Source organism: Vulcaniibacterium tengchongense, from assembly GCF_003814555.1.
GTDB lineage: Bacteria > Pseudomonadota > Gammaproteobacteria > Xanthomonadales > Xanthomonadaceae > Vulcaniibacterium > Vulcaniibacterium tengchongense.
Genome location: NZ_RKQN01000006.1, coordinates 57,672 through 103,270 on the forward strand (window position 1 = coordinate 57,672; position 45,599 = coordinate 103,270).

The window sequence follows — 45,599 nt, forward strand, 5'->3', positions numbered from 1 at the left end:
CGACCGCGTCACCGCGTGGCGGGGAACGGGAAACGAGCCGTCTGGTCCCCCGTTCCTCCTCACTCCTCCCGGGCCTTCACCGGCCGCAGCGGATGCGCCTCGGTATTGAACGTCACCGCCTCGAAGTCGAGCGCCTGCTCCGGCGCGAACAGCAGGTAGTAGTACTTGAAGGTCTCGGCGAACAGGAAGCTCTCCATCGAGTCGTCCTTGGCCTTGGTCCGCACGTCCTTCAGCGCGGCGTAGCCGGCCTCGGTGCGGCAGTGGCGGACGAAGTCCTCGAAGAATTCGCGGCCCATCGCGCGGTACTTCGGGTCGCCGGTCAGCCGGTGCAGGTAGTAGGCCGATTCGACGATTTCCGGGCGCAGCGCGTAGCCCGGCGACGCCACCTGCATCTTCGCGTAGTCCAGCGATTCCGGCTCGATGCCGTGCAGGCGCCACATCTTCAGGCCGGACTCCTGCAGCCGCCTGGCGCGGTCGAGGTCGCCGCCCAGGGCCAGCAGCGCCGGCATGAACGCGTCGAGCGCGCCGTAGCGCGTGGCGGTGCGCCGGCCGGTGCCCATGTCGGCGTGGCCGTACCACAGCTCGCCGCCGCGGACCTCGTCGGCCAGGTAGCGGTTGACCGCGGCGATGTCCTGCTCCCACATCGCCTTGCACTCGGCGTCGCCGAACAGGCGCCAGCACTTGTATAGGTACTCGTAGTACGAATCGACGCCGCCGCCGATGTGCGCCTTGCGGTCGGTCCACTGCCCGGTCTCGACGTCGATCCACGAGCCGACCAGGCCGGTGCCCGGGTCGCGGCGCTTGTGGGTTTCCACCAGCGCGCGCTTGGCCTTGTCGTAGTAGACCTGCTTGCCGGTCAGCCTGCCGAGCAGGCCGAACTCCAGCAGCAGCGTGCCGGTCTCGGCGGGGTTGCTGAGCTTGCCGCGCACCTGCCCGGTGCGCAGGTTGACGTGGGTGTACGGCAGCCCGGTGGGCGAATCGAACACCGGCAGCAGGCGCGCGCCGAGCTCGTCGGCCAGCTCGAGCAGGCGCGCGTCGCCGGTCATCTGGTAGCCCGACAGCAGGCCGCCGAGCACGCGGATCGTCACCTCGAAGTTCTGCACGTACATGTCGTGGTCGAACGACAGCGTCGTCGCGATCAGCTCGCGCGCCTCATCCGCCTCCTGCTTCAGGCCGAGCAGGATCAGCGTGTCCAGCGCGTCCACCGGCGTCATCAGCAGCGAGTGCGCGTACCAGTCGTGCGGCCGCTTGCTCAGCGGCTTGAGCGCGTCGTGGCCCCAGGCATGGGCCTTGTAGCCCCGCCAGGCGTGCCGGGTCTCCTCGCGGACGCGCGCGGCCAGGCGCGCGGCCTCGGCCTCGTCGACGGGCGGCGCCGGCGTCGCCGCGGCGGCCGGAGCCGAAGCCGGATCGGTCGCGGCGCGGTCGGTGGCGCAGCCGGCGGCGAGCGCGATGGCGGTCAGGCAGGCAAGGGTTCGCAGCTTCATCGGGTCACCTCGGTACGGACGCCACGGCGTCGCCGCGGCGATGGGAGCGGAACGGTCAGGGGACGGCGCCGCGCAGCCAGCGCAGCCGAAGCGCGGCGCGCAGGCGCTCGAGATCGGCGTCGGCGCGCACGCGCAGCTCGACGGTCTCGCCCGGCAGCAGGGTCAACGCATTGTCCGCGGGCCGCGCCTCGACGCCGTCGAAGTCGATCCACAGCGCGCGCGCCAGGCGCTGCGCGCGCAGGCTCAGCACGAACGCGTCGCCGTCGCGGCGCCACAGCGCGCGGATGCCGGGGTCGCGCGGCAACGCCAGGGCCTTGGCCGGGCCGAAGTACACCACCCGGCGCGATACCGGCGCGCCGCCGACCCGCAGTTCGAACACCGCCGCGGTGCGCGCCGGGTCGGCGCCGCGCAGCAGCTCGGCGTCGCGCCATTCGCCCACGGGCGTCGCCGACAGCGGCGCCAGCGTCAGCGCACCGCGCCCGGCGTGGTGCTCGCGGCCCTCGAAGTCGAGCACGCGCAGCGTCCATTCCGCCCGGACCGGCTCGGCGCGATCGGACACCAGCGTCAGCGCGGTGCGGCCGTCCTTGCGCAGCGCCGCCGCCGCGAGCGGGGCGAAGAAGCGGCGGGCGTGGAAGTGCAACGCCTTCCAGCGGCCGTACCAGTCGATGCTCGACCACGAGGCGCCGGGCCAGACGTCGTTGAGCTGCCAGTACAGCGAGCCCATCGTGCGCGGGCGGCTGGCGCGGTGGTGCAGCGCCGCCAGTTCGACGCCCTCGGCCTGCATCACCTGGCTCAGATAGACGAAGTCGGCGAAGTCCGCCGGCTCGCCGTAGCCGGCGCGGATGTAGTGCAGCAGGCGCTCGTTGCCGGCGCCGGCCATGAACTTCTGGTGCGCACGCGTGACCGGCGCGTCGATGCCCTGCTCCGCGCGCGGGATCGCCGCATCGAGGGTCGCCCGCACCGGCCAGGCCTGCAGGCCGAACTCGGACATGAAGCGCGGGGTCTCGTCGAGATAGGCTTCCACCGGCTTGGAGCCGGCCCACACCTCCCAGTAGTGCTTGTCGCCCCTGTCCGAGTCGTTGGCCTTCCCGTCGAGATCGTTGCTCGGCGAGCTGGACCAGTACGGCACGTCGCCGGCCTCGCGCGCGACCACGTCGCGCAGATCGCGGCCGAACAGCTGCACGTAGCCGTCCCACACCGTCCGCGCGAACGCGGGATCGGCCTCGGCCAGCCGGTGGCGGTGGCCCCAGTCCTTCCAGGCGGTCTCTTCCTCGTTGTTGCCGCACCACAGCACGATGCTGGGATGCCGGCGCAGGCGCCGCACCTGGTCGCGCGCCTCGGCCACGGCGTTGGCGCGGAACGCCGGGTCGAAGCCGGGCTGCATGCCGCCGCCGTACATGAAGTCCTGCCAGACCATCAGGCCGAGCTCGTCGGCGACGTCGAAGAACGCATCGCGCTCGTAGTAGCCGCCGCCCCAGTTGCGGAGCATGTTCATGTTCGCCGCGCGCGCGTCCTCCAGGGCGCGGCGCAGGGTCGCGTCGCTCACCCGCGCCGGGAACATGTCGAAGGGAATGACGTTGGCGCCCTTGGCGAACACTTCGATGCCGTTGATCGCGAACGCGAAGCCCTGCCCGCGGCGGTCGAGCGGCCGGCGCAGTTCGACCCGGCGCAGGCCGGTGCGCTGGCGCGCCTGCGCGTGCGCGCCGCCCGCGCCGTCGAGGCGCGCGCGGAAGGTGTACAGCGCCTGCTCGCCGTAGCCGGCCGGGTACCAGCGCCGCGGCCGCTCGATGCGCACCGGCAGCGTCAGCGTCTGCAGGCCGGGGTGCAGGCTCACCGTTTCGCGCAGCGGGCGCGCGCGGCGGCCGGCGGGATCCATCCAGTCGATCGCCAGCGTGGCGCGGCCGGCGGCGTCGGCCTCCACCTCGACCTCGGCGGCGAGCTCGGCGACGTCGGCCTCGATGCGGCGCTGGCGCACGTGGAAATCGGCGATGCGCAGCCCGTCCCAGCTTTCCAGCCGCACCGCGCGCCAGACCCCGGCGGTGACGTAGCGCGGCCCCCAGTCCCAGCCGTAGTGGTAGCCCGGCTTGCGGACGAAGTTGGCGGTCATCGCGTCCTTCGGCTCGTCGCCGTAGGGCGAGGGATAGTTGCCGGCGATCCTGTGCGGCATCGCCTGCACGCGCGGCAGCATCCGCCGGATCGGCGAATGGAACACGATGCGCAGTTCGTTGCCGTGCGCGCGCAGCTTGCCGGCGACCGGCACCCGCCAGGTGCGGAACGCGTTGTCGGCGGCGAGCACCCGTTCGCCGTTGAGCCAGACGTCGGCGAAAGTATCCAGGCCCTCGAACACCAGGTCGGCGTGGCGCCGGTGCAGGGCGGCGGCGTCGAGGTCGAAGCGGGTGCGGTACTCCCACTGCGCCAGGCCGATCCACTGCAGCTGCGCTTCCGGCGCGCCGACGTAGGGGTCCGGAATCAGCCCGTGCGCGAGCAGGTCGATATGGACGTGGCCGGGCACGGTCGCGGCCCGCCACTGCGTGGCGGCCGCATGCGCGGCGGCCTGCGGGTCCCCGGGGGCGAGGCGGAAGCTCCAGCCCGCGTGCAGCTCGCGCACCTGCGGCCCGGCGGCCCGCAGCGGCGCGGACAGCAGCGCCGCCGCGGCCAGCGCCAGCATCGCCACCCACCGCCACCGCCCCCCCGCCGCGCGGGCCACGCTCAGCCTCCGCGCACGACGTTGAGCACCTCGTGGCAGGCGCCCATGGTGTGGTAGTCGGTCTTGCCGGCCGGGCTCTTCTCGTCGCCGTACTTGCGGTTGTCGGCATCGAGGATGCGGAACCAGGCGCCGTAGCGATGGTCGACCAGGTGCTCCCAGGAATAGGCCCACAGCCGGTCGTACCAGTCCCAGTACTTCGCCTCGCCGGTGCGCGCGGCCAGCAGCGCGGCGGCGGCCAGCGATTCGGCCTGGACCCAGAAGTACTTGTCGTCGTCGCAGACGTAGGCCGCGCCCTCGACCCGCGCCTCGCCCTCGCCGGCATGGCGCAGGCCTTCGAACGCGAAGCCGTAGTACATGCCGCCGCGGCGCTCGTCCCAGGCATGCGCCAGCGCGGTGTCGAACAGCTGGCGCGCGGTCGGCACCAGCCAGTCGGCGTCGGAGTGGCGGTCGAGGATCAGCAGCAGCTTGGCCCACTCAGTCTGGTGGCCGGGCTGGAAGCCCCACGGGCGGAACAGGTGCTTGGGATCGTCGAGGTGGTAGGTCCAGTCGACGTTCCAGTCGGCGTCGTAGTGCTCCCATACCAAGCCGCCGGCCTGCGCGGCCTGGCGCCGGGTCATGCGGTCGGCCAGGGTCAGCGCGCGCTCGAGGTAGCGGCGCTCGCCGCTGGCCTCGAACGCCGCCAGCATCGCCTCGCACATGTGCATGTTGGCGTTCTGGCCGCGGTAGCCGCTGAAGCTCCACTGCGCGTCGGCCTCGTCGCGGTACAGGCCGTGCTGCGGCTCCCAGTAGCGCTGCTCCAGCAGCTGCCAGGTCTCGTCCATCCACGCCCGCGCTTCCTCGATCCCGGCCTTGAGCGCGGTCGAGTACGCCAGCAACGCGAAGGCGACGCCGTAGCAGTGGTAGGTCTCGTCCTCGACCCGGCCGTCGCGCAGGGTCCAGGCGTAGCCGCCGGTGGCCGGGTTGCGGTGCCGCTCGCGCAGGTAGCGCAGGCCGTGCCGGGCCGCGTCCAGGTACTCGCCGCGCAGCGCCGCGTCCTCGCCGAACTCGCGCGCCGCCATCGCGTAGTTGAAGACGAAGCGCGCGCTGCTGACCAGGTGCCGGTGCGCGCGGTCGTAGACGGTGCCGTCGTCCTTGAAGTAGTGGAAGAAGCCGCCGGCCGGATCGATGCAGCGCGGATGGTAGAACGCCATCGTGCGGGCGATGTGCGCGCGCAGGAAGTCGGCGGAACGGAAGTCGGGGCGGGTTTCAGGCGGCATCTTCGTACTGGTCCTTGAGCAGTTGCTGCACCTCGGCGCGCGTCGGCATCGCGGCGAAGGCGCCATGGCGGGTCACCGCGAGCGCGCCGACCGCGGCGGCGAAGCGCAGCGCGTCTTCGAGTCCGGCCCGGTCGTCCAGGAAGGCCGGCAGCCGCGCCGCATCGACGCCGAGCTCGGCCAGGCGGAACAGCAGCCCGCCGACGAAGGCGTCGCCCGCGGCGGTGGTGTCGACCGCCTTGACCCGGAAGCTGCGCAGCTCGCCTTCGGCGTCGCGGGTGTACCAGCGGATCGGCGCCCCGCCGTCGGTGACCAGCAGCCAGCGCGCGGCGCCGGCGAACACGTGCGCGCGCACCGCGCGCTCGCCGGCCTCGCCGCCGCCGAACGGCTCGGCGAGGTACTCCAGCTCGTTGCGCGCCAGCTTCACCACGTCGGCGCCGTGCAGCGCCTGCCACAGGCGCGGGCGCGGCTGCGCGTCCGCCGGCCACAGCATCGGCCGCAGGTTGAGGTCGAGGCTGACCAGCGCGCCGGCCGCGCGCGCCAGGCGCATGCCGTGCAGGGTGGCCTCGGCGATCTCCGCCTCGGTCAGGCTGTTGGAGCAGACGTGGAACGCGCCGGCCCCGGCGAAGCAGCCCGGGTCGTAGTGCTCGGCGCGGAACAGCAGGTCCGCGGCCGGCGGGCGGTAGAAGCTGAAGCTGCGCTCGCCGTCGCCGTCGAGGGCGACGAACGCCAGCGCGGTCTTGGCCGCCCCGGTGCGCGCGACGTAGTCGGTGGCCACGCCGTGGGCGTGCAGGCTGTCGAGCAGGAAGTCGCCGAACATGTCGCGGCCGAGCATGCCGACGAACTGGGCCGGCGCGCCCAGCCGCGCCGCCGCGACCGCGACGTTGGCCGGCGCGCCGCCGGCGTACTGCAGGAACGCGCGCGGCGCCCCGGGCGACGCGGCGGGTTGGGCGAGGAAGTCGATCAGGGCCTCGCCGAAGCAGACGATGGTGCGCATGGATCAGCCCCGCTCCCCGCCGGAACCGGCCGGCGGCCGCCGCAACCGCGAGCCGCGCAATCCGTACCAGACGATGTAGGCGTAGCAGAGCGCGGAGACGAAGAAGGCGTACTGCAGCGCCCGGGTCTCGTCGCCGAGCGCAACCTGGAAGAGATCGACGCAGGCGCCCTGCAGCGGCGGGATCACCGCGCCGCCGACGATCGCCATCACCAGCAGGCTGGAGGCCTTCTCGGTCATCGGCCCGAGCCGCTCGATCGCCAGGGTGAAGATGGTCGGGAACATGATCGAGTTGAACAGGCCGACCAGCACCACCGACCACAGCGCCACGCCGCCGGCGCTGGACATCGTGGTCAGCAGCAGGGCGATGTTGATCGCCGCGTACAGCGGCAGCAGCCGCCGCGGGTTGGCGCTCATCAGCAGCGCCGCGCCGACGAAGCGGCCGAGCATCGCCAGGCCGTGGTAGTACGACAGGTACAGCGAGGCGTCGGCCTCGGGCATCGCGCCGATCTCCGGCCGCGACACGTACTTGACCATGAAGTGGGCGACGGTGACCTCGACCCCGACGTAGAAGAAGACCGCCAGCACGCCCCAGCGCAGGTGCGGGTGGCGCAGCACCTCGAGGAAGCCGTGCTTGCGCGTGCCGGACTGCTCGGTCGCTTCGGTCAGCGCCGGCAGGCGGAAGAAGTACACCGCCAGCGCCAGCGCGATCAGCGCCGCGGCCACGCCGAGGTACAGCGGCTGCACGGTCTGCACGCGTTGCGCGGCCGGCAGCGCGGCCAGCTGCTCGGCGCTGAGCATCGTGGCGCTGAAGATCAGCAGGCCGGCGACGTACGGGCCGATGGTGTGGCCGAGCGAGTTCACCGCCTGGGCGAAGTTGAGCCGGCTGGCGGCGCGCTCCGGCGCGCCGAGCAGGCTCACGTACGGGTTGGCCGACACCTGCAGCAGCACGACGCCGGTGGCGAGGATGAACAGCGCCGGCAGGAACAGGTCGAACGAGGCGGCCTGCACCGCCGGCAGCACCAGCAGCGCGCCGGCGCCGGCGATCAGCAGGCCGATCACGATGCCGAGCTTGTAGCCGACCCGCGCGACCACGCGCCCGGCGGGAACCGCCATCACGAAGTAGGCGCCGAAGAACGCCGAATCCAGCAGCATCGAACGCGCGTGGGTGAGCTGGAACACCGACTGCAGGTGCGGGATCAGCACCCCGTTGAGCTCGGTGATGAAGCCCCACATGAAGAAGATCGCGGTCATCGCGATCAGGGCCGCGCGGTGGCGGGCGTCGCGCGCGGCGGGTGCCGGCGCGGTACGGACGTGCGTGCTCATGATCGGAACGGCTCGGAAGGGGCGCCGTGCGGACGACGCGGGAAGGAAGCTACATGGCGGCGGCCCCGCTGCTGCCGCGCACCACCAACGTCACCGGCGCGATCACCCGCCGCGGCGCCGCGCCGGGGTCTCGCACGCGTTGCAGCAGCAGCTCGGCGGCCAGGCGGCCGCAGGCGCGCGGCTGCGCCGCCAGCGTGGTCAACGGCGGCGTCGACAGCGCCGCCTCGGCGATGTCGTCGAATCCGGTCAGGGCGAAGTCCGCCCCCGGGCGCACGCCGCGCGCGGACAGGCCCAGCATCAGGCCGAGCGCGACGTTGTCGTTGTAGCAGACCGCCGCGGTGGCCTCCGGCGCGCACGCGAACAGCTCGCCGGTCTGGCGCGCGGCCTCGAAGCGCGTCGGCGCGCATTCCACCAGCCACGCGGCGTCCGGCTCGATCCCGGCCGCGCGCATCGCCGCCACGTAGCCCTGCCGGCGCTGCCGGCACGAGCTGGAATCGGCGTGCCCGCCGTAGAACGCGATCCGCCGGTGCCCGAGCGACAGCAGGTGCTCGGTGGCCAGGCGCGCGCCGCGTTCGTTGTCCAGCGCGAGGAAATCCCAGTCCACGTCCGGCAGCGCGCGGTTGAACACCAGCGCCGGCGTGTGCGCGCCGAGCAGGCGCTGCAGCGCCGCGCCGTCGCTGTGCTCGGCCGGCGAGAGGATGATGCCGGCCGGCCCGTGCTCCACCAGCGAGCCGAGCACGGCCAGCTGCCGCTGCGGCGATTCGCCGGTGCTGCCCAGCAGGGTGACGTAGCCCTCCTCGCCCAGCGCCTCGTCCACCCCGGCGGCGAACTCGGCGAAGAACGGATTGGACAGGTCGTTGATCAGCAGCGCCACCGAGGACGAGGTCTGCCGGCGCAGGTTCGCCGCGGCGCGGTTGTAGACGTAGCGCTGCTTCTTCAGCTCCGCCTCGACCCGCGCGCGGGTGTCGGCATGCACCAGCGGGCTGCCGCGCAGCACCAGCGACACCGTCGCGCGCGAGACGCCGCAGGCGCGGGCGATGTCGGTGACCGTGACCTGCTTGCGGCGCGACCGGGCGCTCCCGGTCTGACTGGTCGTCATGGACGTCCCCGGCTCCGTGGATCTGTCGATGCGGGCGATTATTCACCAATCGAAACGATCCAAGTTTGCCGCCGCGGCCGGCAAGGCCGGCGCCGGCGGCGCACGGCCGGCGCCGGCGTCGGGCACGCTGCGGCCGGCCTTGCGGACGCCGCCGTGCCCCAGGCGGAAGGCTGCGCGCCGAGCTCGAAGCGCAGCGTGCCGCCCTCGCGCACCTGCGCCCAGTCGAGCCAGACGCGCTCGACCGCGGCGTCGCCGAAGCGCACGCGCTGCGGGTACTGCAACGCGCGGCCGTCGGCGCCGGGCGCCTCGATGCGCAGGGTCTTGCCGCCGCCGAGGTCGAGCTCGACCTTCTCGAAGCGCGGCGCGTGCAGCACCAGCTCGCCGCTGCCGGGCATCAGCGGGTACAGGCCGATCGCGCTGAACAGGTACCAGGCCGACATGGTGCCGAGGTCGTCGTTGCCGGTGACGCCGTTGGGCGCGTTGGTGAACAGCGTCTGCGCCGCGCGCAGCACCGCCGAGGTCTTCCACGGCTGGCCCAGCAGCGTGTACAGCCAGGGCGCGTGCAGGTCGGGCTCGTTGTTCGGGTTGTAGCGGTACTGGTTGTAGTAGCTGTACGGGCCGACCACCCATTGCTTGCGCGCGGCGTGCGCCGGGTCGGCGAGCAGCGCGTCGAACGCGAAGAACGCGTCCAGCCGCTTCAGCGCCGCCGCCTCGCCGCCCATCGCCGCGGCCAGGCCCGGCACGTCCTGCTGCACCAGCCACTGGTACTGCCAGGCGGTGCCTTCGTGGAAGCCGTGGTGCGAGCGCGGGTCGTAGCGGCCGTGGGGACCGGTGTACCAGCTGCCGTCGTCCAGCCGCGGGCGCGGGAAGCCGACGAAGCCGAGTTCGGCGTCCTTCGCCTTCGCGTCCCAGACCTGGCGCCAGTTGCCGCCGCGCGCGCGCAGCGCCCGGGCGTCGGCGTCTTCGCCCAGCGCCTGCGCGAACGTCGCCAGCGCGCAGTCGGCCAGTGCGTACTCCAGCGTGGCCGAACCGCCATGGTGCGGGTCGACGTCCATGCTCTTGACCGGGAACGCGCGGTCGTACTGGACGAAGCCGCGCTGCAGATAGCTCGGATTGCCGGCGCGGCCGCTGCTGCGCGAGAGGAACGGCGGCACGCCGAACGCGTTTTCGCGCAGCGCGGCCCAGGCCTCGCGCTCGCGCCCCTGCAATGCGCCGAACTTCCACAGGTCGACCAGGAACGGCGTGGCCGGGTCGCCGGTCATCACGTTGGTCTCGAAGTTGGCGTAGCCCCAGCGCGGCAGCCAGCCGCCCTGCTCGCGGATCTTCAGCACCGAGCGGGCGATGTCGCGCGCGCGCTCGGGGCGCAGCATCGCCAGCAGCTGGTTCTGCGAGCGATACGTGTCCCACAGCGAGAAGAACTCGTAGTAGGTCCAGCCCTCGGCCTGGTGGATGCGGTTGTCGTAGCCGCGGTAGCGGCCATCGGCGTCGCTGCCGGTCAGCGGCTGCAGCAGCGCGTGGTAGAGCGCGGTGTAGAACACCGCGCGGTCGTCGGCGCTGCCGCCGGCGACGCGCACCGTCTGCAGCTCCTTGCGCCAGGCCGCCTGCGCCTGGCGGCGCATCTCGTCGAAGCCGAGCGGCCGGTCGCCGCGCAGGCCCTCGGCACGCAGGTTGACCCACGCGCCTTCCTGGTCGACGTGCGAAATCGCGGTCACCGCGGTGACCGCGCGGTTCCGCTCCAGGTCGAAGCTGAACCATGCGCCGGCGGGGCGGCCGTCGCCCTGCATCGCGTTGCGGCCGCCGGGATGGCCGCCCTCCTCGTCCCAGGTGCCGTGCGCCTGGAACGGCCGGTCGAAGCGCAGCACGAACCAGGTGGTGTAGTTCCGCCCGCCGCAGAAGCTGTGGGTGGTGATGCGGCCCTCGACGGTGCGGTCGTCGACGATGCGCAGCGCGCTGCCGACCACGCCGTGGCGGTTGTTGGCCTGGCCGGTGTTGACCAGCACGTGGCCGACGTCGGCGCCGGCGGCGAAGGTGTAGCGCTCGGCGGCGGCGCGGGTCAGCGCGGTGGCTTCCGCGTCGATGCCGCCGTAGTTGGTCAGCCGCACCCTGTAGTAGCCGGCTTCGCCGATCTCGCCGTCGTGGGTGTAGGCGGCCGCGTACTTGCGCTGGTCGAAGCTGCCGGCCTGGGCGGTGTCGAAGTCGCCGCCCGGGCCGATGGTGCCGGTCACCGGCAGCACCGACAGCTGCCCGCCCTGCTCCCAGCAGCCGGCGCCCGACAGGAAGGAATGGCCGAAGCCGCGGATCTTCGGGTCGTCGTAGCGCCAACCCGACCAGTGCTCGCCGATCGGCGAGACCTGGATCAGCCCGAACGGCGCCGACGCGCCGGGGAAGGTATTGCCGTCGTCCTGGGTGCCGATGAAGGTGTTCACCGCGCGCACCGGGTCCGGCCCGGCCGGCGCGGCCGCCTGCGCCGAAAGCGCCAGGCCGAGCGTCAGCGCCCAGGCGGCGCCGAGGCGGCGCAGGCGTCGGGCATGGCGGGCGACGGGAAGCGGTTCGCGGATCACGGCAGCACCTCGTTGTCGGCGGACGCGCGGCTCATTCGACCACCACCTCGTCCAGGAAGAAGAACGCCTCGCTGCCGGCGCCCGGATGGCCGGGCGGCAGCGGGCCGTAACGGTCGATCTCGATGCGCAGCCAGCGCGCCTGCACCGGCGTGGCGGGCGCGTAGCGCAGGACCCGCACTTCGCGGCGCGCGTCGTCCGGGTCCTGCGCCGGCGTCGCCGAATACAGCCGGCGCCAGTCGCGCCCGTCGAGGGAGACGTAGTAGCGCACCGCCTTCGGCAACAGGATCCACGAGCCGCTCTGGCGCAGGAACCGCGTCGATATCGCCTGCACCGGGATGGGCCGCTGCAGGTCCAGGGTCAGTTGCACGTCCTCGCCCTGCCAGCCGGCCCACAGGCCGTCGGCATGGTTGTCGCCGCCGAACAGCCCGTCGCTGAGCATGCCCTCGCCGCCCTGGCGGTACTGGCGGTGCGGCGGCGCCGACCAGCGCAGCGGCTTGCCCAGCGCCGCGTGCGCGGACAGCACGTAGCGCTGCGAGGCGTGATAGGCGCGGCCGTCGCGGAACGGCGCCACCCGGACCGCGCCCGGCGCGCGCAGCAGCAGGCCGTCGACGAACCAGGGCGAGTCCGCGTCGGGCTCGCCGCCGTCGAGGCGGTAGTGCAAGCGCAGGTCGTCGAAGCCGCGCTCGGCCTGCAGCCGCCAGCCGCCGTCCTCGCGGGCGATGCGGTAGCGCACCAGCGCGCGCGATTCCGGCCCGTAGGCGACGTTCCACGCGCGCAGGCGCGGGTAGTGCGCGCGCACGCGCCCGACGAAGCCGTCGTAGTCCGGCGCCACCGGGGCGCTCCAGGCCAGCTCGGCGAACGCGAGCAGGCGCGGGTACAGCATCGGCTCGAGATTGCGCTCGGTGACGTGCTCGGTCCACAGCGGCGCCTCGGCGCCGAGCACCTGCGCCGCATGCGCGGCGTACGCCGGCGGCACGACCGGGGTGCGGTAGAGCGTCTCCAGCGTGAGCCGATCCGGCGGCGCATCGAGGTAGAACGGCCCGGCGTTGACGATGCGGTGCCCGGCCTCGAGCGCGCGCAGGCCCTGCGCCTCGCCGCGCCACACCTCGACCACCGCCGCGGGGTCGGCGCCGCCTTCGAGGATCTCGTCCCAGCCCATCAGGGTCTTGCCCTTGCCGGCGAGGTACTGCTGCACCCGGCGCACGAACCAGCCCTGCAGCGCGTGGCCGTCGGCCAGGCCGAGCTCGCGCATGCGCTGCCGCGTCGGCGCGTGTTCGAGCCAGCGGCCGGCCGGCGCCTCGTCGCCGCCGATGTGCAGGTACGGCGCCGGGAACAGCCCGGCGACTTCGTCGAGCACGTCGGCGACGAAGCCGAACACCCGCTCCTCGCCGACGCACATCACGTCCTTGAACACGCCCCAGCTGTTGGGCACCGTCTCCGGCGCGCGGCCGCAGGCCAGCTCCGGATAGGCCACCAGCGCCGCGGACGCGTGCCCCGGCATCTCGATCTCCGGGATCACCGCGACGTTGCGCCGGCGCGCGTACTCGACGACCTCGCGGACCTGCGCCTGGGTGTAGTAGCCGCCGTGGCGCGAGCCGTCCGGCTCGGTGCGCCAGGCGCCGACCTCGGTCAGGCGCGGGTATTTGCGGATCTCGATCCGCCAGCCCTGGTCGTCGGTCAGGTGCCAGCGGAAGGCGTTGATCTTGTAGTACGACAGCAGGTCGATCTGCCGCTTGATCGACTCTACCGGCACGAAGTGGCGGGCGACGTCGAGCATGTGCCCGCGGTAGGCCAGGCGCGGCGCGTCGTCGATGCGCACCGCCGGCACCTCGAGCCGGCCGCGGCCGGCGGGCAGCCACTGGCGCAGCGTCTGCACCGCCCAGAACAGGCCGCGCGGGTCGGCCGCGCGCAGCTCGATCGTGCGCGGCGACACCTCCAGGCGATAGGCCTCCCCGCCGGCGATCGCCGGGTCCAGGCGCAGTTCGATCGTCCTGCCGTGCGCGCCGGGCCGCCCGCGCAGCCCGATGCCGTGGTCGCGCGCGATCGCCTCGCGCAGGAATTCGCCGGCCTCGGCCACCCGCGACCCGGCCGCCGCGACCAGCGCGACCTCGCCGTCGAGCAGGAACGCGCCCGGCATCGGTTCCACCTGCCGCGGCTGCGGGATCAGCGCCGCCGCGTGCGCGGGCGCGGCGGCCCACGCCAGCACGGCGGTCAGCAGGAGAGCGAGACGATGGCGCAAGGGCGTACCGGTCCGTGGGAAGGCCCGCCGCGCACGCGGCGGGAAGGTATGGGAAAAAACGAGCCCGGCCGCAACCGGGCTCCAGCCCGTGGAGGGGGAAATCAGAAGTCGAACACGTACTCCATGGCCCACTCGCGGCCGATCGGGTTGAACAGGCGGCTGTTGTAGAACTCGTAGTCGAGCTTGTACGGGTCCTTGTGGTTCCAGCCGGTGCTGTTGAACGCGTTGTTGACGTAGAAGTTGATCCGGGCGTTCTCGGTCAGGCGGTAGCCGACGTTGAAGTTCCAGACGATCGCCGGGCCGATGCGGCCGAAGTAGCGCCCGGTGCTCTGGCCGGCGTTCGGGTTGCCGCTGTCGGCCGGCACCGAGCAGTTGCCGTCGAGGCTGTCGCTGGGCACGTAGCCGTCCGGGAACGGGCGGCAGCCGCCGGGGTTGTCGAGGCGGTCGGCGCCCCAGTGGTAGCGCACGCCCGGCACCGCGCCGATGCGATCGGCGTACACGGTCCAGTTCCACTTCTCGCCCTGCCAGCTGACGCTGCCGCGCACCTTGCTGCGGATCTCGCGGTCGCGGCGCTCCGGGTTCGGGTCGGTCGCGTACAGCTGTTCCTTGAACGAGCGCAGGTTGGTGTAGTTCAGCCCGAACACGAAGTTGCCCCAGCGCGCGGTGTCGAGCCGGTAGCGCAGCGAGGCGTCGATGCCGGCGACGTGCTTCTGCGCGATGTTGATCGGGCCGGTCTCCACCGCGACGATCCGGCCTTGCGCGTCGCGGGCGACGCGGCTCTCGATCGTCGCGCAGTACTCGGCGCCGCCGGGGTTCGACCAGGCCACCGCCGGGTCGATGGTGAGCCCGGTGCGGCAGCCCGCCTCGTCGCGCAGGATGGTCTCCAGCGGCAGGTCGCGGATCTCGTCGTCCAGGTCGATCGACCAGTAGTCGGCGGTCAGCGACAGGTTGTCCATCACGTCCCAGACGAAGCCGACCGTCCACGACTCGCCCAGCTCGGACTGCAGGTCCGGGGTGCCGCGGCGGTTGACGTCGAACGGATAGAACACCTCGGTGTTGTCGGCGACGCAGTTGTTGTTCAGGTAGGCGCCGCTGTCGATGCAGCGGAACGGGTCGAGCACGCGCTGCTCGGCGCTGCTGGGCGCGGCGAGCAGGTAGTGCATGTCCGGCGCGTGGAAGCTGGTGGCGTAGGTGCCGCGCAGCAGCAGGTTGCGCGTCGGCCGCCACTCCAGGCCGGCGTTCCAGGTGGTCTCGCTCTGCGAGCCGATCGCCAGCCGGTTCTCGTCGTCGAAGGCCTCGTAGTCGCCGTAGCGGTCGCGGCGGGCCGCGGCCGTCAGGGTGACCGACTGCAGCAGCGGCACCTTGAACTCGACGCCGGCGGAATAGCGGGTGCGCTCGCCGCCGCCGCGGTCGATGTTCTGCACGTAGTAGTCGAGGTTGCCGCGCGGGTCGGGGTTGAGCTCGTAGCCCTGCTTGGCGGCCTCGAGGATCGCGGCGAAGCCGATCGGCCCGGCCCAGCCCTCGAACAGGTCGCCGCTCACCGAGAACGCGGCCTGGTTGACCCAGGACGCCGCTTCGTTGATCGAGTGCATGCCGCCGAGCTGGCGGTACTGCTCCGGCGTGACCGGGTTCCACCAGCGCTCCTGGTTCAGCGCGTAGATCGGCTGGCCGCTGGCGGCGTCGACGCCGAGCTGCGGACCGAGGAAGTAGTCGCGCGCCATGTCCCAGTCGACCACCGCGATGCGCTCGTGCACGGTGTAGCGCGAGCGGCCGATGGAGGCGTCCCAGTTGAAGCGGCCGTCGGCGAAGGTGCCGCCGAGGCCGGCGCTCAGGTCCCAGGACTGCTCCTTGTTGCGGTTGTACAGCTTGTCCTGGCCGCCCACCTCGAAGCCGGTGAACTGGCGCACCGCGAGCAGGTTGGCGCGGCCGACCTGCGGGTCGAAGAACGCGCCGTCGCCTCCGACCAGCTCGTCGGTGGAGACGTACGGGGTCGAGGTGCTCCAGTCGGCCTTGGCGTCGTGCAGGGCGAGGTTGACCCAGGCGCGGGTGCCGTTCTCGAAATCCCAGGTGCCGTGCAGGTAGCCGGACCAGCTCTCGCTGCCGCTGGCCAGCAGCCAGTTGGCGTAGTCGGCGCTCATGCCGCACAGCTGGCCGGTGTTGCGGATCGTGTCGGTGTCGTAGTTGTAGGTCAGGCGGTCGGCGCGGTAGTACTCGCCGCGGAACCGTTCGCACGCGCCGGCGGGCGGCGCCAGGCGCTCGCCGGTGCCCAGGTCGATCAGCGACAGGCCGTTGGTCGGGCGGAAGCCGACCTTGCGCTGCTCCGGGTTCCACGAGCTGTACGGCGCGTCGTCGGCGTCGTCCATCTCCGGGCGGTCGCGGCCGAACAGCGGGTCGCGCTTGGTCCACTGCAGCGCGTAGGTGAGGCTCCACCGGTCGCCGGTCTTGCCGCCGGCCCAGGACAGGTCCCAGGTGTCGCGGCCGCCTTCGGTCGAGGTGCCGCCGCGCACGCGCACCTGGTCGCCGTCGTAGTTCTGCTTGAGGATCACGTTGATCACGCCGGCGATCGCGTCCGAACCGTAGATCGCCGAGGCGCCGCCGGTCAGCACTTCGATGCGCTCGACCGCGGCCGCCGGGATGTTGGCGTAGTTGGCGAAGTTGCTCTGCCCGCCGTACGGCAGCGGGTAGTCGGCGACGCGGCGGCCGTTGACCAGCAGCAGGCTGCGGTTCGGGCCCATGTTGCGCAGGTTGAGCGGGCTGGCGTTGGGCGTGTGCGAGCCCCACGACACATCGGCCTCGACCGTGCCGATGGCCTCGGTCAGCGTGCTCAGGGCGTCGTGGACGGTGACGAAGCCTTCGGCCTTGATCTGTTCGGCGGTGAGGATCTGCACCGGCGCCGGGCCCTCGATCTCGGTGCGGCGGATGCGCGAACCGGTGACGGTCACCGTGTCGACCTGGGTGACCGGGTCGTCGTTCGCCGGGCCGGCGGAGGTGTCCTGGGCCTGGGCCAGCGGCGCGAGCAGCGCCAGGGCAAGCGCGCTGGCCAGCGCATTGCGGTGCAGCGTGGAATGAGTCATCGGAGTGATCTCGTTATGTGGTCGACGGGACACGCGTACGGCGATCCAGCGTTTTTGTCACGATCTAAAAACCAGTCCCTCAAAGAGCCGCCCGCGGCGGGCGGCTCCTCCCCTCCAACTGGATCGATCTAAATCAAAACATGCCCCGAGGCGCTTGGCATTCTGCGCCGCAACAAGAAGTTCACGAAGTTCCGCTGGCGGGCGTTCCGCCGCCTCCGTCCTGCGCCAGTGCGGCCCGCAACGCCGCGACCCGCTCGCGTTCGGTCTGCATCCGCTCCGGGGCCAGGCCCGGCAGTGCCACCCGGTGGCGCATCGGCGACGGGCGCAGCGCGCGCGCCGAGGCGTGGAACTCGTGCGCGCCGCTGCGCCGGCGCAGTTCGGCGGCGTTGCCGGCGTCGATGCCGGCGCCGGCCATGATCCGGATCCGCCCGGCGGCCTGGCGCACCAGCGCGGCGATCGTCTCCGCGCCGTCGGGCGCCGTCGCCCGCCCGCCCGAGGTCAGCACCCGCTCGCAGCCGAGCGCGATCGCCGCTTCCAACGCCCGTGCCGGGTCGCGCGCCGCGTCCAGCGCGCGGTGGAAGGTGACGCCGAGCGGGCCGGCGGCCGCGACCAGTTCGCGGCAGGTCGGCAGGTCGACCTCGCCGTCGGCGTCCAGCGCGCCGATCACCACGCCGTCGCATCCCAGGCGCACGCAGGCTTCCACGTCGCGCAGCATCGCCTCGCGCTCGAACCCGTCGTAGAGGAAGTCGCCGCCGCGCGGGCGGATCAGCACGTACAGCGGAATGCGCAGGCGCTCGCGCGCCACCGCGATGGTGCCGCAGGACGGCGTGCAGCCGCCCTCGCCGAGGTTCTCGCACAGCTCGACCCGGTCGGCGCCGCCGTCCTGCGCGGCCAGCGCCGAGGCCAGCGAGCCGGCGGCGATCTCCAGCAGCGGCGGCGCGCTCACACCTGTTCCGTCGCGTAGACCGACGCCGCCTCGCGCAGGGCGTCGTGCGGCCCCGGTCCCGCGTCGCGCACCGCGTAGACGAAGCCCTTGTGCAGCGCGTACGCGCCGACCTCGCCGCGCTTGTTCAACGCCAGGAAGCAGACCTGCAGGCGCTTGCTCGCCTCCGGGCGCTTGCGCACCACGCGCTCGATCGCCTCGCGGCAGGCGTCCATCGGCGAGCGGCCCTGGCGCATCAGTTCCACCACCAGGAAGCTGGCGGCGTTGCGGATCATCTCCTCGCCCACGCCGGACGCGGTGGCCGCGCCGACCTCGTCGTCGACGTACAGGCCGGCGCCGACGATCGGGCTGTCGCCGACGCGGCCGTGCAGCTTCCACGCCATGCCGCTGGTGGTGCAGGCGCCGGCGAGCCGGCCCTGCGCGTCGAGCGCGAGGATGCCGAGGGTGTCGTGGTTGCTCTGGTCGCCCGGACGCTGCCTGCGCTCGGCGTTGATCTGCGGCGCGTACTCGGCGGTCTTGCGCCACTCGCGCCAGGCGCGGCGCGCCTGTTCGGTCAGCAGCGGCGTCCTCGGGAAGCCTTGCGCCACGGCGAAGCGCTGCGCGCCCTCGCCCACCAGCATCACGTGCGGGGTCTTCTCCATCACCGCGCGCGCCACCGACACCGGGTGCGCGATGTCCTGCAGGAACGCGACCGCGCCGCAGCGGCCGTCGCCGGCCATGATGCTGGCGTCGAGGGTCAGCACGCCGTCGCGATCGGGGTTGCCGCAGCGGCCGACCGTGGGGTTGCACAGCTCGCCCTCGGCCCAGCGCGCGCCGGCCTCGACCGCATCGAGGGCGTTGCCGCCGGCGCCGAGCACCTGCCACGCCGCGGCGTTGGCGCCGACGCCGAAATCCCAGGTCGAGACCACGCGCGCCCCGGCCGGCGCGGGCGCCGCGCCCGCAGCGGCGGCGCGCGCGCCCGGCAGCGCGAGCGCGCCCGCGGCCCAGAGCGAGGTCTTCAGGAATCGGCGACGGTCGGACATGGTCGGGGCGTGGCGCGGGAGGAAGCCGCGATTCTACGGGCAGGCCGCGCGCGAGCCGGTTCGGCGGCCTCCTGCCGGCGCACGCGCTGGCCGGGCCGGCGTCGTTACCGGCATTCCTCGCCGATGGCGGGCCGGCGCACCTCAGCGCTCGCCGTAATGCTCGAAATACCAGGCCGCGGCGCCGACCAGGCCGAGCTGGCCGTGTTCGGCCAGCCACACCGGCACCCGCGCCAGCACTTCGCTCAGCACGCCCTTGTTGCGGAAGCGCGCGGCGAAGTCGCTCTCGAGCAGGAACGGCTTGATCTGCGCCGGGATGCCGCCGGCCAGGTACACCGCGTCGGCGCCGAAGGCGAGCGCCAGGTCGCCGGCGAGGCTGCCGAGCAACGCGCAGAACAGCTGCAGCGCTTCGAGCGCCTGGGCGTCGCTGCGCGCCAGCGCGGCCGCCGCGATCGCTTCCGGCGTGTCCAGCCGCGGCGCCACGCCGTCGAGCGCGCACAGCGCGCGATAGGCGTTGCGCAGGCCGGGGCCGGACAGCACCCGTTCGTTGTCCACGTGCGGCCATTGCCGCAGCAGCTGCCCGACCAGGGCCAGCTCGCGCCCGGTGCCGGCGGCGAGCGCGGCATGGCCGGCCTCGCTGGCGAGCACCCGCGGCGGGGCGCCGGGCAGACGCAGCGAGGCGCCGAAGCCGGTACCGGGCCCGAGCACCAGCACCGGGCCCTCGGCCGAGCGCGCCGGGCCGCAGACGCGGGTGATCGCGCCGGGGTCGAGGTAGGGCATCGCGCAGGCCACCGCCTCGAAATCGTTGAGCAGCCCCAGGTGGCGGACGCCGGCCTCGCGCCGGGTGCGTTCCAGCGACACCGGCCAGGGCAGGTTGCTGTTGACCAGCACGTCGCCGTCCAGCCGCCCGGCGATCGCGACCACGGCGTGCTCGGCGCCCTGGGCGAAGTCGCGCAGGATCGCGGCCAGGCTGGGGTGCTCGGCGCAGGCGTAGCGGCGGTAGTCGAGCACGCTCACGCGCCCGTCGCGGTCGATCCGCACCCGGCCCAGGCGCGCGTGCGTGCCGCCGACGTCGGCGGCGAGGAACGGCTGGGCGTGGCGCAACGGGGAACGGGCGGGAGCCGCGTCGGCCATCGCGGGCGGCGGAACGGCGGTGGGCGGAAGGCCCGACTCCGCTGCGCAGAGCGGTTGCAGGGCCGGACCGGACCGGGCGGGGCCGGGCCGCTCCTCGCGGGCGATGGGCATGGGGCGCAGACCGGGAACGGGCTCGCAATTATGCGGCCATTGCCGGCGTGGATCGACGCCGCGGCGCGGCATCCGGTCACGCTCCGGCATAGCGCGCCGCGCCGCCGACCCAGCGCGCGACCAGGCGCTCGGCCTGTTCCGGCGCCTGCTGCAGCAGGCGCTCGCCGATCCGCTGCACCTGCGGCAGCAGGTCGGCGTCGCGGGCCAGGTCGGCGACCCGGAACGCCGCCAGGCCAGTCTGGCGGGTGCCGAGCAGCTCGCCGGGACCGCGCAGCTCCAGGTCCTTCTCGGCGATGACGAAGCCGTCGTTGGTCTCGCGCATCGTCGCCAGGCGCTCGCGCGCCATCGCCGACAGCGGCGGCTGGTACAGCAGCACGCAGGTGGACGCCGCGCGGCCGCGCCCGACCCGGCCGCGCAACTGGTGCAGCTGGGCCAGGCCCAGCCGCTCGGCGTTCTCGACGATCATCAGCGAGGCGTTGGGCACGTCGACGCCGACCTCGATCACCGTGGTCGCGACCAGCAGGTCGGTGGCGCCGGCCTTGAACGCCTGCATCGCCGCCTGCTTCTGCGCCGGCTTCATCCGCCCGTGCACCAGGCCGACGCGCAGTTCCGGCAGGCGCGCGGACAGCTCCTCGTACACGCTTTGCGCCGCCTGCGCCTCGACCCGGTGGCCGCCGCCGGGCTTGCCCTCGTCCTCGTTCTCGTCGATCAGCGTGCATACCCAGTACGCCTGCCGGCCTTCGGCGCAGGCCCGGCGGATCCGTTCGATCAGCTCCGGCCGCCGCTCGGCGCCGAGCGCGACGGTCTGCACCGGGGTGCGGCCGGGCGGCAGTTCGTCGATCGAGGACACGTCGAGGTCGGCATAGGCGGCCATCGCCAGGGTGCGCGGGATCGGCGTGGCGGTCATCACCAGTTGGTGCGGCACGACGGCCCCGGCGCCGACCCGGCCGCCGACGCCCTTGTCGCGCAGCGCCAGGCGCTGGTGCACGCCGAAGCGGTGCTGCTCGTCGACGATCGCCAGCGCCAGGTCGCGGAACGCCACGCCCTCCTGCATCAGCGCGTGCGTGCCGACCACCACCTGCGCCTCGCCCGAGGCGACCTGGGCCAGGGTCTGCGCGCGCGCGCGGCCGGTGACCTTGCCGGCCAGCCAGGCCACGCGCACGCCGAGCGGCGCCAGCCAGCCGCGCAGGTTGGCCAGGTGCTGCTCGGCGAGCAGTTCGGTCGGCGCCATCAGCGCCGCCTGCTTGCCGGCGGCGACCGCGAGCATCGCCGCCAGCGCCGCGACCACGGTCTTGCCGCTGCCCACGTCGCCCTGCACCAGCCGCAGCATCGGCCGCGGCCGCGCCAGGTCCGCGCGGATCTCGTCGAACACGCGCCGCTGCGCGCCGGTCAGCGCGAACGGCAGCGCCGCGCGCAGGCGCTCCGCCAGCGAGGCATCGCGCAGCGCCGGCGCGGCATGCGCCTGCTGCGCCAGGCGCTGGCGGCGCAGGCTGAGGTGGTGCGCGAGCAGTTCCTCCAGCGCCAGCCGCCGCTGCGCCGGATGGCGTCCGGCGAGCAGCGCGGCGACGTCGTCGCCGGCCTGCGGCCGGTGCACGGTCAGCAACGCCTCGCGCAGCGAGGGCAGGCGGAAGCCGGCGCGCAACTCGGCCGGCAGCAGTTCCAGCGCGGCCTCGTCGGGCAGCCGCTCCAGCGCCTGCTGGATCAGGCGCCGCAACACCGCCGGGCCGACGCCTTCGAGGGCCGGGTACACCGGGTCGAGCGTGTCGCTGAGCGAGGCTTCGGCCTCGTCGTCGAGCAGGCGGTAGCTCGGATGCACGATCTCCAGCCCGTGCAGCCCCGGCCGCGGCGTGCCGTAGCAACGCACCCGCGCACCGGGGCGGAACTGCGCGGCCTGCGCGGCGCGGAAATGGAAGAAGCGCAACACCACCGTCGCGCGCGAGCCGTCGCCGATCGCCACGCGCAGCGTCGGCCGGTAGCGGAAGCCGCGCTCGACCGCCTCGACCCGGCCTTCGATCTGCGCCGCCACGCCGGGTTGCAGCGCGCGGATCGGGGTCAGCGCGGTGCGGTCCTCGTACTGCCGCGGCAGCAGCAGCCACAGGTCCTGCAGCGTGCCCAGGCCGCGCGCCGCCAGCTTCTCGGCCACGCGCGGCCCGGCCCCGCGCAGGCTGCTGATCGGTTGCAGGTGGAGTTCGACGGGAGCCCCGTGCTGGCGGGTCGGCATCGGCGAAGCATGCCGCGAAAGGCGCGGACGGGAAACAGGAAAGCGGGAAGCCTCGCGTCGGGGATCGCCGCGCCCGGCGATGGCCAACGCCGCGCTTCCCCGAGAAACGACTGCAGATAAGCGCGGAACGAGCGGCCCCTGCGTTCCTCGTCCTTTTCCGGGGGCGTTGCTTGCCGCGGCGAAACCTCAGTCCAGGACCATCACCGCGTCGACCTCGAAGCCGGCGCCGCGCGGCAGCGCCGAGACTTCGATGGTGGAACGCGCCGGGTACGGGGCGCGGAAGTATTCGCCCATCACCGCGTTGACCGCGGCGAAATGGTCGAGGTCGGTCAGATACAGGCCGAGGCGCACGATCCGCTCGAGCGAGCCGCCGGCCGCCTCGCACACCGCGCGCAGGTTGTCGAACGCGCGCCGCGCCTGCGCGGTGATGTCGCCCTCGACCAGCAGCCCGGTGGCGGGGTCGAGCGGGATCTGTCCGGACAGATACACGGTGTCGCCCACGCGCACGGCCTGCGAATACGGGCCGATCGCGGCCGGGGCTTTGTCGGTCTGGATGATCTGGCGGGACATGTTCGGCATCGGGGTCGTGGTCGGAACCGGACCAAGCATAAGCCGTCGTCGGGGCGGAGCGAAGCTCCTTTCTCCGCGCGCCACGGCTCGCGCAGCCGGGGCTTGGGCTTGCGCGGACTTCGATGGCAGGGATGCCGCCGAAGAGCCTGCATGGACGTATTCACCACGGCGCGTCGCGCGAGCGCATATCCGGCTGCGCCTGCAGCCGCCGCACACGCGCGAAAAGCGGGGGCCGGCGCGCGCGACGATTGCAACGGCGGACGCCTCAGATGCGCTGCACGCCGAGCACCACCTGCAGCCGGCGCACCCGCCGCATCACGTCGGCCAGGTGGCGGCGGTCCGCGACCTCGATCGCGAAGCGCATCACCGCGACGTTGGCGTCGCGCTCCAGGTACTCGACGCGGTCGATGTTCGATTCGGCCTCCGCGATCGCCGCCGCCACCTGGGCCAGCGAGCCGGGCCGGTTGTCCACCTCGATGCGCAGCGCCGCGGCGAAATCGCCGGCGACCTGCCGGTCCCAGCCGATCGGCACCCAGCGGTCCGGCGACTTGCGGTAGTCGGCGACGTTCGGGCAATCGAGCCGGTGCACCACGATGCCCCGGCCCGCGGTGTGATAGCCCATGATCTCGTCGCCGGGAATCGGCAGGCAGCAATTGGCGAAGCTGATCACGCCGCGCTCGGCGCCGGTGATCAGGATCTTGTCCTGCGAGCGCAGCTCGCGCTCCCCGCCTCGCGCGGCCGGCGCGGCCTGCGCGCCGGGCGCCTCGCGCGCCAGCGCCTGGGCGACCTGCTGCGGCATGCGGTTGCCGAGCGCGATGTCGGCGAGCAGGGCCTCCAGGCGCGGGTAGCGGTGCTCGTGCAGATACGCGTCCAAACGCGCGGCGGGAATGCGGTCGAGCGAGTTGCCCAGCGCCTCGAGCGCGCGGTCGAGCATGCGATGGCCCAGCTGCACCGCATCCTCGTGCTCGAGCTGCTTGAGCTGCTGGCGGATCGCGGTGCGCGCCTTGCCGGAGACCACGAACTCCAGCCACTGCGGCTTCGGCGTCGACGACTTGGCGGTGATGATCTCGACCCGCTGGCCGCTGGCCAGCTTGGTGCGCAGCGGCGCCAGCTTGCCGTCCACCCGCGCGGCCACGGCCTGGTTGCCGACGTCGGTGTGCACCGCGTAGGCGAAGTCCAGCGCGGTGGAATTGCGCGGCAGGGCGAGGATGTCGCCCTTGGGCGTGAACAGGTAGACCTCGTCCGGGAACAGGTCCACCTTGACGTTCTCGAGGAATTCCAGCGACGAGCCGGTGGCGCGCTGCGATTCGACCAGCCCGGCGATCCAGCTGTGCGCGCGGCTCTGCGCGCTGTTCGGGCCGTCGCCGCCGTGCTTGTACGACCAGTGCGCGGCGATCCCGCGCTCGGCGATCAGGTCCATCTCCTCGGTGCGGATCTGCACCTCGATCGGCGAGCCGTAGGGCCCGAACAGCACCGTGTGCAGCGACTGGTAGCCGTTCGCCTTGGGGATGGCGATGAAGTCGCGGAAGCGCGCGTCCAGCGGCTTGTACGCGGCGTGCACCACGCCCAGCGCATGGTAGCAGTCCGGCACGGTGCGCACGACGATGCGGAAGCCGAACACGTCCATCACCTGGGCGAAGCTTTTGTGCTCGCTGCGCATCTTGGTGTAGATGCTCCACGGCGACTTGACCCGGCTGACCAGCCGGTGCACCACCTTCTCCTTGGCCAGGCGCTGCGCCAGCTGCGCCTCGATCTGCACCAGCGCCTCGCGCCGCACCACCGGCTGGGTGCGGATGCGCTTCTCGATCACGGCGTGGCGCCAAGGGTGCAGGGCGCGGAAGCCCAGGTCCTGGAGTTCGGCCTTGATCAGGTTCATGCCCAGGCGCTGGGCGATCGGCGCGTAGATCTCCAGGGTCTCGCGGGCGATGCGGGTGCGCGCCTCCGCGCCCTGCGCGCCGAGCGTGCGCATGTTGTGCAGGCGGTCGGCGAGCTTGATCAGGATGACGCGCAGGTCGCGCGACATCGCCAGCAGCATCTTGCGGAAGCTCTCCGCCGTGGCTTCCTGGCGGTCGCGGAACTGCAGCTTGTCGAGCTTGGTGACGCCGTCGACCAGCTCGGCGACGGTCTCGCCGAACTCGCGCGCCAGCTCCTCGCGGGTCAGCGGCGTGTCCTCGATGGTGTCGTGCAGGATCGCCGCGATCAGCGTCTCCACGTCCAGGCCCTGCTCGGCCAGGACCTTGGCCACCGCGACCGGATGGGTGATGTAGGGCTCGCCGGACTTGCGCGTCTGCCCGGCATGGGCGGCGGCGCCGACGGCCCAGGCGCGGTGCAGCTGCTCGCGCTGGGCGTCGCTCAGGTAGCCGGCGGCGTGGTCGAGTTCGCGCACGTACTCCGGCAACGCCGCGGCGGGCACGGCAGCGGGAACTTCGCGTTTGGCCGGTTCGGCGGGGCTCATGCCGTGAATCTACGCGCGCCGCTGCGGCACGCGCAAATGCGCGCGAAGGGCCGGCCCGCAAACGCGAACGGCTCCGGGTCGCGGAGCCGTCGCGGTGTGCCCGTCGCGGCGGTGCCGCGCCCGGAAGGCGCGGCCGCGGGCGGACTCAGTCGTCGCCCTTGGAGAGGTCGTCGTCGGCGACCACCTCGGCGGCGGCCCACTCCAGCGCCTCGCGCTCCTTGCGCTCGCGCTCGGCCTTCTCGACGGCGTCGATGTACTCCGGGTCGATGCGGCGCGCGGCGATCTCGCGCAGCGCCAGCACGGTCGGCTTGTCGTTGGCCTCGCTGTTGTCCAGCTGCGGCTCGACGCCGTTGGACAGCTGGCGCGCGCGCTTGGCGGCCATCATCACGAGTTCGAAGCGGTTGTTCACCACTTCCAGGCAATCTTCGACGGTAATGCGGGCCATGGGGCTCCTGGCGACCGGGGGCCGCCCAAACAGGCTCTGAGGGATCGTGAAGTCTAGCGGCGGGGGCGGGCTGTCGCAAGGGGCCCCCTTAAGAATCAGTCAGTTAGCCTCGCCGAGGCGCGACGCGGCGCGCCGGGGGCCGCAGGCAAGCGGGCGCGGGCACGCGGGCGCGATGAACATGCCCGCAGCCTATCCGGCGGCGCCGGCTGAGCCGGGCCGGCTCCGCGGCCAACGCCGCCCGGCTCGCGTTGCATCGCGCCGCCTCCGCACGGCCCCTCCGGCCGCGCGCGGCGCCTGCCCGCCGCCCTATTCGTCCGTCAGCAATTGCCCGATCAGGCGCGCATGGCGCGCGACCTGCTGGTCGCGGCGCAGGCGGCTGGCGGTGAACACCGCGCACATCTCCTCGACCGCGACCGCGAAGGTCTCGTTGACGATCACGTAGTCGAACTCGCCGTAATGGCTCATCTCCTCGCGCGCGGCCGCCAGGCGCCGGGCGATCACCGCCTCGCTGTCCTGCCCGCGGCTGCGCATGCGCTGCTCCAGCGCCTGCCGCGACGGCGGCAGGATGAACACGCTGACCGCGTCGGGCACCTTGGCCCGCACCTGGCGCGCGCCCTGCCAGTCGATCTCCAGCAGCACGTCCTTGCCCGAAGCCAGCTGCGGCTCCACCGACTGCCGCGCGGTGCCCTTCCAGTCGCCGTGCACGCGGGCGTACTCGAAGAAGTCGCCGGCGTCGATCATGCGCTGGAACTCCTCCTCGCTGACGAAGTGGTAGTGCTCGGCGTGGCGCTCGCCCGGCCGCGGCGCGCGCGAGGTGAACGAGATCGACAGGCAGATGTTCGGATCCCGCGCGAGCACCGCGTTGACGATGCTGCTTTTGCCGGCGCCGGACGGCGCCGCGACGATGAAGAGCGTGCCTCTCATCCGTGCTCCTGGAGGTCGAATGCGAGGATCGTGTCCTCGTACGCGGTGTCGCCGGCCCGGAAACGGCGGCTTCCCGCGGCGCGATTGCCGAATCGTTGGCAGAACCGGATCGCGGCCCGGTTGCGGGCGCGCACGCCGAGCCGCAAGCGCCGGCTGCCGGCGCCGCGCGGATGCGCGACCGCGGCGTCCATCAGCCGCCGCCCGAGGCCGCCGCCCTGGAAGCGATGCAGCAGGTAGACCCGCTTGACCTCCAGGTCGTCCTCGCGGCGGTCTTCCAGCGGCAACGATGCGGGCGACAGCACCAGGTCACCCACCGCGGCGCCGCCCGGCGCGGCGGCCGCGAGCCACGCGGCGCAGCCCGGACCGGCCGGCCAGCGGCGATAGGCCTCCGGCGCGTGCCGGCTTTCGCAATGGGCCAGGATGTCGCGGCCGTCGAGCACGCCGGCGAAGGTCCCGAGGAAGCTGGCGCGCCCGACCAGCGCCAGCGCCTCGGCGTCGGCGGGCGCGCAGGGGCGGACGTCCACGTGCGCTTGCCCGCTCATTCGATGTTCTGCGCCTGCTCGCGGATCTGGTCGATCAACACCTTCAGCTCGACCGCCGCGGCGGAGGTGCGGGCGTCGACCGACTTGGAGCCGAGCGTGTTGGCCTCGCGGTTGAATTCCTGCAGCAGGAAGTCGAGGCGGCGGCCGACCGCCTCCTCCAGCCCCAGCACGCGCCGCGCCTCGCCGACGTGGGCGTCGAGGCGGTCGAGCTCCTCGTCCACGTCCAGCTTCTGCAGCCACAGCACCAGTTCCTGCTCGAGGCGGCCGGGGTCGAGCTGGGGCTGGCCGTTGCCCTGCATCAGGTCGGCCAGGCGCGCCTCCAGCTTGGCCCGCTGTCCGGCGCGGATCGCCGGCATCAGCGTGCGCACCTCGGCGGCGATGCGGGCGATGCCGTCGATGCGCTCGGAGATGGCCGCCGCCAGCTTGGCGCCCTCGCGTTCGCGCGTGGCGACGAACTCGTCGAGCACCGCGTCCAGCAAGGCCAGCGCCTCGGCCTGCAGCGCGGCCGGATCCGCGGCCGGCGCCTGCAGCACACCGGGGAACTGCAGCAGTTCGGTGAATCCGGTGCGCAGGCGCGGGAAGCGCGCGTCCAGGTCGAGCGCCAGTTCGCTCAGCTCCCGCAACCGGGTCGGATCGAGCCGCAGCGCGCCTTCGCCCTCCGGCGCGCGCAGGCGCAGGCTGAGGTCGAGCTTGCCGCGCGCCACGCGCGCGGCCACGCGTTCGCGCAGCGCCGGTTCCAGCGCGCGCAGCTCCTCCGGCAGCCGCACCCCGAGCTCGAGGAAGCGGTGGTTGACCGAGCGCAGCTCGCAGGCGAGCGTGCCCGAGGGCGTGGCGCGTTCGCCGGACGCGAACGCGGTCATGCTGCGGATCATCGGGAAATCCAAGGCCGACAGGGAGCGAATGGTAAACTCGCCGGCCATCCGAACGGTACCCATGGCCATGACCGGCACTCCCGCTCCGCCCGCCGGCCCGCCGGCCGGTGGCATCGCCCGCCCCAGCGGCCGCGCCCCGGCGCAACTGCGCGAGGTGCGCATCGAACGCGGCTACACCCGCCACGCCGAGGGCTCGGTGCTGATCGCCTTCGGCGACACCCGGGTGCTGTGCACCGCCAGCGTCGAGAACAAGGTGCCCGCGTTCCTGCGCGGCAAGGGCGAGGGCTGGGTGACCGCCGAGTACGGCATGCTGCCGCGCGCCACCCATACCCGCAACGAACGCGAGGCCGCGCGCGGCAAGCAGGGCGGACGCACGCTGGAGATCCAGCGCCTGATCGGCCGCGCGCTGCGCGCCTGCGTGGACCGCAAGCTGCTCGGCGAGCGCACCATCACCCTCGACTGCGACGTGCTGCAGGCCGACGGCGGCACCCGCACCGCGGCGATCACCGGCGCGTACGTCGCCCTGGTCGACGCGGTGCGCGGGTTGCTGGCGCGGCGCGAGATCGCGCGCGACCCGGTGTTCGGCGCGGTGGCCGCGGTTTCGGTCGGAATCTGGCGCGGGGTGCCGGTGCTGGACCTGGACTACGCCGAGGACCGCGACTGCGACACCGACATGAACGTGGTCATGAACGACGGCGGCGGCTTCATCGAACTGCAGGGCACGGCGGAGGGGCACGCGTTCCGGCGCGAGGAACTGGCCGCGATGACGGCGCTGGCGGAGGCGGGCATCGCCGAGCTGATCGCGCTGCAACGCGAGGCGTTGGCGCGCTGAGACCGGGCGTCGTGGTGGGCTAGCGAGAACTGGCGGGGCGCGGCCGGGTCGGCTTCTTCCTGCATACCGACGACTTCGCCCGCGACCACGCGCGCATGCGTGCGCACGGCGTGGCCTTCCGCGAAGCGCCGCGCGAGGAGCCGTATGGCACGGTGGCGGTGTTCGAGGACCTGTACGGCAACCGCTGGGACCTGCTGCAGCCGAACGCGTGAGCCGGCGACCCGGGCGAACGGCCCGCGTACGCGGCACACTATCGACCCTTTCGCCGGCGGGCCGCGGCCCGCCTCCACATCACGGGACCGGAAACGTGAACAAATGGGTGATCGCCAGCGGCAACCCCGGCAAGCTGCGCGAGTTCCGCGAACTGCTCGCCGGCAGCGGCGTCGAGATGGTGCCCCAGGGCGAGCTCGGCGTGCGCGACGCCGACGAGACCGGGCTGACCTTCGTCGAGAACGCGCTGCTGAAGGCGCGCCATGCCGCGCGCGCGACCGGGCTGCCGGCGCTGGCCGACGATTCCGGCCTGTGCGTGGATGCGCTCGGCGGCGCGCCGGGGCTGTATTCGGCGCGCTACGCCGGCCGCCACGGCGACGCCGAAGCCAACATCGACAAGCTGCTCGAGGCGCTGAAGGACGTACCGGACGAACGCCGCGGAGCGCACTTCTACGCGGTCATCGTGCTGTTGCGCCACGCCGAGGACCCGCAGCCGATCATCGCCGAGGGCCTCTGGCCGGGGCGCATCCTGCATGCGCGCCGCGGCGACGGCGGCTTCGGCTACGACCCGGTGTTCTTCGACCCCGCGCTGGGCCGCGCCGCGGCCGAACTGGAGGCCGGGCTGAAGAACCGCCTCAGCCATCGCGGTCGCGCGCTGGCGGCCCTGCGCGCGCGGCTGCAGCCGGCATGAACGACGACGCGCCGCAGGTATTCGCCACCGGCTGGCGGCTGATGCCGGAAATGCTGGCGCTGACGGTCGCCGCGCTCGGCCTGGTCGCCGCGTGCTCGTGGTTCACCGGATCGGCGCGCGACCTCGACAGCCTGCTGGTGGTGGCGCCTGCGTTCCTGGCGATGGCCGCGGGACTGGGCTACCTGGTCTGCTGGCAACGCGTCGTCCTGCACGCGGACGGCCGCATCGAGGTGCGCAGCGCGGCGGCGGGCTTCCGCCTGCGCGCCTTCCATGCGCGCGACGTCGTCGCCATCGGCTTCCGCTCCTGGCGCGACGTGCGCCGCAGCATGGTGAGCCATCTGTTCGTGTCCGTGGCGCCGGCTCCGGGCCGGCGCTGGCGCGTCGTCGACGTGATGGACAACGTCTACCGCGGCGGCGGCGACTCGCCGCTGATGCAGGCGCTGGTGCGCGCGATCCTGCAGGCGCAGCCGGACGTGCCGCTGGATCCGGCGCTGCGGGCGCTGTACCGCCCGGTCGTCCCCGCGCCGCGCGCGCCCGAGCCGCGCCGTACCAAGCGCCCCCGGCGGCACCGCCACCATCGCGTTTGAAAAGCGGACGCCCGCCGCCATCTTCCTGCCGTGAATCCCGTGCTGACGCCGCCGCCGCTGTCGCTGTACGTGCACCTGCCCTGGTGCGTGCGCAAGTGCCCGTACTGCGACTTCAATTCGCACGAGGCGCGCGGCGCGGCGCCGTTCGAGCCCTACGTCGACGCCCTGCTCGCCGACCTCGACCACGACCTGCCGCTGGTCTGGGGCCGCACCGTGCACTCGGTGTTCTTCGGCGGCGGCACGCCGAGCCTGTTCCCCTCGGAAGCGATCGACCGCTTCCTGCAGGGCGCCAGCGGGCGGCTGCGCTTCGCGCCCGGATGCGAGATCACGCTCGAGACCAACCCCGGCACCGCCGAGCACGGCCGCTTCGAGGCCTACCGCGCCGCCGGCGTGAACCGGCTCAGCTTCGGCATCCAGAGCTTCGACGACGGCTGCCTGCGCCGGCTCGGCCGCATCCACGACGGCGCCGAGGCGGAAAGCGCGGTCAAGCAGGCCCAGGACGCGGGTTTCGACAACCTCAACCTGGACCTGATGTACGCCCTGCCCGGCCAGGACCCGGCGATGGCCGAGCGCGACCTGGAACGCGCGCTGGCGCTGCAACCGGCGCACCTGAGCCATTACCAGCTCACCCTGGAACCGAACACCCTGTTCGCGGCGCGGCCGCCGGCGGGCCTGCCCGACGACGACACCGCCTGGGACATGCAGGAACGCTGCCAGGCCCGGCTCGCCGAGGCCGGCTACGCGCAGTACGAGATCAGCGCCTACGCGCGCCCGGGCCGGCAGTGCGCGCACAACCTCAACTACTGGCGCTACGGCGACTACCTGGGCATCGGCGCGGGCGCGCACGGCAAGCTGACCCTCGGCGCCGAGCAGGCGATCCTGCGCCGCTGGAAGGTCAAGCATCCCGCGCAGTACCTGGCCCAGGCCGGCCGCGCCGAGGCGGTCGGCGGCGACGAGCGGGTCGAGCCGGCGCGACGGCCGTTCGAGTTCATGCTCAACGCGCTGCGCCTGGCCGAAGGCTTCGCCCTGGAGCTGTTCGAGGCGCGCACCGGCCTGCCGCGGGCGGCGATCGCGCCGCAACTGGCCGAGGCGGTGGACGCCGGCTGGCTGGAGACCGACGGCGCGCGGGTGCGGCCGACCGAACTCGGCCTGCGCTTCGCCAACGACGCGATCGCTCTATTCCTGGACGATGTGGCCGATAACACATCGGAGCGAACCCGGCCGGGCGATACTGGCGCCGTCTCGGCCGAAACGGTGCGCCGCGCCGGGCCCGACTGAGCCGCGCCGGCGCCGCGCGGTCGCCGGGCACGGCGGGTCGCCTTGACACAGGAGCTCCAGATGACCGCCTCCCCTCACCCCCTGGGCAGTCCGTACCGTCCGCGCGCGACGCTGGCGAACGCGGCGTTGCCGCCGCGGGTGCGCGGGGTGCTGGAGCGGCTCCACGCCGCGGCGGCCGGCCCGGTCGCGCGCCAGCTGGACCTGGCGCTGGACGAGTACGAGCGGCGCCTGCTGCGCCAGGCCGACCAGGCGCGGCGCCCGGAGCAGCGCCAGGGCCTGCTCGAGACCCTGCGCGCGACCCGGCGCCACCGCGCCGACCTGGCGCCGCGCTGCCTGGCCGAGCTGGAGAGCGCGCTGGCGGCGATCCGCGAACCCGCGCCCGCGCGCGGGCCGACCGCGCGGCCCAGCTTCCACGAGCTGCGCCTGGTCGAGCACGACGAGGTCGAGGAGGACAGCCTGCAGCGCACGATCGCGGTGCGCCACGAACGCCGCGCGGCGTTGCCGCTGCTGCTGCTCGGCCAGCGCTTCGGCGTGCTCGCCGGCGCGCCGGCGTTCGACCCCGAGCGCCTGCCGCTGGGGCCGTACCGGCTGGTGCGGATGCTCGGCGAGGCGATGCAGGCGCTGCCCACCGGCCGCGAGGCGCGGCTGCAGCTGTACCGGGCGTACGACGAGACCGCGCTGGCCGAATATCCGGCGTGGCTGGAGACGCTCAACGAACTGCTCGCGCGCGAGGGCGTGCTCCCGGGGCTCGCCTACGTGCCGTTGCGCCCGCGGCCGCGGCCGCAAGCGGCCGGCGAGGCGCGCGCGGCCCCCGGGCGCCCGCCCGACGCCCGCGAACCGGCGGCGCCGGCGGAAGGGCGCCCGCTCACCGGCTGGCTCGGCTTGGACGAGGAGGAGCGCGCCGACGCCTTCGCGCCGCTGCGGCAGCTGCTCGCGCGCCGCCGCCAGGCGCTGCAGCGCCTGCGCGCCCCGCAGCAGCCCGAACGGCCCGCGCTGCCGACCGGCGAGGCGCTGGATGCGCTCGCCGCGCTGCAGCGCTCGCGGGCGCCGGACGCGCCGGCGCCGGAGCTGGCCGATCTGCGCCGGCACCTGCTGGCGCTGGCGCGGCAGCGCTACGGCGCCGAAGCCGGCCTGGCCGGCGACGACCAGGACGCGCTCGACCTGCTCGAGCTGTTCCTCGCCCGGATCGAGCGCGAACTGCGCCCCGGCGCCGCGGCCGGCGAGCTGATCGCGCGCCTGCGCCTGCCGCTGCTGCGCGCGGCGCTGCAGGACCGCACCTTGTTCGTCCGCAACGGCCATCCGGCGCGGCAGTTGCTCGAGGCCGTGGCCGAAGCCGGCGCGCGCTGGCTGCCGTGGGAGGAGCTCGATCCGCACCTGGACGAGCAATTGCGGCACGCGGTCGAGCAGGTGCTGCGGCAGCCCGACGACACCGCGGCCGCGTTCCAGGCGGCGCGCGACGAACTGCACGAGCACCTGCGCCTGGTCGCGCGCAAGGCCGAACTGGCCGAACGCCGCCACGTCGAGGCCGCGCGCGGCAAGGAACGCCTGGCCGACGCCAAGCGCCGCGCCGCCGGGGCGCTCGCCGGCATGCTCGGGGAGCGGCCGCTGCCCCGGTTCGTGCACGGCCTGCTGCAGCAGGCATGGCTCGACGTGCTGACCCTGACCTTGCTGCGCCACGGCGAGGATTCGCCGGCCTGGCGCGAGCAGCTGCAGGCCACCGAACGGATCGTCGCCGCGCACGCGCAGCCGCCGTCGCCGGCGCCGGCGCAGCTGGAAGTGGCGGTGGAGCACGCGCTGACCCTGGTCGGCCATCACGGCGAGGACGCCGGCGCGATCGCGCGGCAGCTGCTCGGCCTCGGCGGCGACGAGGCTTCGCGCACGCAGCTCGCGCTCAGGCTGAAGTCGCGCGCGCGGCTCGGCGAGGACGCCCCGGCGGCGTCCGCCCCGGCGCCGCGCGACGCGGAGACCGAACGCTGCTGGCGGCGCCTGCGCGCGCTGCCGCCCGGCACCTGGTTCGAGTTCGACGGCGACGCGCCCGGGGAAGTGCTGCGCCGGCGCCTGTCGTGGCACAGCGCGGTCACGCAGCAGGCGCTGTTCGTCAATGCGCGCGGGCAGCGCGTGTGCGAGCTGGGGCTGGACGAGCTGGCGCGCAGCATGGCCGCCGGTCGCGCCCGCGTGGTCGAGGCCCGGGAGGGGCGCCTGCTCGACCGCGCCTGGCGGGCGACGCTCGCCGCGCTCGACCCGGGCCGGCACGACGCGGAGGAGAACGCATGAGCCCCCAGGAATACCGGCGCGCGCCGCGCTACGCCGTCGACGACTACGTGCAGGTGGTCGACACCATGACCGATGCGGTGGTCGGCCAGCTCGGCAACATTTCCGAGACCGGCATGCTGCTGATCGCGAACGCGCCGCTGGCGGACGACGCGCTGTACCAGCTGCGTTTCAGCCTGCACGAATCGACCCGGCGGCCGCCGATCGAGGTCGGCGCGCACCTGCTGTGGCAGGAGCGCGCCGCCATGCCGGGGCAGAGTTGGGCGGGCTTCCGCTTCATCCACATCCTCGACCGCGAGCTGGAGCAGCTGCGCGAATGGCTGCGGGCGCAGGAACGCGCGCAGGCGCCCGGCTGAGCGCCCGCCGCGGCAAAGGCCGGCGCGCGGCGTTTGCGGCAGAATGCGCGCAAGCCCAACCGTTCGCGCGTCCATGACCGATTTCGCCCCGCTCTACGCCGCCCATCTCGCCGAACTGCAGCGCCGCACCGCCGAGGCGCTGGCCCGCGGCGGCTTCGACCACCTGGTCGTGCCCAGCGGTACGCTGCACTACCAGTTCTTCGACGATCGCGACTATCCCTACGCGGTCAACCCGCAGTTCAAGGCCTGGGTGCCGCTGACCCGCAACCCGGGCAGCTGGCTGGTGGCGACGCCGGGGCAGCGGCCGAAGCTGATCTACCTGCAGCCGTTCGACTACTGGCACGCGGTGCCGCAGGCGCCGGGCGGCTACTGGGTCGAGCATTTCGACGTCGTGGTGATCCGCACCGCCGAGGAAGCGCTGCAGCACCTGCCGGCCGACCCGGCGCGCTGCGCCATCCTCGGCGAGCCGCAGAGCGCGCTGCGCGACCACGTGCCGAACAATCCGCCCGCGGTCGTGAACTACCTGGAATACCACCGCGCCCACAAGACCCCGTACGAAGTCGCGATGATGCGCGAGGCCAGCCGCATCGGCGTGCGCGCGCACCGCGCCGCCGAGCGCGCGTTCCGCGCCGGCGCCAGCGAGTTCGGCATCCACCTGGCGTACTGCCAGGCCGCCGGCCAGGACGCGAACGACCTGCCCTACAGCAACATCGTCTGCCTCAACGAGCACGCCGCGGTGCTGCACTACCACGATCGCGACCGGGTGCCGCCGCGGGAGATCCGCAGCTTCCTGATCGACGCCGGCGCGGCGTTCCACGGCTACGCCTGCGACATCACCCGCACCTACGCGCGCGACACCGGGAGCGAGTTCCAGGCGCTGATCGACGCGGTCGACGCGGCGCAGCGCGCGATGTGCGAGCAGGTCCGCGCCGGCACCGACTACAAGCGCATCCACCTCGACGCGCACCTGGCGCTGGCCGGCATCCTCAAGGAGTTCGGCGTGATCAAGGCCTCGCCCGAAGCCGCGCTCGCCACCGGCGTCAGCAGCGCGTTCTTCCCGCACGGCATCGGCCACGGCATCGGCCTGCAGGTGCACGACGTGGCCGGCTTCGCCGCGTCCGACGCCGGCGGCACGATCCCCAAGCCCGAGGGCCATCCCTACCTGCGCCTGACCCGCACGCTGGAGCCGGGCATGGCGGTGACGATCGAACCGGGCCTCTACTTCATCGACATGCTGCTGGAGGAGGTGAAGAAGAACGGCCATGGCGACAGCGTCGACTGGGAACGCGTCGACGCGTTCAAGCCCTTCGGCGGCATCCGCATCGAGGACGACGTGGTCTGCACCGAGGCCGAGCCGATCAACCTGACCCGCGAGGCGTTCGCCGAGGCGTGACCCGGCGGGCCGGTCCCGCCCGCGGGCAGGGGCCGGGCGTTCGCGAGGGCGGACCGGGCGGCCCCGTTTCCGGCCGGGCCCAGTCCGCGCCCGCACCCTCGCGGCGCGGGCCGCCGAAGCGCCACAGGGACCCGATCGTGGGCGCCGCGCGATACGCCGTGCGCCGTGGCGATGCCGCGGCACCCGGGCGCTCGTCCCGCCGGCGGCGGAACGGCCGCCGCGGGCGCGACGGATCAGCCCGCCACGTCAGCCCCGCGCCGCCATGAACGCCTCGATCTCGTCCGCGCTGCGCGCCAGGCCGGCGGTCAGCACACGGTGGCCTTCGCGGGTGATCAGCACGTCGTCCTCGGTGCGGATGCCGATGCCGCGCCATTTCGGGTCGACCGTGCCGTCGTCGGGCGCCACGTACAGCCCGGGCTCGATGGTGAACACCATGCCCGGCTCGAGCAGGCGCGACTCGCCGTCGATGCGGTACTCGCCGACGTCGTGCACGTCCAGGCCGAGCCAGTGGCCGGTCTTGTGCGGGTAGAAGCGCTTGTAACCGCCGTCGGCGAGCTGCTTCTCCAGCTTGCCCTTGAGCAGCCCGAGCCGCAGCAGGCCTTCGGTCAGCGTCTCCACCGCGGCGCGGTGCCCGGCCTCGTACGGCACGCCGGGGCGCGCCTGCGCCAGCGCCGCGGCCTGCGCCGCGCCCACCAGGTCGTGCAGCGCGCGCTGCTCCCGGCTGAAGCGGCCGTTGACCGGGAAGGTGCGGGTGATGTCGGCGGCGTAGCCGCGGTATTCGGCGCCGGCGTCGATCAGCACCAGTTCGCCGTCGCGCGCCTGCGCGGCGTTGGCGCGGTAGTGCAGCACGCAGGCGTTGGCGCCGGCGCCGACGATGCTGCCGTAGGCCGGCTCGGCATCGTGCATGCGGAACACGCGCTCGACCTCCGCCTGCAGCTCGTACTCGTGGACGCCCGCCCGCGCGGCGCGCATCGCCGCCTGGTGCGCGCGCACGCTGATCTCGGCGGCGCGCTGCATCAGCTTCAGCTCGTCGCGGTCCTTGAACAGGCGCAACTCGTCGAGCAGGTGGCCCAGCTCGAGGAACTCGTGCGGCGGTTGCGCGCCCTGCCGCACCAGCGCGCGCACGCGGTTGAGCCAGCCGATCAGCTTGAGGTCGAACTCCTGGTCGCGGCCGAAGTGGTAGTACACGCGCGAGCGGCCTTCCAGCAGGCCGGGCAGGATGTCGTCGAGGTCGGCGATCGGGTAGGCGTCGTCGAGGCCGAACGCCTCCACCGCGCCCTCGGGGCCGTAGCGTGGCCCGTCCCAGCGCTCGCGCTCGGGGTCGCGCTCGCGGCAGAACAGGAGGGTCTCGCCGTGGCGGCGCCCCGGCACCAGCACCAGCACCGCCTCCGGTTCGGGAAAGCCGGTCAGGTACAGCAGGTCGGAATCCTGCCGGTACGGGTAATGCGTGTCGCGGCTGCGGATGCGCTCGGGCGCGGCCGGCAGCACCAGGATCGCGTCGTCGCCGGCCATGCGCATCAGTTGCCGGCGACGCCGCGCGTAGGTCTTGGCGGGAATGGCGAGGGGTTTGTTCATTGCATTGCCAATCGCTTCTTGCCGTGGCGCCCGCGCGGGCTTCGCGGTCCGAGCGCCGGTCCGCGGGCGCCGTCCCCGCCGCGCCGGCCACCGCCGCCGCGGCCGCGCGAAAACGACGCCCGCTCAGTTCAGCTTCTGCCGCCGCCGCGCCGCCAGCACGCAGTCGCCGTGCAGCAGCAGCGCCGCGACGCGGACGAATTCCTCGATCTCGGCCAGCGCCTCCTCGTCTTCCTCGTCGCCCTCGCTCTGCGCCTGCGCGGCGGCGAGCTTGGCCAGGTCGGCCAGCGCCTCGCGGCTTTCGTCCGACAGCGGCGGCTTGGCGCCCGCCGCCAGGCCGAAGCCGCCGAGAAAGCCGCGGCACCAGTCGAACAGCGCGCCGCTGCGCTCGCCGAGCGAGGCCTCGGCCTCCGGCAGCAGCAGGGCGAAATCGAAGCTGCGGTCTTCCAGCTGCGCGGCGCTGGCCAGGCGCAGGCCGTCGAGGGCGCCGCCCTCCTCCGGCACCGGCGCGGCCTCCTCGGCGAGCACCTTGGCCGGCCATTCGCGCAGCGAGGCGCCGCCGCCGGCGAGCCAGCCGCACAGCGCGCCGTGCAGTTCCGAGGGCGAGGCGGCCAGGCCGAGGCGGCGGCTTTCGGCCGCGACGGCGGCGATGGCGGGAAGTTCGAGAGCGGTCACGGGCGTCGATCGGGACGGGAAACCCGCAGTGTAGGGCCTAACGCCGGCGCGGGCAGCCCGCGTCGGCGCCGCGGCTCCACGCGGCGCGGCGCCGCACGCGGTTCGCGCTTGTTGCCGGCAACGGCGCTTGCGACACTGCTGCGTACCGTCTCACCGCTCCGGTGCCCGTGCGCCCGCCCCTTTCCGTCGCCGCCGCTCGATTGGCCTGCCTGGCGCTCGCGTCGTGGTTGCTGGCGCTCCCGGCGGCGGCCGCCACCCGCGATTTCTACTTCGCCCGCCTAGGCAGCGACCGCGGGCTGATGCAGAACACGGTGACGGCGCTGGCGCAGGACCCGGAGGGCTTCGTCTGGGTCGGCACCCAGGCCGGGCTGCACCGCTACGACGGGCAGCGCTACCAGCCGTACCTGCACGAGCCGGGCAATCCGGCCTCGCTGCCCGACAGCTTCGTCACCGCCCTGGCGCTGGAAGGCAAGCGCGCGTTGTGGGTCGGTACCTACAACGAATACCTGGCGCGGCTCGACCTGGCCGACGGCCGCATCCGCCGCTACGCCTCCGCCGGGCCGCAGCACCTGCATCGCCAGGTGGTCGCGCTGCTGCCGGACCGCGGCCGGGTCTGGGTGGGCACGGCCGCCGGGCTGGAGCGTTTCGACCCGCGTACCGGCCGGCGCGAGACCCTGCTGCGCTTCCCCTCGCCGACGCCGGCACCGACGCCGCCGCAGGCGCTGCTCGCCGGCGCCGACGGCCAGGTCTGGTACGGCTGCCGGCTCGGCCTGTTCCGGATCGGCGCCGGCGACCGGCCGCAGCGGGTCGGCCCGGAGGTTCCGGTGCTGTCGCTGCTGCGCGACCGCGCCGGGCGGCTGTGGCTCGGCCGCGGCGACGGGCTGTTCCGGCTGCACAGCAACGGCCGTGACCTGATCCGGGCCTGGCCGCAGGCGGCCACCGCGGACCCGAAGGCCAGCGCGGTGCGCTCGCTGGTCGAGGCGCCGGACGGGCGGCTGTGGTTCGCGGTGCCCGGCCGCGGCCTGCGCCGCTTCGACCCGGCCAGCGGCGCAGCGATCGAGGTGCGCGAGGAGCCGCGGATCGAGGCCAGCCTGCACGACGATTCGATCGGCGCGCTGCTGGTCGACCGCGGCGGCATGCTCTGGGTCGGCGGCCAGTTCCGCGGCGTCGCCGTCGCCGACCCGCGCGGCACTCGCTTTCGCTACGTGTTCGACCTGCAGCGCGAGGCGGGCACGCCGGCGTCGGCCGGCAGCGTCCGCGCGCTCGCCCAGGCCGGAGACGGCGCGCTCTGGGTCGGCACCGACAACGCGCGGTTGCTGCGCTACCGGATCGAAGCGGACCGTTTCGAGGACCTTGGCGGCCTGTTCGCCGCCGCCGTCCCCCCGGGCCGGCCGCCGCCGCACGTCACCGGCTTCGCCCCGGCCGGCGACGGCCTGCTGTGGCTGGCCACCGACGCCGGCCTGTTCCGCCTCGACCCGCGCCGGCGCCGCATCGAGCGCGTCCCGGCGCGCGGGCTCGACGGCAAGGCGCTGCGCACGATCCTGCGCGCCCGCGACGGCACCCTGTGGCTGGGCAGCCACGACGGCGCCTTCCACTACCGGCCCGACAGCGGCGCGCTGCGTCACTGGCCTTTCGGCGAGAACGGCGACGGCCTCGGCCATCCGGTCGTGCACGCGATCGCCGAGGACCGCCGCGGCCGCATCTGGTTCGGCACCGGCGACGGCCTCGACCTGCTCGACCCCGCCAGCGGCCGCCTGCGCCATTTCCGCGCCGAGGCCGACGCGCCCGGCGGCCTGCCCGGCAACCGGATCCGCGCGTTGTACGTGGACGGCCGCGGCACGCTCTGGGTCGGCACCCATGCCGGCCTCGCCCGGCTCGAGGAAGGCGCCGGCGGCCGCATCCGTTTCGCCGATCCGCTCGCCGGCGCGTTCGGCGCGCGGATGCCGGTACCGATCGTCTACGCGATCGCCGAAGGGCCCGCCGGCCGGCTCTGGCTCAGCACCCAGGCGGGCATCCTGCGCCTGGACGTGGCCACCGGCGAGACGCGCCGCTACGGCCTCGCCGACGGCCTGCAGGACCTGGAGTTCCACGGCGGCTCGGCCGCGCGCCTGGCCGACGGCCGCATCGCCTTCGGCGGCGTGCGCGGTTTCAACCTGTTCGACCCGCGGCGGATCGTCGACGCCGGCGAGGCGCCGCCGCTGCGCCTGCTCGGCGCCAGCATCGGCACCCGCAGCGGCGACGACGCGCTCGGCACGCAATGGCGGCCGGCGCGGCTGGACATCCCCGACGGCGCCGGCCTGCTGCGCCTGCGCGTGGGCAGCCTCGACTTCGCCCCGACCGCCGGCACCCGCTACCGCTACCGCATGGACGGCTTCGATCCGGACTGGATCGACAACGGCACCCGCAGCGAGATCGCCTACACCCGGCTGCCGTCCGGCCGCTACACCCTGCTGGTGCAGGCCACCAATCGAGATGGCCTGTGGTCGTCGCAGACCCTGCGCATCCCGGTACGGGTGGCGCCGCCGCTGTGGCGCCACCCCCTGGTGCTGCTCGGCGCGGCGCTGCTGCTGCTGGCCGCGCTCGCCGTTGCCGTCTGGCGGATGCATCTGAACCGGCAGCGCGAGCGCGGCTACTTCCGCCAGATCCGCGAACGCGAGGAGCGCCTCAAGCTGGCGCTGTGGGCCTCCGGCGAGCAGTTCTGGGACTTCGACCTGGCCCGGCGCCGGCTGTACCGGATGCGCATCGACGAGGCCCAGGGCGCGGCGGCGGCGGTGCCGGGCGTGGACCTGCAGAGCCTGATCGAATCCGAGCTGGACATCCATCCGGACGATCGGCCGCAGGTGATGGCGCGGCTGCGCGAGCACCTGCGCGGCGCCTCGCCGCGGTTCCTGTCCGAGCACCGCGTGCGCGACCGCGAAGGGCGCTGGATCTGGGTGCGCGCGCGCGGCCGCGTGGTCGAGCGCGACGCCCAAGGCCGCGCCCTGCGCGTGGCCGGCACCGCCCGCGACGTCACCGCCAACCGCAGCGCCGAGCGCGACCGCCGCATCGCCGCGCAGGTGCTCAACAGCATGGCCGAGGCAGTGGCGGTGTTCGACCGCGAGTTCCGTTTCGTCTCGGTGAACCCCGCCTTCACCCGGATGACCGGCTACACCGACGCCGAGGTGATCGGCCAGCCGACCCGGATCCTCGACAGCGACCAGCACGATCCCGCGTTCTACCAGCACGTGCGCAGCGAACTGCAGCGCAACGGCCGCTGGAGCGGCGAGATCTGGCAGCAGCGCAAGGACGGCGAGGAGTTCCTGTGCTGGTTCCAGGGCAGCGTGGTGCTCGACGCCGGCGGCCGCCAGGGCCTGTACGTGTCCGTGCTCGGCGACATCACCGACCAGAAGCGCGCCGAGCAGGAGCTGCGCTACCTCGCCAACTACGACACCCTGACCAGCCTGCCGAACCGCGCGCTGCTCTCGGAACGGCTGTCGCGCGCGATCGTGCGCGCGCGTCGCCAGGGCAGCCGCATCGCGATGCTGTTCCTCGACCTGGACCGGTTCAAGGACATCAACGACTCGCTCGGCCACGCCGCCGGCGACCGCATCCTGCGTGCCGCGGCGATCCGCCTGCAGCAGGCGGTCGGCCGCCAGCACACCGTCGCGCGCCTGGGCGGCGACGAATTCACCGTGGTGCTGGAGAACCTCGCCGGCCCCGAGCAGGCCGAGCAGGTCGCGCGCAACATCCTCGCCGCGTTCGAGGCGCCGCTGGATCTCGAGCCGCGCCACGACGTGGTGATCTCGCCGTCGATCGGCATCAGCCTGTACCCCGACCACGCCCTGGTGCCGACCGACCTGCTCAAGCACGCCGACACCGCGATGTACCAGGCCAAGGCCGCCGGCCGCCGCACCTACATGCGCTACACCGAAGCGATGGACGTGGAGACGCGCAGCCGCGCCACGGTGTCGGCGGCACTGCGCACCGTGCTCGACCGCAACGAGTTGCGCCTGGTGTTCCAGCCCAAGCTGTCGCTGGCGCGGGGCCGCATCACCGGGGTGGAGGCGCTGCTGCGCTGGAGCAGCCCCGAGCTGGGCGAGGTCTCGCCGGCACAGTTCATCCCGCTGGCCGAGGAGAGCGGGATGATCCTCGACATCGGCGAGTGGGCTCTGCGCGAGGCCTGCGGCGTGCTCAAGCATTGGCGCCTGAACGGCCTCGACCAGCTGACCATGGCGGTGAACGTGTCCGCGCTGCAGCTGCTGCGCGGCAACCTGCCCAAGCAGGTCGCGCGCGCCCTGGTCGAGAGCGGCGTGCCGCCGGAGATGCTGCAGCTGGAGCTCACCGAGAGCGTGATCATGGCCAACGCCGGGCAGACCTCGGCCACGCTCGACGCGCTGCGCGCGCTCGGCGTGGGCCTGGCGGTGGACGACTTCGGTACCGGCTACTCCTCGCTCGCCTACCTCAAGCGCCTGCCGATCACCACGCTGAAGATCGACAAGGAGTTCATCGGCGACCTGACCCGCGACGCCGACGACGAGGCCATCACCACCACCGTGATCACCATGGCCCATTCGCTGGGGCTGAACGTGATCGCCGAAGGCGTCGAGACCGAGGCCCAGGTACGCTTCCTGCGCGGCCACGGCTGCGACGAGATCCAAGGTTACTGGCTGGCGCGGCCGCTCGAGGCGGCCCATTGCCTGGGCTTCATCCGCGCCTGGACGCCGCGCGCCGCGGACCCGGCCGCGTCCGTGAACGCGGCGACTTGACCGCCTCCGGCGCCCTGCTATCGTGCCGCCATGGACCACGCCGACCTCCTCGCCCAACTGCGCTCGCTGGCCGCCCGCGTCGAGCAGCTGGCCGAGCGCAACCGGCGCCTGGCCGAGGAGAACCGCAGCCTGCGCCAGCAGCAGGAGCAGCTGATCGGCGAGCGCTCGGCGCTGCTGGCCAAGAACGAGCAGGCGCGCGCGCGGGTCGAGGCGATGATCGCGCGGCTCAAGTCCCTGGAGCAGCACACGTGAGCGCGACCGAACCGGTCAACATCCGCCTGCTCGACCGCGAGTACACGGTCGGCTGCGAACCCGGCGAACGCGAAGGCCTGCTCGCCGCGGCGCGGATGCTCGACGCGAAGATGCGCGAGATCCGCGGCAACAACCGCATGGCGGGCATCGACCGCATCGCGGTGCTGGCCGCGCTCAATTTCGCCCACGACCTGCAACAGCTGCGCAGCGAGCACGAAGGCCGCGACCGCGAACTGGCGCGCACGCTCAGCGACCTGCACCGCCGCCTCGACGACCTGTTCGAAGCACCGGCGCGCTGACGCCGCGGCCGCGCGCGCCGGCGCTGAATCCCCACCCACCGCGACGACGAGCGGGCGCGCACGTCCGCGTCCACGCGCTATACTTCCGCCACGTCCTCTGCTGTGCGCGACAGCGTGCGCAAACATTCGCCTTGTCCCTTAATGACGACCTCGGGGACGCGGCGGAAGCCCGGAGTGCAGGTCCGCCTCGCAGCGGAAAGCCCGACGGCCTCCAAGCGCCCCCACTTGAACCCCGGGTTCAAGGTCGTTTCGCAAGCATCGCCATCGGCGGAGGACTTTTCTTTTCCGGAACGGGCGCGGCTTCGCGCCCGTTTCCTCATGGGCCCGCTCGCGCGGGTCCGCCCCGCGCGGGCCTGCCGGCCCGCCACCAGCACGGGAATTCGCGCCGCATGACGGCCCGCCTCACGGCTGATCGCGCGGCGCTGCGCCGCGCACTTCGCGACCGCCGCCGCGGCCTGGCCGCCGGCGAACGCATCGCCGCCGCCGAGCGCCTGGCCGAGCGCCTGCTCGCGCTGCCGTTCGCCCCCAGCGCCGGCTACGTCGCCGGCTACTGGGCCGGCGACGGCGAGATCGCGCTGCACATGTGGCAACTGCGCCTGCCGCCCGGCTGCGTCTACTGCCTGCCGGTGCTGCACGCCGACGGCCGCCTGCGCTTCGCGCCGTGGCGCGCGGGCGATGCGCTCGTGGCCAACCGCTTCGGCATCCCCGAGCCCGACGTCGCGCCCTCCTCGCTGCTCGACCCCGAACGGATGCAGCTCGTGGTCGCGCCGCTGGTCGGCTTCGACCGTTCGGGGCACCGGCTCGGCATGGGCGGCGGCTGGTACGATCGCAGCTTCGCCTTCCGCCGCGACCGACCGGCGCCGCCATGGCTGGTCGGCGCCGCGTTCGAGCTGCAGCGCGTGGACGCGCTCGACCGCGCCGACTGGGACGTCGCCCTCGACGCGGTCTGCACCGAATCCGCCACCTACGACTTCCGCATCGCCGCCGCATGACCGCTCGCCGCCGCCACTGGCTGATGAAGTCCGAGCCGGACACGTTCTCGATCGACGACCTGCAGCGCGTCGGGGTGGAACCCTGGAACGGCGTGCGCAACTACCAGGCGCGCAACTTCATGCGCGACGGCATGAAGGTCGGCGACGGCGTGCTGTTCTACCACTCCAACTGCGCCGAGCCCGGCATCGTCGGCACCGCCACGGTGGCCAGCGAGGCCTACCCGGACGAGACCCAGTTCGATCCGAAGTCCGACTACTACGACCCGAAGAGCACGCGCGAGCAGCCGCGCTGGTATCTGGTCGACGTCGCGTTCGAGCGCAAGCTCGCGCGCACGGTCACGCTCGAGGAGATCAAGCGCCACGCCGACCGGCTCGGCGAGGACTTCGCGCTGGTCCGCCGCGGCAACCGGCTGTCGGTGTTCCCGGTCTCGGCCGCGCAGTGGAAGTACCTGCTGTCGCTGGAATGACCCGCGTCTTTCCGCCGCGGGGGCGGCGCCGCTACGCGCTGCGCCCGCCGTGGTTCGACGGATGCGCGCCGAAGGGCGTCCCGTCCCGGCATACGTCCCCCATCTCCACCACCCGATCCGAAGCCATGACCGAAGCCAAGCGCCAAGCCGCCGAAAAAGCCATCGAATACGTCGAGGACGGCGGCATCGTCGGCGTCGGCACCGGCTCCACCGTCGCCTACTTCATCGACGCGCTGGCCCGGATCAAGGACCGGATCGCCGGCACCGTCTCCAGCTCCGAGCAGAGCACCCGCCGCCTGCGCGAGCACGGCATCGACGTGCTCGACCTCAACGCGGTCGGCCCGCTCGGCCTGTACGTCGACGGCGCCGACGAATGCGATCCGCACAAGCGCCTGATCAAGGGCGGCGGCGCGGCGCTGACGCGCGAGAAGATCCTCGCCGAGGCCAGCGTCCGGTTCGTCTGCATCGTCGATCCGAGCAAGCGCGTCGACGTGCTCGGCCGGTTCCCGCTCCCGGTCGAGGTGATCCCGATGGCGCGCAGCCTGGTCGCGCGCCGGATCCAGGCGCTGACCGACGGCCAGCCGGTCTGGCGCCAGGACGGCGACGGCCGCGGCGTGGTCACCGACAACGGCAACTGGATCCTCGACGTGCACAACCTGCGCATCGTCGATCCGGTGGCGGTCGAGCGCGAGCTCAACCAGATCCCCGGCGTGGTCAGCGTCGGCCTGTTCGCGCGCCGCCCCGCCGACGTGGTGATCGTCGGCGGCGAGCCGCCGCAGGTGCTCTGACCCGGCGCCGCCGCTCCCGCTTGCGGGCGCGCGCCGCGCCCGGAACGCCTTGGAGCATCCGGAGTGCCTGGCGCCGCGCAAGCCGCCTCTCCGCAGCCAGGCGGAGACCGCCGGGCCTGCGGTCCGGGCGCGGAGCGATCCGGCGCCGGCGGTCCCGACGCGCGGAAAACGCCCGCGAACGGCCGCCTGGCCTAGGAAACCCGCGCAACCGTTTCCCG

General features: G+C 73.5%; 33 protein-coding genes, 1 other RNA gene and 2 pseudogenes. 15 read left to right on the forward strand and 21 right to left on the reverse strand.

Going from position 1 to position 45,599, the window contains the following annotated elements; all coding sequences use genetic code 11:
* Nucleotides 1-59: 59 nt before the first annotated feature.
* From EDC50_RS15240 to EDC50_RS15330, 19 genes are all read right to left on the reverse strand, one after another.
* Nucleotides 60-1,484: a glycoside hydrolase family 47 protein gene (locus EDC50_RS15240; RefSeq protein WP_123771355.1), complete on the reverse strand. Its 1,425-nt coding sequence runs from the start codon at nucleotides 1,482-1,484 to the stop codon at nucleotides 60-62.
* A gap of 55 nt (nucleotides 1,485-1,539) precedes the next feature.
* Nucleotides 1,540-4,152: a beta-mannosidase gene (locus EDC50_RS15245; protein ID WP_123771356.1), complete on the reverse strand. Its 2,613-nt coding sequence runs from the start codon at nucleotides 4,150-4,152 to the stop codon at nucleotides 1,540-1,542.
* 41 nt (nucleotides 4,153-4,193) lie between these two features.
* Nucleotides 4,194-5,447: an AGE family epimerase/isomerase gene (locus EDC50_RS15250; protein ID WP_123771357.1), complete on the reverse strand. Its 1,254-nt coding sequence runs from the start codon at nucleotides 5,445-5,447 to the stop codon at nucleotides 4,194-4,196.
* Nucleotides 5,437-6,441 (reverse strand): carbohydrate kinase family protein, encoded by a 1,005-nt coding sequence (locus tag EDC50_RS15255; protein WP_123771358.1) that lies wholly within the window; start codon nucleotides 6,439-6,441, stop codon nucleotides 5,437-5,439. Before EDC50_RS15255 ends, EDC50_RS15250 begins: the two co-directional genes overlap by 11 nt.
* A 3-nt stretch (nucleotides 6,442-6,444) precedes the next feature.
* Entirely contained in the window at nucleotides 6,445-7,764 is a 1,320-nt protein-coding gene (locus EDC50_RS15260; RefSeq protein WP_123771359.1) for a sugar MFS transporter, read from the reverse strand.
* Between the two features lie 49 nt (nucleotides 7,765-7,813).
* Nucleotides 7,814-8,863, reverse strand: a complete 1,050-nt coding sequence (locus tag EDC50_RS15265; protein ID WP_123771360.1) for a LacI family DNA-binding transcriptional regulator — start codon at nucleotides 8,861-8,863, stop codon at nucleotides 7,814-7,816.
* A 38-nt stretch (nucleotides 8,864-8,901) separates the two neighbouring features.
* Nucleotides 8,902-11,424: a GH92 family glycosyl hydrolase gene (locus tag EDC50_RS15270; RefSeq protein ID WP_123771361.1), complete on the reverse strand. Its 2,523-nt coding sequence runs from the start codon at nucleotides 11,422-11,424 to the stop codon at nucleotides 8,902-8,904.
* Between the two features lie 31 nt (nucleotides 11,425-11,455).
* Nucleotides 11,456-13,663 carry a glycoside hydrolase family 20 protein gene (locus EDC50_RS15275; protein ID WP_123771362.1) on the reverse strand — a complete coding sequence of 736 codons (2,208 nt, stop codon included), beginning with the start codon at nucleotides 13,661-13,663 and terminating at the stop codon, nucleotides 11,456-11,458.
* Nucleotides 13,664-13,764: 101 nt separating this feature from the next.
* Nucleotides 13,765-16,737 carry a TonB-dependent receptor domain-containing protein gene (locus EDC50_RS15280; RefSeq protein ID WP_123771363.1) on the reverse strand — a complete coding sequence of 991 codons (2,973 nt, stop codon included), beginning with the start codon at nucleotides 16,735-16,737 and terminating at the stop codon, nucleotides 13,765-13,767.
* 181 nt (nucleotides 16,738-16,918) lie between these two features.
* Nucleotides 16,919-17,683: a copper homeostasis protein CutC gene (locus EDC50_RS15285; RefSeq protein WP_123771364.1), complete on the reverse strand. Its 765-nt coding sequence runs from the start codon at nucleotides 17,681-17,683 to the stop codon at nucleotides 16,919-16,921.
* Entirely contained in the window at nucleotides 17,680-18,702 is a 1,023-nt protein-coding gene (locus tag EDC50_RS15290; RefSeq protein WP_123771365.1) for a glycosylasparaginase, read from the reverse strand. Before EDC50_RS15290 ends, EDC50_RS15285 begins: the two co-directional genes overlap by 4 nt.
* 141 nt (nucleotides 18,703-18,843) lie before the next feature.
* Nucleotides 18,844-19,833: a glucokinase gene (locus EDC50_RS15295; protein WP_123771366.1), complete on the reverse strand. Its 990-nt coding sequence runs from the start codon at nucleotides 19,831-19,833 to the stop codon at nucleotides 18,844-18,846.
* 187 nt (nucleotides 19,834-20,020) lie between these two features.
* A complete protein-coding gene (recG, locus tag EDC50_RS15300) occupies nucleotides 20,021-22,165 on the reverse strand; it encodes an ATP-dependent DNA helicase RecG (protein WP_123771367.1) in 2,145 nt (714 codons plus the stop codon).
* A gap of 186 nt (nucleotides 22,166-22,351) precedes the next feature.
* Nucleotides 22,352-22,735: a RidA family protein gene (locus EDC50_RS15305; RefSeq protein ID WP_123771368.1), complete on the reverse strand. Its 384-nt coding sequence runs from the start codon at nucleotides 22,733-22,735 to the stop codon at nucleotides 22,352-22,354.
* A 265-nt stretch (nucleotides 22,736-23,000) separates the two neighbouring features.
* Nucleotides 23,001-25,190 carry a RelA/SpoT family protein gene (locus tag EDC50_RS15310; protein WP_123771369.1) on the reverse strand — a complete coding sequence of 730 codons (2,190 nt, stop codon included), beginning with the start codon at nucleotides 25,188-25,190 and terminating at the stop codon, nucleotides 23,001-23,003.
* A gap of 145 nt (nucleotides 25,191-25,335) precedes the next feature.
* Nucleotides 25,336-25,635 carry a DNA-directed RNA polymerase subunit omega gene (gene rpoZ, locus EDC50_RS15315; protein WP_123771370.1) on the reverse strand — a complete coding sequence of 100 codons (300 nt, stop codon included), beginning with the start codon at nucleotides 25,633-25,635 and terminating at the stop codon, nucleotides 25,336-25,338.
* Nucleotides 25,636-25,941: 306 nt separating this feature from the next.
* Nucleotides 25,942-26,559: a guanylate kinase gene (gene gmk, locus EDC50_RS15320; RefSeq protein WP_123771371.1), complete on the reverse strand. Its 618-nt coding sequence runs from the start codon at nucleotides 26,557-26,559 to the stop codon at nucleotides 25,942-25,944.
* Complete coding sequence (locus EDC50_RS15325) at nucleotides 26,556-27,101, reverse strand: GNAT family N-acetyltransferase (protein ID WP_123771372.1); 546 nt, start codon at nucleotides 27,099-27,101, stop codon at nucleotides 26,556-26,558. The genes gmk and EDC50_RS15325 overlap by 4 nt, the downstream gene beginning before the upstream one ends.
* Nucleotides 27,098-27,973: a YicC/YloC family endoribonuclease gene (locus EDC50_RS15330; RefSeq protein ID WP_123771373.1), complete on the reverse strand. Its 876-nt coding sequence runs from the start codon at nucleotides 27,971-27,973 to the stop codon at nucleotides 27,098-27,100. The genes EDC50_RS15325 and EDC50_RS15330 overlap by 4 nt, the downstream gene beginning before the upstream one ends.
* 67 nt (nucleotides 27,974-28,040) lie before the next feature.
* Between EDC50_RS15330 and rph the strand changes: the two genes are divergently transcribed.
* The 8 genes and pseudogenes from rph (at nucleotide 28,041) to pepQ (ending at nucleotide 35,591) form a co-directional block, all read left to right on the forward strand.
* Nucleotides 28,041-28,805 carry a ribonuclease PH gene (rph, locus tag EDC50_RS15335; RefSeq protein ID WP_123771374.1) on the forward strand — a complete coding sequence of 255 codons (765 nt, stop codon included), beginning with the start codon at nucleotides 28,041-28,043 and terminating at the stop codon, nucleotides 28,803-28,805.
* Between the two features lie 41 nt (nucleotides 28,806-28,846).
* Nucleotides 28,847-29,017, forward strand: a pseudogene (locus tag EDC50_RS15340) (VOC family protein); the annotation flags it as partial.
* Between the two features lie 95 nt (nucleotides 29,018-29,112).
* Nucleotides 29,113-29,706: an RdgB/HAM1 family non-canonical purine NTP pyrophosphatase gene (gene rdgB / locus EDC50_RS15345; protein WP_123771375.1), complete on the forward strand. Its 594-nt coding sequence runs from the start codon at nucleotides 29,113-29,115 to the stop codon at nucleotides 29,704-29,706.
* Entirely contained in the window at nucleotides 29,703-30,293 is a 591-nt protein-coding gene (locus tag EDC50_RS15350) for a hypothetical protein (protein WP_123771376.1), read from the forward strand. The genes rdgB and EDC50_RS15350 overlap by 4 nt, the downstream gene beginning before the upstream one ends.
* A 30-nt stretch (nucleotides 30,294-30,323) precedes the next feature.
* Nucleotides 30,324-31,478 (forward strand): annotated as a pseudogene (gene hemW / locus EDC50_RS15355) (radical SAM family heme chaperone HemW); the annotation flags it as partial.
* 153 nt (nucleotides 31,479-31,631) lie between these two features.
* Nucleotides 31,632-33,845, forward strand: a complete 2,214-nt coding sequence (locus tag EDC50_RS15360) for a DUF1631 family protein (protein ID WP_123771378.1) — start codon at nucleotides 31,632-31,634, stop codon at nucleotides 33,843-33,845.
* Entirely contained in the window at nucleotides 33,842-34,198 is a 357-nt protein-coding gene (locus EDC50_RS15365; protein WP_123771379.1) for a PilZ domain-containing protein, read from the forward strand. The genes EDC50_RS15360 and EDC50_RS15365 overlap by 4 nt, the downstream gene beginning before the upstream one ends.
* Before the next feature lie 73 nt (nucleotides 34,199-34,271).
* A complete protein-coding gene (gene pepQ, locus EDC50_RS15370; RefSeq protein WP_123771380.1) occupies nucleotides 34,272-35,591 on the forward strand; it encodes a Xaa-Pro dipeptidase in 1,320 nt (439 codons plus the stop codon).
* Nucleotides 35,592-35,837: 246 nt separating this feature from the next.
* Here pepQ and EDC50_RS15375 read toward each other — a convergent pair whose 3' ends face one another.
* Nucleotides 35,838-37,166 (reverse strand): aminopeptidase P N-terminal domain-containing protein, encoded by a 1,329-nt coding sequence (locus tag EDC50_RS15375; protein ID WP_123771381.1) that lies wholly within the window; start codon nucleotides 37,164-37,166, stop codon nucleotides 35,838-35,840.
* A 123-nt stretch (nucleotides 37,167-37,289) separates the two neighbouring features.
* A complete protein-coding gene (locus EDC50_RS15380) occupies nucleotides 37,290-37,838 on the reverse strand; it encodes a UPF0149 family protein (protein ID WP_123771382.1) in 549 nt (182 codons plus the stop codon).
* A gap of 167 nt (nucleotides 37,839-38,005) precedes the next feature.
* Between EDC50_RS15380 and EDC50_RS15385 the strand changes: the two genes are divergently transcribed.
* The 7 genes from EDC50_RS15385 (at nucleotide 38,006) to rpiA (ending at nucleotide 45,381) form a co-directional block, all read left to right on the forward strand.
* Entirely contained in the window at nucleotides 38,006-42,583 is a 4,578-nt protein-coding gene (locus EDC50_RS15385; protein WP_123771383.1) for an EAL domain-containing protein, read from the forward strand.
* Between the two features lie 30 nt (nucleotides 42,584-42,613).
* Complete coding sequence (locus EDC50_RS15390; RefSeq protein ID WP_123771384.1) at nucleotides 42,614-42,835, forward strand: TIGR02449 family protein; 222 nt, start codon at nucleotides 42,614-42,616, stop codon at nucleotides 42,833-42,835.
* Nucleotides 42,832-43,134 (forward strand): cell division protein ZapA, encoded by a 303-nt coding sequence (locus EDC50_RS15395; RefSeq protein WP_123771385.1) that lies wholly within the window; start codon nucleotides 42,832-42,834, stop codon nucleotides 43,132-43,134. The genes EDC50_RS15390 and EDC50_RS15395 overlap by 4 nt, the downstream gene beginning before the upstream one ends.
* A 91-nt stretch (nucleotides 43,135-43,225) precedes the next feature.
* Nucleotides 43,226-43,412: non-coding RNA, 6S RNA (gene ssrS / locus EDC50_RS15400), on the forward strand.
* A 111-nt stretch (nucleotides 43,413-43,523) separates the two neighbouring features.
* Entirely contained in the window at nucleotides 43,524-44,126 is a 603-nt protein-coding gene (locus EDC50_RS15405; protein WP_123771386.1) for a 5-formyltetrahydrofolate cyclo-ligase, read from the forward strand.
* Nucleotides 44,123-44,593, forward strand: coding sequence for an EVE domain-containing protein (locus tag EDC50_RS15410; RefSeq protein ID WP_123771387.1), 471 nt, complete (start codon nucleotides 44,123-44,125; stop codon nucleotides 44,591-44,593). Before EDC50_RS15405 ends, EDC50_RS15410 begins: the two co-directional genes overlap by 4 nt.
* 125 nt (nucleotides 44,594-44,718) lie before the next feature.
* Entirely contained in the window at nucleotides 44,719-45,381 is a 663-nt protein-coding gene (rpiA, locus tag EDC50_RS15415; RefSeq protein WP_123771388.1) for a ribose-5-phosphate isomerase RpiA, read from the forward strand.
* The last annotated feature ends 218 nt before the right edge of the window (nucleotides 45,382-45,599 follow it).

Bases quoted from the DNA above. Each gene is read 5' to 3' on its own strand.
- EDC50_RS15240 (WP_123771355.1), bottom strand. From the start codon at position 1,484: ATGAAGCTGCGAACCCTTGCCTGCCTGACCGCCATCGCGCTCGCCGCC.
- EDC50_RS15245 (WP_123771356.1), bottom strand. From the start codon at position 4,152: ATGCTGGCGCTGGCCGCGGCGGCGCTGCTGTCCGCGCCGCTGCGGGCC.
- EDC50_RS15250 (WP_123771357.1), bottom strand. From the start codon at position 5,447: ATGCCGCCTGAAACCCGCCCCGACTTCCGTTCCGCCGACTTCCTGCGC.
- EDC50_RS15255 (WP_123771358.1), bottom strand. From the start codon at position 6,441: ATGCGCACCATCGTCTGCTTCGGCGAGGCCCTGATCGACTTCCTCGCC.
- EDC50_RS15260 (WP_123771359.1), bottom strand. From the start codon at position 7,764: ATGAGCACGCACGTCCGTACCGCGCCGGCACCCGCCGCGCGCGACGCC.
- EDC50_RS15265 (WP_123771360.1), bottom strand. From the start codon at position 8,863: ATGACGACCAGTCAGACCGGGAGCGCCCGGTCGCGCCGCAAGCAGGTC.
- EDC50_RS15280 (WP_123771363.1), bottom strand. From the start codon at position 16,737: ATGACTCATTCCACGCTGCACCGCAATGCGCTGGCCAGCGCGCTTGCC.
- EDC50_RS15290 (WP_123771365.1), bottom strand. From the start codon at position 18,702: ATGTCCGACCGTCGCCGATTCCTGAAGACCTCGCTCTGGGCCGCGGGC.
- EDC50_RS15295 (WP_123771366.1), bottom strand. From the start codon at position 19,833: ATGGCCGACGCGGCTCCCGCCCGTTCCCCGTTGCGCCACGCCCAGCCG.
- recG (WP_123771367.1), bottom strand. From the start codon at position 22,165: ATGCCGACCCGCCAGCACGGGGCTCCCGTCGAACTCCACCTGCAACCG.
- EDC50_RS15305 (WP_123771368.1), bottom strand. From the start codon at position 22,735: ATGTCCCGCCAGATCATCCAGACCGACAAAGCCCCGGCCGCGATCGGC.
- EDC50_RS15310 (WP_123771369.1), bottom strand. From the start codon at position 25,190: ATGAGCCCCGCCGAACCGGCCAAACGCGAAGTTCCCGCTGCCGTGCCC.
- rpoZ (WP_123771370.1), bottom strand. From the start codon at position 25,635: ATGGCCCGCATTACCGTCGAAGATTGCCTGGAAGTGGTGAACAACCGC.
- gmk (WP_123771371.1), bottom strand. From the start codon at position 26,559: ATGAGAGGCACGCTCTTCATCGTCGCGGCGCCGTCCGGCGCCGGCAAA.
- EDC50_RS15325 (WP_123771372.1), bottom strand. From the start codon at position 27,101: ATGAGCGGGCAAGCGCACGTGGACGTCCGCCCCTGCGCGCCCGCCGAC.
- EDC50_RS15330 (WP_123771373.1), bottom strand. From the start codon at position 27,973: ATGATCCGCAGCATGACCGCGTTCGCGTCCGGCGAACGCGCCACGCCC.
- rph (WP_123771374.1), top strand. From the start codon at position 28,041: ATGACCGGCACTCCCGCTCCGCCCGCCGGCCCGCCGGCCGGTGGCATC.
- EDC50_RS15350 (WP_123771376.1), top strand. From the start codon at position 29,703: ATGAACGACGACGCGCCGCAGGTATTCGCCACCGGCTGGCGGCTGATG.
- EDC50_RS15360 (WP_123771378.1), top strand. From the start codon at position 31,632: ATGACCGCCTCCCCTCACCCCCTGGGCAGTCCGTACCGTCCGCGCGCG.
- EDC50_RS15365 (WP_123771379.1), top strand. From the start codon at position 33,842: ATGAGCCCCCAGGAATACCGGCGCGCGCCGCGCTACGCCGTCGACGAC.
- pepQ (WP_123771380.1), top strand. From the start codon at position 34,272: ATGACCGATTTCGCCCCGCTCTACGCCGCCCATCTCGCCGAACTGCAG.
- EDC50_RS15375 (WP_123771381.1), bottom strand. From the start codon at position 37,166: ATGAACAAACCCCTCGCCATTCCCGCCAAGACCTACGCGCGGCGTCGC.
- EDC50_RS15390 (WP_123771384.1), top strand. From the start codon at position 42,614: ATGGACCACGCCGACCTCCTCGCCCAACTGCGCTCGCTGGCCGCCCGC.
- EDC50_RS15405 (WP_123771386.1), top strand. From the start codon at position 43,524: ATGACGGCCCGCCTCACGGCTGATCGCGCGGCGCTGCGCCGCGCACTT.
- EDC50_RS15410 (WP_123771387.1), top strand. From the start codon at position 44,123: ATGACCGCTCGCCGCCGCCACTGGCTGATGAAGTCCGAGCCGGACACG.
- rpiA (WP_123771388.1), top strand. From the start codon at position 44,719: ATGACCGAAGCCAAGCGCCAAGCCGCCGAAAAAGCCATCGAATACGTC.